The sequence below is a fragment of the Actinomadura madurae genome, from assembly GCF_900115095.1.
GTDB lineage: Bacteria > Actinomycetota > Actinomycetes > Streptosporangiales > Streptosporangiaceae > Spirillospora > Spirillospora madurae.
In genome coordinates this window covers 618834-674893 of the sequence record NZ_FOVH01000004.1, presented here as the reverse complement: position 1 = coordinate 674893, position 56060 = coordinate 618834, and the positions used below count along the sequence as shown (strand labels likewise).

The 56060-nt window shown below is 73.2% G+C and carries 52 protein-coding genes and 1 pseudogene (2 of these 53 cut by a window edge); 24 read left to right on the top strand and 29 right to left on the bottom strand.

Annotated features, from left to right (window positions below):
• From BM339_RS15915 to BM339_RS48675, 3 genes are all read right to left on the bottom strand, one after another.
• Nucleotides 1–1635, bottom strand: the 5' portion of a protein-coding gene (locus tag BM339_RS15915) for an MMPL family transporter (RefSeq protein WP_075021296.1). 1050 nt of this gene lie to the left of the window's left edge; only the first 1635 of its 2685 coding nucleotides appear in the window; the start codon lies at nucleotides 1633–1635; the stop codon falls past the left edge of the window.
• 64 nt (nucleotides 1636–1699) lie between these two features.
• A complete protein-coding gene (locus BM339_RS15910) occupies nucleotides 1700–3499 on the bottom strand; it encodes a fatty acyl-AMP ligase (protein WP_075021295.1) in 1800 nt (599 codons plus the stop codon).
• A gap of 225 nt (nucleotides 3500–3724) precedes the next feature.
• Nucleotides 3725–5224, bottom strand: a complete 1500-nt coding sequence (locus tag BM339_RS48675) for a hypothetical protein (protein WP_143118434.1) — start codon at nucleotides 5222–5224, stop codon at nucleotides 3725–3727.
• A 179-nt stretch (nucleotides 5225–5403) separates the two neighbouring features.
• Here BM339_RS48675 and BM339_RS15895 point away from each other — a divergent pair, with 179 nt between their 5' ends.
• A complete protein-coding gene (locus tag BM339_RS15895) occupies nucleotides 5404–6150 on the top strand; it encodes an IclR family transcriptional regulator (RefSeq protein ID WP_021596846.1) in 747 nt (248 codons plus the stop codon).
• 9 nt (nucleotides 6151–6159) lie between these two features.
• Here the strand turns inward: BM339_RS15895 and BM339_RS15890 are convergent, their stop codons facing one another.
• Entirely contained in the window at nucleotides 6160–6522 is a 363-nt protein-coding gene (locus BM339_RS15890; protein ID WP_024936723.1) for a YkvA family protein, read from the bottom strand.
• A 343-nt stretch (nucleotides 6523–6865) separates the two neighbouring features.
• Here BM339_RS15890 and BM339_RS15885 point away from each other — a divergent pair, with 343 nt between their 5' ends.
• Nucleotides 6866–7879 carry an alpha/beta fold hydrolase gene (locus BM339_RS15885; RefSeq protein ID WP_177287700.1) on the top strand — a complete coding sequence of 338 codons (1014 nt, stop codon included), beginning with the start codon at nucleotides 6866–6868 and terminating at the stop codon, nucleotides 7877–7879.
• Between the two features lie 54 nt (nucleotides 7880–7933).
• On the opposite strand, the gene BM339_RS15880 is transcribed toward BM339_RS15885, so the two are convergent.
• The 5 genes from BM339_RS15880 to BM339_RS15860 all read right to left on the bottom strand — a co-directional run bounded on the left by BM339_RS15880 (nucleotide 7934) and on the right by BM339_RS15860 (nucleotide 12594).
• Nucleotides 7934–8563, bottom strand: coding sequence for a septal ring lytic transglycosylase RlpA family protein (locus BM339_RS15880; protein WP_083597648.1), 630 nt, complete (start codon nucleotides 8561–8563; stop codon nucleotides 7934–7936).
• Between the two features lie 513 nt (nucleotides 8564–9076).
• Nucleotides 9077–9676 (bottom strand): hypothetical protein, encoded by a 600-nt coding sequence (locus BM339_RS48670; RefSeq protein WP_075021293.1) that lies wholly within the window; start codon nucleotides 9674–9676, stop codon nucleotides 9077–9079.
• Nucleotides 9677–9956: 280 nt separating this feature from the next.
• Complete coding sequence (locus tag BM339_RS15870) at nucleotides 9957–11063, bottom strand: ferritin-like domain-containing protein (protein ID WP_075021292.1); 1107 nt, start codon at nucleotides 11061–11063, stop codon at nucleotides 9957–9959.
• Nucleotides 11064–11241: 178 nt separating this feature from the next.
• The gene (locus BM339_RS15865; RefSeq protein WP_021598905.1) at nucleotides 11242–11850 is read right to left on the bottom strand and encodes an LURP-one-related family protein; all 609 of its coding nucleotides are present in this window, start codon (nucleotides 11848–11850) and stop codon (nucleotides 11242–11244) included.
• 120 nt (nucleotides 11851–11970) lie between these two features.
• Nucleotides 11971–12594 (bottom strand): TetR/AcrR family transcriptional regulator, encoded by a 624-nt coding sequence (locus BM339_RS15860; protein WP_021598906.1) that lies wholly within the window; start codon nucleotides 12592–12594, stop codon nucleotides 11971–11973.
• 153 nt (nucleotides 12595–12747) lie between these two features.
• Between BM339_RS15860 and BM339_RS15855 the strand changes: the two genes are divergently transcribed.
• The 3 genes from BM339_RS15855 (at nucleotide 12748) to BM339_RS15845 (ending at nucleotide 16546) form a co-directional block, all read left to right on the top strand.
• Nucleotides 12748–14055 carry a GH1 family beta-glucosidase gene (locus tag BM339_RS15855; RefSeq protein WP_075021291.1) on the top strand — a complete coding sequence of 436 codons (1308 nt, stop codon included), beginning with the start codon at nucleotides 12748–12750 and terminating at the stop codon, nucleotides 14053–14055.
• Between the two features lie 68 nt (nucleotides 14056–14123).
• The gene (locus BM339_RS49865; protein ID WP_075021290.1) at nucleotides 14124–15863 is read left to right on the top strand and encodes a protein kinase domain-containing protein; all 1740 of its coding nucleotides are present in this window, start codon (nucleotides 14124–14126) and stop codon (nucleotides 15861–15863) included.
• Nucleotides 15864–15880: 17 nt separating this feature from the next.
• Complete coding sequence (locus tag BM339_RS15845) at nucleotides 15881–16546, top strand: GNAT family N-acetyltransferase (protein ID WP_075021289.1); 666 nt, start codon at nucleotides 15881–15883, stop codon at nucleotides 16544–16546.
• On the opposite strand, the gene BM339_RS15840 is transcribed toward BM339_RS15845, so the two are convergent.
• Nucleotides 16526–17749, bottom strand: coding sequence for an ROK family transcriptional regulator (locus BM339_RS15840; protein ID WP_075021288.1), 1224 nt, complete (start codon nucleotides 17747–17749; stop codon nucleotides 16526–16528). The genes BM339_RS15845 and BM339_RS15840 overlap by 21 nt on opposite strands.
• A 52-nt stretch (nucleotides 17750–17801) precedes the next feature.
• Nucleotides 17802–18752, bottom strand: coding sequence for a helix-turn-helix transcriptional regulator (locus BM339_RS15835; protein WP_075021368.1), 951 nt, complete (start codon nucleotides 18750–18752; stop codon nucleotides 17802–17804).
• A gap of 83 nt (nucleotides 18753–18835) precedes the next feature.
• On the opposite strand from BM339_RS15835, the gene BM339_RS15830 reads away from it, so the two are divergent.
• Nucleotides 18836–19387 (top strand): YdeI/OmpD-associated family protein, encoded by a 552-nt coding sequence (locus tag BM339_RS15830; RefSeq protein WP_075021287.1) that lies wholly within the window; start codon nucleotides 18836–18838, stop codon nucleotides 19385–19387.
• Here BM339_RS15830 and BM339_RS15825 read toward each other — a convergent pair.
• On the bottom strand, nucleotides 19372–19896 hold the full coding sequence (locus BM339_RS15825) for a DUF488 domain-containing protein (protein WP_021598646.1): 525 nt from the start codon (nucleotides 19894–19896) through the stop codon (nucleotides 19372–19374). The genes BM339_RS15830 and BM339_RS15825 overlap by 16 nt on opposite strands.
• 29 nt (nucleotides 19897–19925) lie before the next feature.
• Nucleotides 19926–20981, bottom strand: coding sequence for an MBL fold metallo-hydrolase (locus tag BM339_RS15820; RefSeq protein ID WP_075021286.1), 1056 nt, complete (start codon nucleotides 20979–20981; stop codon nucleotides 19926–19928).
• 172 nt (nucleotides 20982–21153) lie between these two features.
• On the opposite strand from BM339_RS15820, the pseudogene BM339_RS51390 reads away from it, so the two are divergent.
• Both BM339_RS51390 and BM339_RS50665 read left to right on the top strand, forming a co-directional pair.
• Nucleotides 21154–21465, top strand: a pseudogene (locus BM339_RS51390) (hypothetical protein); the annotation flags it as partial.
• Nucleotides 21360–21743, top strand: coding sequence for an anti-sigma factor family protein (locus BM339_RS50665; RefSeq protein WP_256255361.1), 384 nt, complete (start codon nucleotides 21360–21362; stop codon nucleotides 21741–21743). The pseudogene BM339_RS51390 and the gene BM339_RS50665, both read left to right, overlap by 106 nt.
• Here the strand turns inward: BM339_RS50665 and qcrB are convergent.
• Nucleotides 21664–23286: a cytochrome bc1 complex cytochrome b subunit gene (qcrB, locus tag BM339_RS15805; protein WP_021598643.1), complete on the bottom strand. Its 1623-nt coding sequence runs from the start codon at nucleotides 23284–23286 to the stop codon at nucleotides 21664–21666. The two genes, BM339_RS50665 and qcrB, sit on opposite strands and share 80 nt — an antisense overlap.
• Nucleotides 23287–23485: 199 nt before the next feature.
• On the opposite strand from qcrB, the gene BM339_RS15800 reads away from it, so the two are divergent.
• Nucleotides 23486–24805, top strand: coding sequence for a PucR-like N-terminal domain-containing protein (locus BM339_RS15800; RefSeq protein ID WP_476920300.1), 1320 nt, complete (start codon nucleotides 23486–23488; stop codon nucleotides 24803–24805).
• On the opposite strand, the gene BM339_RS15795 is transcribed toward BM339_RS15800, so the two are convergent.
• The gene (locus BM339_RS15795) at nucleotides 24786–25046 is read right to left on the bottom strand and encodes a hypothetical protein (RefSeq protein WP_033332659.1); all 261 of its coding nucleotides are present in this window, start codon (nucleotides 25044–25046) and stop codon (nucleotides 24786–24788) included. The two genes, BM339_RS15800 and BM339_RS15795, sit on opposite strands and share 20 nt — an antisense overlap.
• 154 nt (nucleotides 25047–25200) lie before the next feature.
• Between BM339_RS15795 and BM339_RS15790 the strand changes: the two genes are divergently transcribed.
• Both BM339_RS15790 and BM339_RS15785 read left to right on the top strand, forming a co-directional pair.
• Complete coding sequence (locus tag BM339_RS15790) at nucleotides 25201–25950, top strand: GntR family transcriptional regulator (protein ID WP_075021284.1); 750 nt, start codon at nucleotides 25201–25203, stop codon at nucleotides 25948–25950.
• A 7-nt stretch (nucleotides 25951–25957) separates the two neighbouring features.
• Nucleotides 25958–26512 carry an NUDIX domain-containing protein gene (locus tag BM339_RS15785; RefSeq protein WP_021598639.1) on the top strand — a complete coding sequence of 185 codons (555 nt, stop codon included), beginning with the start codon at nucleotides 25958–25960 and terminating at the stop codon, nucleotides 26510–26512.
• Here BM339_RS15785 and BM339_RS15780 read toward each other — a convergent pair.
• The 4 genes from BM339_RS15780 to BM339_RS15765 all read right to left on the bottom strand — a co-directional run bounded on the left by BM339_RS15780 (nucleotide 26490) and on the right by BM339_RS15765 (nucleotide 31602).
• Nucleotides 26490–28325, bottom strand: coding sequence for a DUF4153 domain-containing protein (locus BM339_RS15780; protein WP_075021283.1), 1836 nt, complete (start codon nucleotides 28323–28325; stop codon nucleotides 26490–26492). The genes BM339_RS15785 and BM339_RS15780 overlap by 23 nt on opposite strands.
• Entirely contained in the window at nucleotides 28322–29371 is a 1050-nt protein-coding gene (locus BM339_RS15775; RefSeq protein ID WP_021597390.1) for a HAMP domain-containing sensor histidine kinase, read from the bottom strand. Before BM339_RS15775 ends, BM339_RS15780 begins: the two co-directional genes overlap by 4 nt.
• Nucleotides 29368–30054, bottom strand: a complete 687-nt coding sequence (locus BM339_RS15770) for a response regulator transcription factor (protein WP_021597389.1) — start codon at nucleotides 30052–30054, stop codon at nucleotides 29368–29370. Before BM339_RS15770 ends, BM339_RS15775 begins: the two co-directional genes overlap by 4 nt.
• Nucleotides 30055–30126: 72 nt before the next feature.
• A complete protein-coding gene (locus BM339_RS15765) occupies nucleotides 30127–31602 on the bottom strand; it encodes a glutamate-cysteine ligase family protein (protein ID WP_021597388.1) in 1476 nt (491 codons plus the stop codon).
• 158 nt (nucleotides 31603–31760) lie between these two features.
• Here BM339_RS15765 and BM339_RS15760 point away from each other — a divergent pair, with 158 nt between their 5' ends.
• The gene (locus BM339_RS15760) at nucleotides 31761–33104 is read left to right on the top strand and encodes a sensor histidine kinase (protein ID WP_075021282.1); all 1344 of its coding nucleotides are present in this window, start codon (nucleotides 31761–31763) and stop codon (nucleotides 33102–33104) included.
• A 46-nt stretch (nucleotides 33105–33150) separates the two neighbouring features.
• Here the strand turns inward: BM339_RS15760 and BM339_RS15755 are convergent, their stop codons facing one another.
• Nucleotides 33151–33699, bottom strand: a complete 549-nt coding sequence (locus BM339_RS15755; RefSeq protein WP_021597386.1) for a YceI family protein — start codon at nucleotides 33697–33699, stop codon at nucleotides 33151–33153.
• A gap of 225 nt (nucleotides 33700–33924) precedes the next feature.
• On the opposite strand from BM339_RS15755, the gene BM339_RS15750 reads away from it, so the two are divergent.
• The 5 genes from BM339_RS15750 (at nucleotide 33925) to BM339_RS15730 (ending at nucleotide 37569) form a co-directional block, all read left to right on the top strand.
• Nucleotides 33925–34710 (top strand): L,D-transpeptidase, encoded by a 786-nt coding sequence (locus BM339_RS15750; protein ID WP_021597385.1) that lies wholly within the window; start codon nucleotides 33925–33927, stop codon nucleotides 34708–34710.
• A 65-nt stretch (nucleotides 34711–34775) separates the two neighbouring features.
• Nucleotides 34776–35486, top strand: a complete 711-nt coding sequence (locus BM339_RS49860) for a choice-of-anchor P family protein (RefSeq protein WP_152564048.1) — start codon at nucleotides 34776–34778, stop codon at nucleotides 35484–35486.
• A gap of 133 nt (nucleotides 35487–35619) precedes the next feature.
• Nucleotides 35620–36012, top strand: coding sequence for a hypothetical protein (locus BM339_RS15740; protein WP_075021281.1), 393 nt, complete (start codon nucleotides 35620–35622; stop codon nucleotides 36010–36012).
• A complete protein-coding gene (locus BM339_RS49855) occupies nucleotides 36009–36539 on the top strand; it encodes a DUF6036 family nucleotidyltransferase (RefSeq protein WP_075021280.1) in 531 nt (176 codons plus the stop codon). The genes BM339_RS15740 and BM339_RS49855 overlap by 4 nt, the downstream gene beginning before the upstream one ends.
• Nucleotides 36540–36762: 223 nt before the next feature.
• The gene (locus BM339_RS15730; protein WP_024935826.1) at nucleotides 36763–37569 is read left to right on the top strand and encodes a dienelactone hydrolase family protein; all 807 of its coding nucleotides are present in this window, start codon (nucleotides 36763–36765) and stop codon (nucleotides 37567–37569) included.
• Here the strand turns inward: BM339_RS15730 and BM339_RS15725 are convergent.
• Both BM339_RS15725 and sigE read right to left on the bottom strand, forming a co-directional pair.
• Nucleotides 37566–38381 (bottom strand): alpha/beta fold hydrolase, encoded by an 816-nt coding sequence (locus BM339_RS15725; protein WP_021597381.1) that lies wholly within the window; start codon nucleotides 38379–38381, stop codon nucleotides 37566–37568. The genes BM339_RS15730 and BM339_RS15725 overlap by 4 nt on opposite strands.
• 48 nt (nucleotides 38382–38429) lie before the next feature.
• Nucleotides 38430–38957, bottom strand: coding sequence for an RNA polymerase sigma factor SigE (gene sigE / locus BM339_RS15720; RefSeq protein WP_021597380.1), 528 nt, complete (start codon nucleotides 38955–38957; stop codon nucleotides 38430–38432).
• A gap of 220 nt (nucleotides 38958–39177) precedes the next feature.
• Here sigE and BM339_RS15715 point away from each other — a divergent pair, with 220 nt between their 5' ends.
• Nucleotides 39178–40752 (top strand): acyl-CoA synthetase, encoded by a 1575-nt coding sequence (locus BM339_RS15715; RefSeq protein WP_075021279.1) that lies wholly within the window; start codon nucleotides 39178–39180, stop codon nucleotides 40750–40752.
• Nucleotides 40753–40869: 117 nt separating this feature from the next.
• The gene (locus tag BM339_RS15710) at nucleotides 40870–42474 is read left to right on the top strand and encodes a serine/threonine-protein kinase (RefSeq protein WP_081842742.1); all 1605 of its coding nucleotides are present in this window, start codon (nucleotides 40870–40872) and stop codon (nucleotides 42472–42474) included.
• A gap of 34 nt (nucleotides 42475–42508) precedes the next feature.
• Here the strand turns inward: BM339_RS15710 and rho are convergent, their stop codons facing one another.
• Complete coding sequence (gene rho, locus BM339_RS15705) at nucleotides 42509–43747, bottom strand: transcription termination factor Rho (protein WP_083597645.1); 1239 nt, start codon at nucleotides 43745–43747, stop codon at nucleotides 42509–42511.
• A gap of 364 nt (nucleotides 43748–44111) precedes the next feature.
• Here rho and BM339_RS15700 point away from each other — a divergent pair, with 364 nt between their 5' ends.
• The gene (locus tag BM339_RS15700; RefSeq protein ID WP_021595334.1) at nucleotides 44112–44885 is read left to right on the top strand and encodes an enoyl-CoA hydratase/isomerase family protein; all 774 of its coding nucleotides are present in this window, start codon (nucleotides 44112–44114) and stop codon (nucleotides 44883–44885) included.
• On the opposite strand, the gene BM339_RS15695 is transcribed toward BM339_RS15700, so the two are convergent.
• The 3 genes from BM339_RS15695 to BM339_RS15685 all read right to left on the bottom strand — a co-directional run bounded on the left by BM339_RS15695 (nucleotide 44882) and on the right by BM339_RS15685 (nucleotide 47737).
• Nucleotides 44882–45748, bottom strand: coding sequence for a hypothetical protein (locus BM339_RS15695; protein WP_075021277.1), 867 nt, complete (start codon nucleotides 45746–45748; stop codon nucleotides 44882–44884). The genes BM339_RS15700 and BM339_RS15695 overlap by 4 nt on opposite strands.
• 82 nt (nucleotides 45749–45830) lie before the next feature.
• The gene (locus tag BM339_RS15690; RefSeq protein WP_021595336.1) at nucleotides 45831–46475 is read right to left on the bottom strand and encodes a response regulator; all 645 of its coding nucleotides are present in this window, start codon (nucleotides 46473–46475) and stop codon (nucleotides 45831–45833) included.
• On the bottom strand, nucleotides 46439–47737 hold the full coding sequence (locus BM339_RS15685; protein ID WP_235206473.1) for a sensor histidine kinase: 1299 nt from the start codon (nucleotides 47735–47737) through the stop codon (nucleotides 46439–46441). The genes BM339_RS15690 and BM339_RS15685 overlap by 37 nt, the downstream gene beginning before the upstream one ends.
• A gap of 209 nt (nucleotides 47738–47946) precedes the next feature.
• Here BM339_RS15685 and BM339_RS15680 point away from each other — a divergent pair, with 209 nt between their 5' ends.
• Nucleotides 47947–50106: an MMPL family transporter gene (locus BM339_RS15680; RefSeq protein ID WP_075021276.1), complete on the top strand. Its 2160-nt coding sequence runs from the start codon at nucleotides 47947–47949 to the stop codon at nucleotides 50104–50106.
• 16 nt (nucleotides 50107–50122) lie between these two features.
• Here the strand turns inward: BM339_RS15680 and BM339_RS15675 are convergent, their stop codons facing one another.
• Nucleotides 50123–50959 (bottom strand): polysaccharide deacetylase family protein, encoded by an 837-nt coding sequence (locus BM339_RS15675; protein ID WP_244938795.1) that lies wholly within the window; start codon nucleotides 50957–50959, stop codon nucleotides 50123–50125.
• Between the two features lie 83 nt (nucleotides 50960–51042).
• Between BM339_RS15675 and BM339_RS15670 the strand changes: the two genes are divergently transcribed.
• From BM339_RS15670 to BM339_RS15660, 3 genes are all read left to right on the top strand, one after another.
• Nucleotides 51043–51807: an ABC transporter permease gene (locus BM339_RS15670; protein ID WP_021595340.1), complete on the top strand. Its 765-nt coding sequence runs from the start codon at nucleotides 51043–51045 to the stop codon at nucleotides 51805–51807.
• Nucleotides 51808–53043, top strand: coding sequence for an alanine racemase (locus BM339_RS15665; protein ID WP_075021274.1), 1236 nt, complete (start codon nucleotides 51808–51810; stop codon nucleotides 53041–53043).
• Nucleotides 53044–53356: 313 nt separating this feature from the next.
• Nucleotides 53357–54778, top strand: coding sequence for an MFS transporter (locus BM339_RS15660; protein ID WP_075021273.1), 1422 nt, complete (start codon nucleotides 53357–53359; stop codon nucleotides 54776–54778).
• Here the strand turns inward: BM339_RS15660 and BM339_RS15655 are convergent.
• Both BM339_RS15655 and BM339_RS15650 read right to left on the bottom strand, forming a co-directional pair.
• Nucleotides 54724–55545 carry a helix-turn-helix transcriptional regulator gene (locus BM339_RS15655; protein ID WP_075021366.1) on the bottom strand — a complete coding sequence of 274 codons (822 nt, stop codon included), beginning with the start codon at nucleotides 55543–55545 and terminating at the stop codon, nucleotides 54724–54726. The genes BM339_RS15660 and BM339_RS15655 overlap by 55 nt on opposite strands.
• A 56-nt stretch (nucleotides 55546–55601) precedes the next feature.
• Nucleotides 55602–56060, bottom strand: the 3' end of a protein-coding gene (locus BM339_RS15650; RefSeq protein WP_075021272.1) for an AMP-binding protein. Its footprint extends 1185 nt past the window's final position; the window shows 459 of its 1644 coding nt (coding positions 1186–1644); its start codon lies off the right edge, out of view — the gene reads right to left on this strand; it ends in the stop codon at nucleotides 55602–55604.

Genomic DNA, 56060 nt, shown 5'->3' with positions numbered 1-56060 from the left:
GCCGTCCTTGGACAGGCTCATCCCGCGGATCCGGGTGACGAGGTCCTGGGCGTGCCGGTCCATCGGCTCGTACTTGTGCGTCACGGAGATGCGCACGCCCCCGTAGGTGCCCGAGTAGCCCGTGTACTGCGCGTCGGAGACGCCGGGGAGGGCGGCGAGGCGCTTCCTGAACTCCTCCAGGTAGGGCGGGATCGGGTCGCCCTTGCCGGTCGGCGTCCAGTCGCGCGGGATGAGGTCTCCGGACACGACGACGTCGATGGGCTCGGCGGACCCGTTGGGGAAGTTCTTCTTGACCGTCTCGACCACGGCTCGGGTGGGGCTGTCCGGGGGCAGGACGCGGGCGTCCACGCTGCCGAACTGGACGTTCAGGAACGGCCCGAACATCACGCCGAGGATCACGAGCACGACCGCGAAGTACGGCAGCGGGTGCTTCATCACGCTGGTGCCGAGCCGGTACCAGAAGCCGCTGTGCGGGTCCCGCCGGGCGCGCTTGGACGTGGGGCGCCGCCACGGCATCCGCCCGATCTCGACGCGCGGCCCGAGGAGCGCCAGGAGCGTCGGCAGCAGGACCGTCGCTCCGAACACGGCGACCATGACCGTGGCGATGCCGGCGAGCCCGATCGTCCGGAGGAACATCTGCGGGAACAGCAGGAGCCCCGCGAGAGCGGCGGAGACGGTGATGCCGCTGACCATGATGGTGCGCCCCGCGGTCGCCATGGTGGCGGCGAGGGCGGTCTCCCGGACGGGCTTGAGCGACTCCTTGTACGCCGCCTTCGCCGCCTTGCGCGCGGCCTTGTCGCGTTCCCGTTTCCAGGGTTTGCCCTGTGGCAGCCCTTGCGCGGCCATCCCGCGCTGCAGTTCCTCCCGGAAACGGCTGATGATGAACAGGGAGTAGTCGATGGCCAGGCCGACGCCCATCATCGTGACGACTTCCAGAGCGAACGACGTCACGTCGGCGGCGTACGTCACCAGGTGCAGGACGGCCAGCCCGCCGATCATCGAGAACACGGCCACGGCCATCGGCAGGAACGACGCGACCAGGGCGCCGAACAGGATGACCAGCAGGATCAGCAGCGGCAGCGCGGTGATCATCTCGGCGCGGATGATGTCGTTCACGACCTGCGCGCCGAACTCCTCGCCGAGGGGGACGGCGCCGCCGTACTGGACGCGGAGCCCCGGCGCGACCAGCCGCTCCTTGACGGCGTGGTAGTTCTCGATCTGGGTCGCGCCGTCCTCGCCCTTCAGCTTGACGGCGACGAACGTCGAGCGCCGGTCGTGGGACGCGAACGAGGCCGCGGCCTTACCGTCGAACGACCAGTAGGAGATGATCTCCTCGACCTGGGCCTTGGGCAGCCGCGCGATGGTGGTGACGACGGCCGCCTGGTAGCGCGGGTCGTCCACCGTCATGGTGTCGCTCGTGTAGAGGACGAGCATGTCGGGGTTGGTGCTGCCGAAGTAGGTCGCGCCGAGCTTGGCGACGAGCGTCGAGGACGCGTCCGGGTCCTCGAAGCCGCCCTCCTTGAACTTGGCGAACACGCCGAGGCCCCAGGCCCCGGCGATCACGGTGGTGACCAGGATCAGGACAAGGCTGGGCCAGCGCCGCCGGTGGATGAGACGCCCCAGCCCCGAAAGCATGATCCTCCTGTTCCGCCACGGCCGCCGCGGAGCGCCCTTGCTCCCGGCGGCCGGTCACGAGTGGTCACCTGCGCGCAGCGAGGCGGGCCGCCGTCGTCGGCAGCGCGCCGTCCAGGTAGCGCCGCCGCGTCGCCGCGCGTGCGATCTTTCCGCTGGACGTACGCGACACGCCACCCGGTTCTATCAACACGAAGTCGTGGACGCTCATCTCGTGCTCGATGTTGACGGCGCTGCGCACCGCGGACTCCACCTCGTCCACGTCCAGGCGACCGAGAGGGACGCGGCGGTTGCGCTCGGCGACGACGACGAGCCGCTCCGTCTCCTCCCCGGTGAGCGCGAAGGCGGCGACGTGGTCGGGACGGACCGCCGGGTGGGCCTCCTGCGCGGTGACCTCGATGTCCTGCGGATAGTGGTTGCGGCCGTCGACGATGATGAGGTCCTTGATGCGGCCCGTGACGTACAGCTCGCCTTCGTGGACGACGCCGTAGTCGCCGGTCCTCATCCACGGCCCGGACGGCAGCCCGCCGGGCTCGGCCAGCTCGCCGCCGAACGTGTCCTGGCTCCGCTCGGAGTTGCGCCAGTAGCCGGGCGCGGTGTTGGGGCCGTGCACCCAGATCTCGCCGACCCTGCCGTCCGGCTGCTCGGCGCGCGTCTCGGGGTCGACGATCGCGACGATCTGGCCGGACGGGCGCCCGCACGACACCAGCGCGCTCGTCCCCTCGTCCTCCTCGCCGGCGCGGAGCCGCAGCTCGCCGTGGGTGAGCGCGTCCCGGTCCACGGAGATCACCTTCGGCGGGACGTCCTCGGCCGCCGCGGTGACGAACACGGTCGCCTCGGCCAGCCCGTAGCCGGGCGCCTGCGCGCCCGGACGCAGGCCGGCCGGCGCGAGCGCCTCGGCGAACGTCGCCAGCGTCGACGTGCGGATCGGCTCCGCGCCGTTCAGGCACGTCGTCAGCCCGGACAGGTCCAGGCCGGCGATCTTCTCCGGCGAGGCCATCGACGCGACGTACTCGTAGGCGAAATTGGGCCCGGCGGTGTAGACGTTCCTGCCGGGACGCGACGCGATCAGCTGCAGCCACCGCATCGGGTTCATGATGAACGACACGGGGTCGGTGTAGATGGCGTGGTCGCCGCGCACCAGCGGCAGCGCCATCGTGGCGATCAGCCCCATGTCGTGGAACAGCGGCAGCCAGCTCACCAGCTCCGGGTTCGGCTTGTCGGGCGCCCAGCCGGCCCAGAGCTGCGCGGCGTTCGCCGTCACGTTCCCGTGGGTGATCTCCACGCCGGCGGGGCGGCGCGTGGACCCCGACGTGTATTGGAGGTAGGCGAGGTCGTCGAACGCGACGGGCTCGTCCTCCCACTGCCCGGCCAGGGCGAGGTCGATCTCCTCGGCGAACACGATCTCCTTGGGCCGCGGGACGTCGTGGTCGGCGAGGAACTTCTCCACGTGCGGCAGCGCGTTCCGCGTCGTGACGATCACCGCGGGCTCGGCGTCGGTGTAGGCGCCGAGCAGCCGGTCGGCGTGCCCCGGCAGGTCGGGGGAGAACAGCGGCACCGCGATGACGTGCGCGTACATGGCGCCGAGCATGGTCATCATGTAGTCGAGCGTCTGCGGGAGCAGCAGCGCGGCGCGCTCGCCGGGCCCGGTGACCCGGCGCAGCGTCACCGCCGTGGCGCGCGCGTGCCGGTCGGTCTCGGCCCAGCTCAGCGTGGTGTGCGCGCCGGACGGGTCCGCCGAGTAGTCGACGAAGGTGTAGGCCGGGGCGTCCGGCTTCTCCTTCGCCCACCGCGTGATCCGCTCGATCAGCGGGGTGCGGCCGGAGCCGCCGGGCAGAAGGTCGGGAAGCAGCGAGCCCAGTGCCATTGATCATCTCCCGAGGAGGGGGCCGGGGGGCCGTGTGCGGTGCCGTGCGGGGTCGGGCGCCGCAGGCGGGCGTGCGCCGCGCCTGCCGGACGCCCCTCCTTGGACGCCCCTGGCGACCGGCGATGATCGTCAAGCTACCGGATGGTAGCCAGTGCGCGATATTAGCTCGCGGTCACATTCGCCGAACCGCGGTTTGTCACCGCCGTGACAAGAGGAAATTCCCCGTCACATCGGCCCGTCGTCCGCGGACCCGGACGTCGCGCGGCTCAGCCTGATCCTCCGCCGCCAGAGGGCGATGCACGCGGCGCCCCACAGTAACCCGATCTCGGCCACGAGCGCAGCGCCGACCACCACGGCCCAGTCCGTGTCGTCGCCCTCCTCCGCCCCGACGGGCGCCATCAGCGTCATCCGGGTCCTGCCCGCGGCCACGTTCGGGTCCGCGGGCGGGGTCATCTGCGGGAGGACGTTCGCGTCCGGCCGCGGCACCGGCGGCACCGCCGACCCGGGTGCCGGCGGCGCCGCGACGCCCGCCTCCGGCTCCGGTGGTTCCGCGGCCTCCGGATCCGGCACGTCGGGAACGCCGGCCTCGACGTCCACCGGGCCCTCGTCCGGGCAGTCCGCGCCGCGGCAGACGGGCACCGAGACAGACGGCCCGGGCGCCTCCGGCATGGCAGGCGGATCGCCCGCATTCGTCTGGCCGCCCGCGGGCCGGGACGGGTGCTCCCCGTCACCCGCGCCCGACTGCACTCTCGGTGTCTCGTGCGGTGTCTTGCGCGGGGTCGCGTTGCCGCCGGGTGGCCGAGTGCTCTCAGGCGCCCTGGGGCCGGACACGCGCGGTCGGCTCGTGGTGGCTTTGCCGCCCCCATGGGGCAGTGCGCCCGCTTTCGGTGTCTTGTGCGGCCGGGGGCTGGTCGCGGTCGGCCTGCCGGTGGACGGCCGGCCCGTGGCTTTGCCGCCTGCCTTGGGGTGCGCCTTCGGTGTCTTGTGCGGTGTCTTGTGCGGGGTCGGCTTGACGCCGGACGGTCGAATGCTCTTGTGCGGCCTGGGACTGGACGCGCTCGATTTGCCGGCGGGCGGCTTGGTCTTCGTGCAGGGCTTCGCGCCTGTCTTCGCCTTGCCGGTCGCGCAGTGCCGGGGCTTGCCGCGCGGGCTCGGCTTGCCGCCGGACGTGGGGCACGGCTTCTTGCCCGCGCAGGGCTCGGGCTTCGGCGAGGCCTTGGTGGACGGGCTCGGAGCGGCGCCGGAGAAGTCGAACATCGCGAGCGCGGATCGGCGGGTGGCGTTGGAGGCGTCCGCCAGCGCGAGGATGCTCAGCGGTTTCGCGGCGGGCCCCGAGACCTTGGCCGCCGGAATCCGGACGGTGCCCTTGCGTTCCTGCGGCTTCGCCCCCACGTCGCCCAGCTCGCAGCGCAGCTCGCGCCCGGAATCGGCCTTCGAGCAGGTCCGCGAGTGGCTCGTCCAGACGAGGGGGCGCTCGGCCACGAGGCGGACGGCGGCGTGGCGCGCGACGCCGCCGCGAGCGCGGACCCGGACCGTGTAGGTGAGCGTGTAGCCCGGACCGCGCGCCGCGTCGCCGGTGGCCGTGATGTCCATGAGCAGCCGGACGCCCGATGGGCGCCCGCCCGGCACGGCCTCGGCGGCCGGGCTCATCAGCATCAGCGGAACGGCCAGCGCCCCGCTCGCCGCGACGGCGCCATAGCGTGGTCTCCCGCGCCCCTCTCGCACTCGATCCCCCAAACGGTCTCTACGGCTGCCGGGGGGCGGCGACGTGGCGCCGGGCACAGACAGTTATTGCCAGATCATCCACGGGAGTAACGTGCATCACTCTGGCGACCCACCTGCTTTCGCACAGCGGAATCGGTTCTCCGTAGAATCGGGGGGTCGCGACGGGGAGGAGACACGGGGTGGCGGAGGCCGTTCGGTCGCTGGAGCGCGCGTTCGACCTGCTGGAGCATCTGGCGGACGCCGGGGGCGAGATGGCGCTGTCGGAGCTGACGGAGGTCTCCGGCCTGCCGATGCCGACGATCTACCGGCTGATGCGGACGCTGGTGAACCAGGGCTACGTGCGCCAGGAGCCGTCCAAGCGCTACGCCCTGGGGCCGCGGCTCATCCGGCTCGGCGAGGGCGCGAGCCGCCTGCTGGGGACGTGGGCGCGCCCGGTTCTGGCCGGGCTGGTGGACGCGGTCGGGGAGACCGCCAACATGGCCGTCCTGGAGGGCGACGAGGCCGTGTACGTCGCGCAGGTGCCGTCCAAGCACTCGATGCGGATGTTCACCGAGGTGGGACGGCGCGTCCAGCCGCACTGCACGGGCGTGGGGAAGGCGCTCCTGTCGCAGCTGCCCGACCAGCGGGTGAGGGAGATCCTCGCCCGGACGGGCATGGCCGAGCACACCCCCAACACCTTCACCGACCCGGACGCGCTCCTGGCGGAGCTGGAGCGGATCCGCCGGCAGGGCTACGCCCTGGACGACGAAGAGCAGGAGATCGGCGTGCGCTGTGTCGCGGTGCCGCTGCGCGGGGCGCCGACGCTGACGGCCATCTCGGTCTCGGGGCCGTCCGGGCGCATGACGCGGGAGACCGTCCCGGACGTCGTCCCCATCATGCGCGACGCCGCCGACCGGTTCGCGAAGGAACTCGGGCCGACGGCGTAGGAGGCGCGGTCAGTCGACGGGTTCGCCGACGATCACCGTGGGGCGCCCGCCGCGCTCCCACTTGACGAAGTCGCCGGCGGAGCGGACGAGCACGGTGGCCAGCCACAGGGCCAGTCCGGTGTCGTCCACGATGCCCGCGACGGGGATCACGTCGGGAACGGCGTCGATCGGGGAGATGATGTAGACGAGGCCCAGGGCGAGCAGCCCGACCGTCCCGAAGGACATGCCCCTGTACTTCCCGCTCAGCACGGACTTCAGCATCCTCGGGACGGCGCGGACGCGCTCCCAGAACCCTGGGGCGTCGGGCTCCAGCGTCTCGCGGTAGATCTGCCAGGCCTGCCCGGCGGCGGCCGCACTGCGCTTCCTGTCCACCAGCACTCCTCGTTCAGATGTTCGTGAGGGCGCGCCCCCGCGGCGCCCACGTATGACTAGGACGCGAGGGGTGCCGTATTTGTTCCCCTGAAACGATCGTGAGGCGCGTGTCACAGCCGGACCACTCCGGGCGGCGCCGGAATGATCGCCGGTGACGCCTCCCGGATGCGCCCCGGGAGGCGTCACCGGAAGTGAGTTCTTCGTCACTCCGATGGGCGACGTGCGGCGATTCACGGTGTGTTGCCCGGCGTCTACTGGAAGCATGGGGCGACGCTGGGAGGGGCGCCGCCTCCCGCCGGCACGATCGGCATGGCCGTCGAGCATGGGGAGCTGACGTAGCGAGATGAGCGGCGAGGATACGAACCGTCCTGTCCATGGCACCGCGTCGGGGGACGCCTACGTCGCGCTGCCGCCGACGGCGGTCGACGCGGTCATGTCCGGCCCGACCCGGATGGTCGTGGCGTGGCCCGGGTTCGACCCGCCCCGCACGGCGGCGGCGCTGGCGGCGGCGATCCCGATGACGGGCGTGCCGGTGTGGCGCGTCTACCTCGACCTGCCGGGACGCTCGCCCGGCGGGCTCGGGTCGGGCGCGATCCTGGAGAGCGAGAACATCGAGGCCTACTGCGCGGCCGTGCGGACCGCCGCCGAGCGGCTGCCGGCCGCGCTCGCCGCGATCCGCGGCGACCTCGGCCTCCCGGACGGACCGGTCGCGCTCGCGGGCTTCAGCGCGGGCGCCGCCGCGGCGCTGCTGGCCGTGGCGAGCGGCGGCGTCGCGGTCAGCGCCGCCGCGCTCGTGGCGCCCGTCGTCGCGCCGTCGCGGGCCGCGCGGGCGGTGGAGAAGCGGTCCGGGCGCGACCGCGCCTGGTCCGACCACGCCGCCGCGCTCGCCGATGAGCTCGACCTCGGCTCGCTCGCCCCCGCCATCGCCGGCCGGGACGTTCCGACACTGCTCATCAGCGGGGCGAAGGACCGCGTCGTCCCCCCGCGCGAGGTCACCGCGCTCCGCGACGAGCTGCGCCGGCACGGCGCCGCGGCGGTGGAGTCCGCCACGTTCCGGATGGGGCACGCGCTGGCCGCGGAGCCCGGCACCGAGCCCCGCCCGCCGATCACCGAGGCCGTCCGGGTGGACGGCGTCCTCACCGACTGGTTCCGCGACCACCTCGCCCGCGGTCCGGCCTCGCCGTCCGAGACCCTGGAGGACGTCCCGCAGGCGGACGTGCCGCAGGCGGAGGCACCGCAGGCGAACGCCGCGCTGGGCGACACGCAGCCCGTCGACCCGCGGCACGGGTCCTGGGCGCCCGGCGGGCAGGACGCCGCCGGTGCGCGGACCGGCGCCGGTGTGGGGCACGGGTCCTGACCGCCCGGCGGGCGCCGTGAGGCGCCCGCCGGGCGGGTGCGGGGTGTGCGGTGGTCAGCCGCGGGAGAGGACCTCGTACCGGACGGGGATGACACCCGCGCCCGTGCCGCCGACCTTCTTCATGGCGGCCCTGGACAGGTCCAGGCAGCGCCCGCCCGCGTACGGGCCGCGGTCGTTGATGCGGACGATGACGGACCGGCCGTTGTTCTTGTTCGTCACGCGGACCTTCGAGCCCATCGGCAGCGTCTTGTGCGCGGCCGTCAGATCGCTCGGGTCGAAGCGCTCGCCGCTCGCGGTCATCTGCCCCTCCCAGTAGTAGGAGGCTTCGCAGGACCCCGAGTCCACGACCTTGTACTTCTTCTTTTTCTTCTTCTTCTTGGGCTTGGCCGCCTGAGCGGCCTGGCTGTCGGTCGTCGGCGACTCCTTCTCGGGAGTCGCCGACGGGGACGGCTCCGGCGACCGGGTCCCGCCCCGGCTCGCCCGGGTCGGCTCTTCGTGCGGCCGGCCGGCCAGCGGATCGTCGGTGGCCCGCGGCGCGGACCGCGCCGCACTGGCGGAACCCGCCGCGCCGCCGGTGTCCGCCAGGGCGAACGCCCCCACGGCCAGGACGGCGACGGCGGCGCCGGAGACGATCAGGATGGTGCGTAGGCGTGCTCGAAGAAGACGCCTGACAGGGCTACCCACAGAGGAGTCCTTTGGTTGGGGACAGGACCCCGGACGCCCGGCGTTCGTGCCGCCGTTCTCGCGGCGTGGTCAGGCGACCTCGATCGTCCCCGAATCCCCCGCCGCCCCGCGGGCTTCATGGCCCGCCGCGCCGATCTCTCTCAGGCGCGTCCGCTCCGTCGCGGTCAAGCGTCCGGTGAGTGCGGCCGGAAAGGCATCTTCATTTTTGATCTCTCAAGTGCCGCACAAGTTCTTGACCGTACGGTGTGTCCCGCGTGAATCAAGCCGTAGGGCCCTGCTTTGTGGGCTTTGTCACCTCAGTCTTGACCAGGTGAAGCTGATCAACTTCGCACGGTGACCGCCTTTGAAGATCGACTTTACTCGCCATAGACCACGAGATCTCGGGCATATAACAATCGCTTGCATGCTAACGAAACGGGGCGTTCCGGTGGAATGTCGCTTCCGCCGGAACGCCCCGTGAGGAGGTCCGTGATGCCGTGTTGTCGTGGTGTCCCGGTGCCGTGGTACGGCGGGTCAGCCGAGGCCTACCGGGTCCGCCAGGTCGAGGACGGAGGCGCCGGGCATGGACAGTGGGCCGTCCGCCACCCGGGAGACCGAGCGCTCCTTCGCCGTCAGCACGTCGACCACCTTGCCGGCGCCGCCCTTGGACCCGACGAGCCCGCCGGCCTTGCCCACGGCCTTGCCCGCCTTGTTCACGGCGGAGCCCGACGGGTGCCCGGCGTGCCGTCCGGTCTCGCGGAGGAGCTTGGACCCGGCCGGCAGCCCGCCGAGGCCGAGCATGGACGGGACGTCCGGCAGCCCGGACGTCAGCCCCGGAACGGGCATGCTCAGCGGCGTCTCGGCGCTGCGCCCGTGCGGGAGGGGGGCGGCGACCGGCGCCGCGCGGAGGATGCCGTCGACCGCGCCGGTGCCCGTCTCGGCGGCCCGGCCCGCGCGGTTGACGACGGGGGCGGGGAGCGTCCCGGTGACGGGGGCGGCTCCGGTCGCGGTGTCGTAGAGGAGCGTCGTGGCCGGGCCCTTGGCGGCGTTCGCCGGGGCGGCCGCCACGGCGAACGCGGCGACGACGGGAGCGAGGGCGCAGGCGCTCAGCAGTTTGATGGTGGACCGGTTCATTTCTTCCCCCCGAGGGATGTGGGATTGACCCTGCACGTGTAGTGCGCGCCCGCGCGATATGCGAATCCGGCGCGCCGTCGAGCGGGGACGCTAGTACACGCCGATGTCCCACGCGGCGATTTCGGAGGTGAATTGACCGGCCGGAACAAAGATCTACGCGAAGGGGAAGGAAAGTCCGGAGCCGCCGAATGGCATTAAGCTACGAAAAGGCATAAACCGGGGGCGCCCCGTGGGACGCCCCCGCCGAAGGCCCGGTTCCCGGGCCGCCCGATGCTCCCGGCTACTCGGCGGAGCCGAGGCTGATGGCCTGGTCGACCTCGTCCTTGCGGGCCGCGACCTCGGCCGCGTAGCGCTCCTCGTCGACCTTCTCCGCGATCTCCTCGTCCTGCCTCATCAGCACCTCGAGGTCCGCCTTGGCGTTGTCGAGGACGCCCATGTCCTGGTACGCGGCCTGCACCTTGTCGCCCCACAGGCCGACGTCCCGGACGCAGGGCACGATCCGGCTGAACAGCAGCGACTGGTAGAGGGTGTACATGTCGGAGTTGTCGACATATTCCATGCACCGGTCCACCGGCATGTCGAGCTGCTCGAAGATCTCGCGGCCCTTGAAACGGTCGCGCATCAGATAGCAGCCCTCGACGACGAACTCCTCGCGCTCGGCCCGCTCCTTGTCGGTCAGCTCGGCGTAGTAGTCCTTGAGCGCGAGCCGCCCGAACGCCACGTGCCGCGCCTCGTCCTGCATGACATAGGCGAGCAGCTGCTTCACCAGCGGGTTCGTCGACATGTCGCGGTAGAGCCCGAACGCGGCGAGCGCGAGGCCCTCGATGAGCACCTGCATGCCGAGGTAGGGCAGGTCCCAGCGGCTGTCCTCCAGCGACTCGGCGAGCAGCTTCGCCAGGTCCTGGTTGATCGGGTAGTACATGCCGATCTTCTCGTGCACGAACCTCGTGTACAGCTCGACGTGCCGCGCCTCGTCCATGGTCTGCGTGGCGGCGTAGAACTTCGAGTCCAGGTCGGGGACGGACTGCACGATGCGGGCCGACACGTTCAGCGCGCCCTGCTCGCCGTGCAGGAACTGGCTGAACAGCCATGAACCCTGGTGCCGGCCGAACTCGTCCCGCTCCTTCTGCGACATCTTCTCCCAGATGTCGGAGCCGAACAGCGGGTTGAAGTTCTCCGGCAGCCCGGCGACGTTCACCGGATCGACCTCAAGGTCCCAGTCGATGCGCTTCTGCGCGTCCCACTGCTTGTCCTTGCCCTTCTGGTACAGGTTCAGCAGCCGGTCGCGCCCCTCGTCGTACTCCCAGGTGAAGCGGGTGTCGCCCGCCATCGGTACGTTCCACGTCTCGGTCGGCACCGGCGTGGTGTAGAGGTCGTAGGAACTCACGGGGGATCCTCCTCCGGGCAGGACGCCGCGCGATCGCGACGCGGGTGTGCTCCGCCCACGGCTTTACATACCTTCGTAACATGTAAAGCGCGCGGAGGCCAGGGCGTCGCGGGAACGCGCATCGCCCGGAGGCGGGCGCCGGCGCGACCGGGAGGGCGTCAGGGCGACCGGGAGGGCGTCAGCGCGACTGGAGGGCGTCCAGGCCGACCGCCTGCGCGATGACCAGGCGGCGGTCGAGCCGCGGGTCGTTGATCTCGACGACGTAGCGGTCGCGGAACCCGAACTTCTTGTCGACGGAGAAGACCACCTGGTCACCGGCGTAGAAGTCGAAGTGGTACGGCCAGGCGAACGGAAGGCTCTCCACGTACGGGATGATCTGCCAGACGCGCCGCAGCACCGCGACGACCTTGTTGCGCTCGCTGCCGGTCGTCACGCCGAGGCCCGGCTGCTCCAGGTGCCAGGTCGAGGCGAGCAGCGACTTCTTGAAGTCCTTGCGGAAGACGCCGATCGCCTGCCCGTGCGCGTCGGTGACGTCGTACGCCGACGCGAGGTCGATGCGCTTGCGCGCCTTGAACCCGAGGATCGGGCGCGTCTTGGTGTCGTCGGAGTACAGGGTGACCTGTTCCTTGAACGCCAGCCGCTTCTGCTGCGCGAAGGCGAGCAGCTCGCCCTCCTGGCCGCCGCTGCCCTCGGCGTGCACCTCGTACTGGTTCACCATCAGGCGCACCCGCTGCCGGATCAGCAGCTTGCGCTGCGCCTGCAGTCTCTCTTCGTCCAGCGAACTCACCCGTTCTATTGCGTTTTGCCGAGGGAGTCTGCCACAGCGACCCAGCTTCATGCGGCGTTTGCGCGGGCGCGCCGGGCCGGGCCGCGGCGCCCGGGGCACGCCCGCCGCCGCGGGGGTCGCTCAGGACTCCTGGATGTGCGCGGCCAGGTACCCGTGGATCAGCCGTTCCGCCTCGGCGACGATCTCGGGATCGCCGTCCGGGCTGCGGCGGAACGCCATCTTCAGCACGGCGTCGCCGGCCTCGACCGCGATGGCGAGCGCGGTGGCGAGACCGGGGGTGTCCTGGACGCCGAAGGTGTCCACCACCAGCCTGCGGAGCCGGTCGGCGACCACCGCGTTGTTGTCGGCCTCGGAGTCGAGCAGGTTGACGTCCGCGACGTCGCCGAAGCGCAGCACCCGGAAGCCGGGCACGGTCCGGTGCATCTCCACGAAGATCTCGATGATCGCGCCGACCGTGTCGGACCAGTCGCCGAACTCGCCGGCGGCCAGCCGCGCGGCGACCCGGTCGCCGAACTCCTCCAGGTTGCGCAGGGCGAGCGCCTGCGCGACGGCGCGCTTGTCGGGGAAGAACTGGTAGACCGACCCGATCGCCACCTCGGCCCGCTGCGCGATGCGCGTCGTGGTGAGGCCGTCGTAGCCGTCCTCGTCCAGGATGGCCGCGCAGGCGTCGAGCATCCGCTGGACGCGTTCGGCGCTGCGGCGCTGGGCGGGACGGCGGCGGAGCGGGGTGCGGATCTCGGTCACGTTGCCATTGTCCCCCGAACGCACCGGTGCCCGGCATGCTCGGCCCGCCCTTCACCACCCGCGGGTCACGGGAGTCTTCCGCGCGCACCACCCCCGCACTAATATCCGAAGGCTATTCGCATTTCGCCGAGGCATGCAGGGGAGGGAAACGCGATGGGGCTTCCGGAACGCTTCCGCTGGGGCGTCGCCACCGCCGCCTACCAGATCGAGGGCGCGGCCGGCGAGGACGGGCGGGGACCGTCCACCTGGGACGTCTTCTCCCACACCCCCGGACGCGTCAGGGACGGCCACACCGGCGACGTCGCCTGCGACCACTACCACCGCTGGCCCGAGGACATCGCGCTGATGGCGGGGCTCGGCGTCGACGCGTACCGGTTCTCGATCGCGTGGCCCCGCGTGCAGCCCGCCGGGAGGGGACCGGTCAACCCGAAGGGCCTCGACTTCTACGACCGCCTGGTGGACGGGCTGCTCGCCGCGGGCATCTCCCCCGTCGCCACCCTCTACCACTGGGACCTCCCGCAGCCGCTCGAAGACGCCGGCGGCTGGATGGAACGCGACACCGCCTACCGGTTCGCCGAATTCTCCTACCTGGCGGCGACGCGGCTCGCGGACCGCGTGGACATGTGGATAACCCTGAACGAGCCCGTGGTCGTCACGGCCTACGGGTACGCGTTCGGCGTCTACGCTCCGGGCCGGACGCTCATGCTGGACGCGCTCCCCACCGCGCACCACCAGCTCCTCGGCCACGGCCTCGCCATCCAGACCCTGCGCAGCCGCGGCGCACGCAAGATCGGGCTGACGAACCACTACTCCCCGGCCTGGGCGGCGACCCCCGAAGACCGGCCCGCCGCGGACGCCTTCGACGGGTTCATGAACCGGCTGTTCACCGACCCCGTCCTGCTGGGCCGCTACCCGGACCCGATGGCGGACGCGCCGTTCGTCCGTCCCGAGGACATGGCGCTCATCTCCGCGCCCATCGACTTCCTGGGCGTGAACTACTACCACCCGACACGGGTGAGGACGCCCGCGGAGGGGCCGCTGCCCTTCGACCTGGCCGACATCACCGAGTACCCGGTGACCGGGATGGGCTGGCCGATCGTCCCGGACGCGTTCCTGGAACTGCTCCGCACGCTCGACTCGCGCTACGACCTGCCGCCGCTCTACATCACCGAGAACGGCTGCTCGTTCCCCGACGAGCCCGGCCCGGACGGCGCCGTGGACGACACGTCCCGCATCGAGTTCCTGGATGCCCACATCACCGCCATGCGCACCGCCATCGATGAGGGCGTCGACATCCGCGGCTACTTCGCCTGGTCGCTCCTGGACAACTTCGAATGGGCGGAGGGCTACCACCCGCGCTTCGGGCTCGTCCACGTCGACTACGAGACGCAGAAGCGCACGCCGAAGAAGTCCTACGGCTGGTACCGCGACCTCATCGCCTCGTCCCGGAACCCGGGGTGACCACCGCGCGACCGTCCGGGACGCGGCGTGGATAGTCTGCCCTTTCCGGATCGTCGTGGAGGTGGTGAATGCCGGAGACCCGTCCGCTGCGCGCGACCGATCCCCGCGAACTCGGCGGATACCGGCTGACGGCCCGGATCGGGGAGGGCGCGCAGGGGGTCGTCTTCCTCGGTGAGTCGGACGCGGGGGAGCGGGTCGCGGTGAAGATCCTGCACGCCGACGTCGGACGGGACGAGCGGGCCCGCACCCTCTTCGAGCGCGAGCTGGCCGCCGCCCGGCGCGTCGCCCCGTTCTGCACGGCCCGCGTCCTCGCGGCCGAGGCGGACGGCGACATCCCCTACATCGTCAGCGAGTACATCGACGGGCCGTCGCTGCGCGACCGGATCGCGGCCGGCGGCCCGGCGCCCCCGGACGAACTGGTGCGGCTCGCCGTCGGCACCGCCACCGCGCTGGCCGCGATCCACGAGGCGGGCGTCGTGCACCGCGACCTCAAGCCCGCCAACGTGCTGCTCGGGCCGGACGGCCCGAAGGTCATCGACTTCGGCATCGCCCGGCCGCTGGAGGCCACGTCCGCCACCCTGACCGGCGCCGTCGGCACGCCCGCCTACATGGCGCCGGAGCAGGTGGCGGGGTCCACCGGCGGGGCGCCCCTGGACATGTTCGCCTGGGGCTGCACGATGGCGTTCGCCGCCAACGGCGTCCCGCCCTTCGGCGGCGCCTCGGTGCCGGTCATCATGCAGCAGGTCCTGTACGGGGAACCGGACCTCGGCGCGCTGACCGGGGACCTGCGCGCGCTCGTCGCGGCCTGCCTGGCCAAGGACCCGGCGGGACGCCCGACCGCGGTCCAGGTGCTGCAGCGGCTGCTCGGCCTCGGCGCGGACGCGAACCTGCTCGCGGAGGGCACGTCGGCCGCCGCGCGCCCGGCACCGGACGCCACGGTGCCCGGCGCGCCCTCGGCCACGGCGCCCGGCGCGCCGTCCGCCGCCGCGCCGTCCGCACCCTCGCCGCCGGTCCCCGCGCCGGGGTTCCCGCCCGGACCGCCCCCGCCGCCACCGGGCTTCCCGCAGCCGGGCGGCCCGCCGCCGGGCCGGGGCGGCGCCGCCCGCCCGCTGCTGATCGCCGGGGCGGCCGCCGCCACCGTCGTGGTCCTGGCCGGCGCGCTCGTCACCGCCGTCCTGCTCTCGGACGGCGACGAGGAGAGGGCGGAGGGCGGGACCGGCACCCGGACGCCGGTGGCGGGATCGGGGTCGTCCGGCCCGTGCCGGTACCTCCCGGCGACCACCGAGAAGATCAAGCAGTCCGGGACCCCGCCCGCCACCCCGCCCGCGCAGAGCCCGTCCCGCGCCGACATCCGCACCGACCTCGGCACGATCGCGGTGGAGCTGGACCCCGGGAAGGCGCCGTGCACGGTCAACTCCCTCGCCTACCTCGCGGGCCGGAAGTTCTTCGACGGCTCCCGATGCCACCGGCTCACGACGGACTCGTCCCTCAAGATCCTCCAGTGCGGCGATCCGAGCGGGTCGGGAACGGGCGGCCCGTCCTACCGGTTCGGCGACGAGAGCCTGTCCTCCGCGAGGTACACGCGGGGGACCGTGGCCATGGCCAACGCGGGGCCGGGCACCAACGGCAGCCAGTTCTTCATCCTCTACGCGGACGCCGAGAGGCTGCCGGCCAGCTACACGGTCTTCGGGCGGGTCACCTCCGGCATGGACGTCATCGACAAGGTGGCCAAGGAGGGCGTGGAGAACGGCACCACGGACGGCGAACCGAAGCAGCGGCTCACCATCACCGAACTCCGCACGACCTAGCCCGGCCGGGAGAAGGAATGCTGGTCGATCACTTCCCGCTCGTCGGACTACGGCTGAGGACGCCCCGGCTGGAGCTGCGGCTCCCGTCTCCTGAAGAACTCGGGGCCCTGGCCGGCGTCGCGGCCGAGGGGGTCCATCCGCCCGAGACGATGCCGTTCGCGGTGCCGTGGACGGATCGCCCGCCCGCCGAGGTGGCGCGCGGCGTCGTCCAGCACCACTGGCAGATGCTCGCGGAGTGGACGCCGGAGTCGTGGGAGCTCGACCTCACCGTCTTCCACGCGGGCGAGGTCGCCGGGCAGCAGACGCTCCGGGGACGTGACCTGGCCGTCCTCCGCCAGGTCGAGACGGGTTCGTGGCTCGGTCGCCGCCACCAGGGGCAGGGGATCGGCACGGAGATGAGGGCCGCCGTCCTGCACCTGGCGTTCTCCGGGCTGGGCGCCGACGAGGCGCTGTCGTCCGCGTTCGACACCAGCCACGCGTCGCAGGCCGTGTCGCGCAAGCTCGGTTACCAGGCCAACGGGATCGACCGCCGCGTCGTCCGCGGCGAACCGAGGATCGATCACCGGATGCGGCTCACCCGGGAGGACTGGGAACGACACCGCACCGTCCCCGTCACCGTGGAGGGGCTCGCCCCGTGCCTCCCGATGTTCGGGCTCCCGGAATCAGGCGCCGAGGACGCCTAGAGGGTCGGCCAGCAGCGCGGCGAAGCCCAGCTCGGCGGCGCCGACCAGGGTGGACTCGTAGCCGAGCGCGGCGGTGCGGAGCTCGACGTGCTCCCGGGAGACGGGCAGGCCGCTCGCCGCCACGCGGGCGCGGACCTGGGACGCCGCGCCCCGGTAGATCTCCTGCAGCATGCCGCCGAAGACGACGACGCCCGGGTTGAACAGGTTGATCAGGTTGGTGACGCCGATGCCGAGCCAGTCGCCGACCCGCTCCAGGGCCCGCCGGGCGGCCTCGTCCCCGGCCTCCGCCGCGTCCACCACGGCCCGCACCCCCTCCCGGCCGACCGGGCCGCCGGCGCGCCCGGCCGCCTCCAGCAGCGCCGCCTCGCCCACCTCCGCCTCCAGGCAGCCGCGCGAGCCGCAGTTGCAGGGGCGCCCGCCGTACGGATTGACGATCATGTGGCCGAGCTCGGCGGCGTAGCCGTCGTCGCCGTGCAGCGGCTTGCCGCCGACGATGATGCCGCCGCCGACGCCGATGTCCCCATGCAGGTAGACGAGGTTCCTGCCGCCCGCGCCCGCGCCGCGTTCGAGCTCGGCGAAGGCGCCCAGATGCGCCTCGTTGCCGACCTTCACGGGCAGGTCCAGGCCCAGCCGCTCGCCGAGGGCCGGGCCGAAGTCGAGATCCGTCCACCCCCGGGTGGGCACCAGCCGGACCTTCCCGTCGGCCGCCCTGATCAGGCCGCAGAACGACGCGCCGACCCCCGCGCACGCCGCGTCCGGCGGGGCGGCGGCCACGAGCGCGCGCCCGAACCCGGCGAGGACGGCGACCACGTCCTCCAGGTCGTCCCGACCGCGGCGCCGGAACGCCTCCCTGCGCTCCAGGACCGTCCCGCCGAGCCCGACCCTGGCGGCGACCAGCCGGTCCATCGCGACGTCGAAGGCGAGGACGTACGCCCGGCCGGGCTCGGGGCGGACGACGAGCGACGGCCGCCCGGACCGCCCCGTCGCCGCGGACGGCTCCTCCCGCACCAGGCCCGCGTCCGCGAGCTTCGCGATCAGCGTCAGGATCGTGCTCCGGTTCACGCCCATCCGGGCGGCGAGCTCGGTGCGCGACACCGCCCCGTCCCGATGCACCTCGCGCAGGAGGATGCCCATGGTGCGCCGCCGCGTCGCGGGGGAGACCCGCCCGGTGCCGCCGGTGCCCGGCAGGAGCGAGGACGACATGGCTCCTCCTCACGATGCGCTGCCACCAAATTACCGAAGCCCTCGTGGTGCGTCAGTCCTCCCCGGCGTAGCGGGCGGCCAGTTCCGTGCCGATGCGCGCCAGCTCGTCGCGGACGGAGGGCGGTTCCAGGACGTCGATGCGCCCGCCCCAGCCCGCGAGGTCGCGGGCGATGTCCAGCGGGGTCGGCGCGCCCACCCGGACCCGCACGCGTCCCTGCCCGGCGGTGCCCTCGGTGCGGCAGTGCCGTCCGAACCGCTCGCGCAGCACGAACACGAACCGCTCCTCGATGAGCACGGTCGCCCAGGTGCGGGAGCGGCGCCGTTCGATCTCCTCGACGGTCTCCTCCCAGGCGGCGGCGAGCGTGAAGCCGTCCGGGCGTGCGGCGCGCGCGTCCGTCGGCTCGGCCCGCTCGATGCGGTCGACGCGGAAGGTGCGGCGCCCGTGCGCGGTCCCGGCGAGGAGGTACCAGACGTCGTCCTTGTCGATCAGGCCCCACGGGTCGACCAGCCGCTCCGTCCGCTCGCGGGTGCGGCCGGCGTAGGTCAGGCGGACCTTGCGGCGGCGGACCACGGCGTCCTGGAGCACGCCGACCAGGGCGGGGCGGGGCCGGTCGTGCCCGCCCCACCGGGTGGGGTCGACCATCGTCGCGGCGGTCGCGGCCTCGGCGTCCGCCCGGAACGTGCTGGGCAGGGCCCGGACGAGCTTGCGCAGCGCCGCCTTCGCCTCGGCCGACACGCCCGCCGCGGGACCGGCGAGCAGGTACAGCGCCTGCGCCTCCACCGCCGTGAGCCCGCTGAGATCGGTGCGGGCGCCGCCGACGAGCGACCAGCCCCCGCCGCGTCCGGGCCGCGGGTAGACGGGGACGCCCGCGGCCGACAACGCCTCCAGATCGCGGCGGGCGGTGGCGACGGACACCTCCAGCTCGGCGGCCAGCTCGGCCGCCGTCACCCGGCCCCGGCTCTGCATCAGCAGCAGGGCGGCCACGAGGCGGTCGGCGCGCATGGTCCACATTCTCCCTCAAAGTGCTCAGAAGGCGAGCACTTTGAGGGAGAGCATGGAGGTATCGACACCGAGGGGGACCAGCGATGATGCACTTCCAGGACGCGGGGGCATGGGAGGCGTGGCTCGCCGCGCACCACGCGTCGGCGGACGGCGTCTGGCTCAAGATCGCGAAGAAGGGCGCGCCCGTCACGTCCCTGAGAATCGGTGAGGCGCTGGAGGTCGCGCTGTGCCACGGGTGGATCGACAGCCACCGCAGGGCCCTCGACGAGCACTTCTACCTCCAGCGGTACTCGCGCCGCCGCGCCGGCAGCCCGTGGTCGCGGATCAACGTGGAGCGGGCGGAGGCGCTGGTCGCCGCCGGGCGGATGCGCCCGGCCGGCATGGCGGAGATCGAGGCCGCCCGCGCCGACGGCCGCTGGGACGCCGCCTACGCCGCGCAGCGCGACGTCACCGTGCCGCCCGACCTGGCCGCCGCGCTCGACGCCGACCCCCGGGCCGCGGCCGGCTTCGCGGCGCTCGGCAAGACCGGCCGCTACCTGGCGATCCTCCCGCTGCTCAAGGCCCGGACCCCGGCCGGACGCACGGCGAGGCTGGCCAGGACGCTCGCCCGCCTGGCCGCTCACTCCCCGTCGTAGACGAGCAGGCCGTCCTCCCGCAGCCGCGCCCCCGGCGTGGGCGGATGCTCGGTGAGGCGGCCGTCGTGGGCGAGATGCAGCACCGCCCGGCCGCGGGCCAGCACCGCGAAGTCGGCGATGAGGCGGCGGTGGCAGCGCCACCACACCGACTCGCTGCACATCACCGCCGTGCGGCGGCCTTCGGCTTCCTGGAGGAGGTCGTCCATGGCGGCCAGGAACTCGCGGCTGCGGGTGTGCCCGGCGTAGCCGCGGAAGGAGTCGTTGCGCCAGAAGGTGTCGGGCGCGTCCGGCTCAGGCCGCCGGAAGCCGCCGAGCCGCCTCTCCCACCGGTAGCCGACTCCTTCGGCGGGCAGCCACGCCCGAAGGGCGTCGCGGTGGACGTCCGGGTTGCGCCGGCTGCCGGGCGCGGTGCGCACGTCCACCACCGACCGGACCTCCGCGTCGCGCAGGAGCCGGGCGAGGTCCTCGCGCCCGGCCCTGCCGTGGCCGAACGTCAGCAGCGCCTCCACCCGGCCACGCTTCCCGCTCGGCGCCGGGGTTATGCGGCGGCGAGGCGGTAGGTGGTGCCGCTGCTGCCCTGCACCCAGGCGTCCGGGAGCGCGGCGGCCAGGGCGTGCTGGGCCCGCCAGCCGGTGCAGTGGCCCGGGACGACGAGGCCCGGCGCCAGCTCGGTCAGCGCGGCGACCGTGGGCGGGATGACCGGCTCGAAGGCCGGACCGCCCAGGTGGAGCCCGCCGACGAGCGCGTGCAGCCGGTCGACGCCCGTCAGCCGCCGCGCGTGCCGGACGATGTTGACCGCTCCCGCGTGCCCGCACCCCGTCAGCACGACGAGTCCCCGGCCGCGGACGTGCACGACGAGGGCCTGGTCGTCGATCACCAGCGGGTCGTGCTCCCAGCCGGAGCCGGTCCAGGCCTGGTGCGGGGGCGGCATGCCGTGCTCGAACTCGGTCGTGCGGTCCACCTCGCCGGTGATCAGGACGCCGCCGTCCAGGAGGAGGGACGGCTCGCGGCGCTCGATGACCTCGAAGCCCTCGCCGTCCAAGGCCTTCCTGCTGAGCGTCGGCAGCTCCTCCACGGGCTCGCCGGGGACGGCGAGCCGGCGCTTCGTCCACACCCGCGGGTGCAGCACCATCGGCAGCGACCGGACGCCGCGCCGTCCCGCCAGGCCGGCCAGCCCCCCGGCGTGGTCGAAGTGGCCGTGGCTGAGCACGACGGCCTGGACGTCGCCGAGGTCGACGCCGAGCCGGGCGGCGTTGGTGACCATCGCGTCCGGCGACAGGCCGGTGTCGAACAGCAGCCTGGTGGAGCGGCCGGCCCGGCGCACCGTGACCAGCGCGGAGAACCCGTGCTCGGCGATCATCCCGGTGGGGGTGCGGCCCTCCTCGAACTGCGGCGCCGTCACCATCCCGGCGCCGAACCCGGCCCGGCGGGTCCGCTCGTCGCTGCCGAGCAGCGCGTCGTAGACGTTGTCCACCAGGGTGAGGATCTCGACCTCGTCCACCGGCTCCAGCGCGACGGGATCGACCGCCGCCCCGCGCACCGGACGCGGCATCGACGCCCGCGCCTCCCCCGCTCCACCCGTTGTCTCGCACATGGTGGCAGCCTAACCCGGCCGCCGTAGACTGGATGATCATGATTTGCGCCGGTGAGGAGACCGGCCGTGGGTGACGCGATGACGGGTCCGCGGGACGCCGAGCCGGTTCCCGGCGTGGACACCGGCACGCCGAGCGCGGCCCGGACGGTTCGCCCGGCATGACGGCCACTTCGACCCGGGTCAGCGAATCGCCAACGTCCTCCTCGTGGCCGGCCTGCTCGTCCTGATCGGGACCGGTGCGGGGATGGCGACGCTGCACGGCGGTCCCGTGTTCGCCGTGCTGGTCCGCGTCCACAAATGGGCGACGTACGCCTGCACGGTGCTCATCGCGGGCCACGTCCTCGTCGCCTCCGGCGTCCTCCCCGGGTACCGCGGCGTGTGGCGGTCGATGCACCTCGGGGGCCGGCTGGACGCGCGGGTGGCCGGGCGGCTCTGGCCGGGCTGGCTCGAACGCACGCGGGGCGGCCGGCGGGACCGGCCGTGAGCTGCCCGTCGCGGACGGACGCCGGGGCCTACGTCCTCGGCGTCCTGCCGCCCGGCGACCGGTCGCGCATGCGCGCCCACCTGGAGGGCTGCGCGCCGTGCCGGGCCGAGATCGCGGATCTCGCCCCGGTCGCCGGCCTCCTCCGGAGCCTGGTCCTCCAGGGGAGCCGGCCGGCCGGACGCGCCGCCGGCGGGGCGGTCAGGGGCGGAGGGCCTTGTGCTCGTCGTCCTCGGCCCGGGCCGGCGGGGAGGCCAGGTCGCGGCGGAAGCGGGTGTTGAGGGCGATGCGCACGCGGCCGAGGCGGGTGCGGGCCTCCGGCGGGCTCACGCCCTCCGTCTCGGGACGGCCGAGGGCCACCGCGGCGGGCGGGCGGGGGTCGGTCACGGGGGCCAGGCCCTCCTCGCTCGCGGGCCGCTCGACCTCGATGTACTCGCCGCTCGGGAGACGCCGGATGATGCCGGTCTCCAGGCCGTGGTGGGCGAGCGCGGCGTCGCGGTGCTGGAGGCCGAGGCAGATCCGGTACGCGACGATGTAGGCGAGCACGGGGCCGAGGATGATGGCGCAGCGGAAGAACCAGGTCGTCCAGAACAGCGGGATGTCGAAGCGGTCGGCGATCACGTCGTTGCCGCCGGCCGCCCAGAGGACCCCGTAGAAGACGACGCCGGCGCTGCCGATGCCCGTCCGGGCGGGGACGTCGCGGGGACGGTCGAGCAGGTGGTGGACGCGGTGGTCGCCCGTGACCCACCGCTCGGCGAACGGGTACACGGCGAGGCCGGTGAACAGCACGCCCGGCACGACGAGCGCGGGGACGAGGACGCTCAGCGGCAGCGTGTGGCCCCAGGCGCTGATCTCCCAGGCGGGCATCATCCGCAGCGCGCCCTCCAGCCAGCCCATGTACCAGTCGGGCTGCGAGCCGGAGCTGATCGCGCCCGGGTCGTACGGGCCGAACAGCCAGATCGGGTTGATCTGGAAGAACGTCGCCAGCAGCGCGGTCGCCGCGAACACCCACAGGAAGAACGCGGTCGTCTTGGCGATGAAGACGGGGAAGAACGGGTAGCCGCGGACGGTCGTGTTCGAGCTGCCCTTCCCCGGGAACTGGGTGTGCGTCTGCCGCCACGTGAGGACGATCGCGTGCAGCGGGATCAGCGCCGCGAGGATGCCCGGGATCAGCAGGATGTGGATGACGTAGAGCCGCGGGATGATCTCCGTCCCCGGGAACTCGCCGCCGAACAGGAACATCACCGCGTACGAGCCGACGAGCGGGATCGAGGCGATGACGCCTTCGAGGATGCGGATGCCGGTGCCCGACAGCAGGTCGTCCGGCAGCGAGTAGCCGAACAGGCCGTTCACCATGACGAGCATGAACAGCACGATCCCGATGAGCCAGTTCAGCTCGCGGGGCTTGCGGAACGCGCCGGTGAAGAAGTTGCGCAGCAGGTGGATGGCGATCGCGGCCATGAACACGTTCGTCGCCCAGTGGTGGATCTGCCGCATGAGCAGCCCGCCGCGGACGTCGAAGCTGATGTGCAGCGTCGACGCGTACGCCTCGCTCATCCGGACGCCCTTGAGCGGCCCGTACGAGCCGTTGTAGACGACCTCGTTCTGGCTCGGGACGAAGAACAGCGTCAGGTAGACGCCCGTCAGCAGGACGATGACGAACGCGTACATGGCGATCTCGCCGAGCAGGAAGCTCCAGTGGTCGGGGAACGCCTTGCGCAGCGACTTGCGCGCGAACGCGGCGGCGCCGAACCGCTCGTCGACGGCCCGGCCCGCGGCGGCCAGGGATTCGGGAGGTACGCGGTCGGCGGGGTTGGCAGGCACGTGACCACCTCACGGAGTACTCGTCCGTCCCTTCACTGTCGCACCGGACGGGCGGTCAGGCCAGTGCGTCCGGGGAATGTGGAGGACCGTTCAACCACCCGGCCGGAGCCGGTCGTATATCGACCTAGACTTTGCGCCCGAGCACGCAACGGGTCATGATTTGCCCCACATAGGTCGCATAAGTAAGTAATTACCCCGTGTGTCCGGCGCGCAACGCAGGGGGACTGAGCTGGGAGGTTCTGTGGCGGACGACGGTTCGACCACCAGCGGGCGCCCGTGGGCGGATCTGCCGAGAGAACTGGCGGATCACATGCGACCCCACCTCGACGAGGTGGCGGACGACATGATCCAGGAAATCCAGACGCGCGTCAGGGAGTACGACCGGCCGGGCGACGGCTCCTACTCGGGGACCCTCCGCCTGGCCGTCGAGCGCGTGCTCCACTACTTCGTCGACCGGGTGGCCGATCCCGGCCATGATCCGGCCCCGGTGACCGACTTCTTCCGCGCCATCGGCCGCGGCGAGGCGGGCGAGGGGCGCAGCCTCGACGCCATGCAGACCGCGATGCGGGTCGGCGGCGTGGTGGCCTGGCGCCGGATGACCGAGGGCGCCGAGGCCCTGAAGGTCTCGCCGCGCACGCTCGGCGCCGTCGGCGAGGTCCTCATGCAGTTCCAGGACGAGCTGGCGCACGCCGCCGCCGAGGGCTTCTCCCAGGCCAAGGCGGCCGTCGCGGGCGAGATGCAGCGCCGCCGCAAGCGCCTGCTCGACCTGCTGTTCGCCGACCCGCCCGCCGCCCAGGAGGCCATCGCCGACCTCGCCGCCGCCGCGCACTGGCCCGTCCCGCGGACGATCGCCGCGGTCGCGCTCGGCCGGCACCACCAGGACACCCGGCAGCCCGCGTTCCCGCCCGACGTGCTCGCCGACCTGACCCGCCGCACGCCCAGCCTGATCATTCCCGACCCGGACGGCCCCGGCCGCGCCAAGCTCGTCGACCGGGCCCTGGCCGGGACGCTCGCGGTCGTCGGCCCGACCGTCCCGCTGATGGAGGCGGCGCGCTCGATCCAGTGGGCGCGCAAGACGCTGTGCCTCGTCCAGCGCGGCGTGATCGAGGCGGAGAGCGGCGTGATCCGGAGCGTGGAGCACATGTCCACGCTGATCCTGTTCCAGGACGAGGGGCTCATCACCTCGCTCGCCGACCTGCGGCTCGCGCCGCTCGCGCACCTGCGGGCCAGCCAGCAGGACCGGCTCGCCGAGACGCTGCTGGCCTGGCTCCAGTCGGGCCGCAACGCCAACGAGGTCGCGATGCGGCTGCACGTCCACCCGCAGACCGTCCGGTACCGGCTGCGCCAGCTGGAGGAGCTGTTCGGCGACCAGTTGCTCGACCCGGACCTGCGCTTCGACCTGGAGATCGTGTTGCGCGCCCGCGCGCTGCTGGCCGACAACGCGGGCGAGCGGATCATCCCGCCCGCCCGGGAGGCCGTCGGCGACTCCGGCGAGGTGGTCAGCCTCCGGCGGAGCTGACCGGCCCCCGCCCGGACCGGGTCCGCCGGGACGACCGCAGCCGCTCGGCGGTGGCGACGCGTTCGGCCAGCCGGGTCTGCGCGTCGCACAGCAGCCACAGCTCGCCCTCGTCCGCGGCGACGATCTCCTCAAGGCAGCCGTTGAGCAGCTGGTAGTCCGACAGCGGCGTGACGCGGGTGGCCCGCAGGCCCCTGCTCGAGCGTTCGCTGTGCCAGCCGGGCATGCACATGGACACCGACATCACGCGGGACTCCCTCGGTCGGCCTATGGTAGGTCTACCATAGGACGACCAACCACCGCCCACAACGCGTTCGGCAGAACCCCAAGAGGGCCCCGGCGCGGCGGGGATCTGTACGGTGTGAGGTCAACGCAGTGACCCCGGAGCAGGATCTGATATGCCGCGACCCCCCACGAAGGCACAGGCGATCGGCAACGCGCTCGCCGCCCGCATCGTCGAGGGCGAGCTGGACCCGGGGGCCTGGCTGCCGTCCGAGCGGGAGCTGGCGCGCGCCTACGGGGCCGACCGCTCGACCGTCCGGCGGGCGCTGCGGATGCTGGCCGACCAGGGCCTGGTCGAGCTGCGGCACGGCGCGGGCGCGCAGGTGCGGACGGCGCCGAAGGTGCGGCGCTCGGCGGCCGACATCACCCGGCAGGTCGGCGAGTGGCGCGGGTTCCACGTGTCGGCGCGGAAGGGCGGGCACCGGCCGTTCACCCGCACGACCGTCCGGGAGGTCGAGGCCGGCGAGCGGCTCGCGCCCCGGCTGGACGTCCCGCCCGGCACCCGCGTGCTGGAACGCGACCGCCTCCAGGGCGTCGAGGGCGGGCCGCCCGTCCAGACGGCGACGACCTGGGTGATCCTGGACGTCGTCGAGCGGATCCCGGTGCTACGGGAGGTCAACACCGGGCCGGGCGGCATCTACTCCCGACTTGAGGAGGCGGGGCACCGCATCAACTTCGAGGAGTCGGTGACGTGCCGGCTCCCCCGCGCGGACGAGCAGGAGCGGCTGGAGATCGGTCCCGACCAGCCCGTCCTGACGCTGTGGCGCCGCGCCTACGACCAGGATGGCCGTGTCGTCGAGGTCACCCACCGGGTGGTGGTCGGCGACCGGCACGAACTCGTGTACCGCTACGGGTCGGGAGCGTGAGCACCAGATGAGCGAAGGGAACGGGCCCGCGGTCCGCCAGGTCGGCACGCGGGTGGTGTACGAGAACCCGTGGATGGTCGTCCGGGAGGACGAGGTCGAGCGGCTGGACGGCTCGCGCGGCATCTACGGCGTCATCGACAAGCCCGACTTCGTGCTGGTCATCCCGATCGAGGGCGACGGGTTCCACCTCGTCGAGGAGTACCGGTACCCGATCGGCAAGCGGACGTGGAGCTTCCCGCAGGGCTCGCTCCCCGGCCGGCGGGACGCCGATCCGGAGGAGCTCGCCCGGCTGGAGCTGGCGCAGGAGACCGGCCTGCGCGCCGGGACGCTGACGCATCTCGGCTACCTGAACTGCTCGCACGGGACGAGCGGGCAGGGCTTCAACATCTTCGTCGCGTCCGACCTGGAGGCGGGGGAGACCGACCGCGAGCCCGAGGAGCAGGACATGCGGCAGAAGTGGGTGTCCCGGGAGGAGTTCAAGGCGCTGATCCGGGACGGCCGCATCACCGACGACTCGACGGTCGCCGCGTACGCCCTCCTCACGATCGAGTCGACAGGCTAGAGTCGGCGCAGTTCGTCGCGGTGCCGGCAGGACGCTCCTTCAGGATCTCGCGGGCCCGCTCCCGGGCGAGGTTCGTGCTCATCGCCGCGTCGCCCTCCCGCAGATCGAAGGCGACCCCGCGCAGCGTGCACGACCGCAGAGGCTCGGGCAGCCGGTCCAGGGCGGGAACGGCGTCGGCGGACAGGTTCCGCAGGTACACGATGTCGATCTTCCCGGTGTCGGAGTACCGGGCGACGTTGTGCTCGGCGATGAACCCGTCCGGGTTGATCCCCGCCAGCGCGATCATCGCGACGGCGCCGCTCGCGGCGACCGCGCGCGGCAGCCAGGCGACGCGGCCCTTCACGATCCCGGCGACGGCCACCAGCACCACGACGAAGCCGAGCCAGAACTCGAAGGCGTGCACCCACAGGCGCAGCCTCGTCCAGCCGTAGGTCTCCTCGTACAGGTACAGGCGGCGCAGGGCGACGGCGACGACGACCAGCGTCAGCGCGCAGAGCAGCCCCAGCAGGGCCTGGACGGTGACGCGGTCGGCGCGGCTCGCGGCCGGCGCGTACCGCTTCGCCACGGCGACGACCACGAGGACGAGCACGGTGACGACGACGAGCTGGAAGAACCCCTGCCGCGCGTACTCGGCGTAGGTGAGGCCGGTGGAGCGGAGCAGCTCGTCCTTGTCGTCGGCCAGGAAGACGCCCGCCTGGATCGCGCAGAACACCAGGAACAGCAGGTCGAGCGCGGCGATCGGCACGGCCCAGGACCAGCGGCCCGCCGGCTTGGCCCGCTCGGGGATCAGCATGTGCAGCGGCGGCGGCGCCTGCCCGAGGAACGCGCCGGCGCACGCGAGCACCAGCGTGATGCCGCCCGCGAACCCGTGGACGAAGACGGTGCCCGGCGAGACCTCCGGGACGAGCCCCTCGGCGAGGCTCCCGAACGCCGCGTCCGCGCCGACGAACAGCGCGCCGAAGACCGCGATCAGCCCGGCCGCGATCAGCCCGGTCCGGATGACCGGCCAGGTGTTGCGCCGCCCGGACGTCGCCGCCCCGTAGGCGCCGCGCGCCGTCCACGGCATCATCAGGGCGCCCGCCGGCAGGACGGCGAGCCCGCCGCACAGCACCTCCGCCCAGGACCGCCCGCCGGCCGTCCCGTACGAGCCGACGGCGATCGCGAGCAGGAGCGCCGGGGCGACGACCCACGGCGCGTCCCGGACGGCGGCGGTCGCGGACAGCGCGACCGCCAGCAGCACGAACGCGATGCCGGTCCGGTTCAGCCGCGCGAGCCGCCCGTACTTCGCGGAGGCCGGGCGCGCGATCCGTCCCGCCGACCACATCGACGCGCCCGCCAGGTAGGCGACGGCGGCCGCGGCGATGAGGACGCCGACGCCGAGGCCGTTCATCAGGGCCGGGCCGAGCGTGGCCGCCCCGATGACCGCGGTGACGACGGCGCCCGCGACGAGCGCCGGCGACATCGCCCGCGAGGGCTGCTTCCACGAGGTGAGCGCCTTCTCCAGCTTGGTCGGCGTGTAGACGAACGGCTGCGGCGGCGGATACCCGGGCCGCTGCGCGAACGGATTCACGCCGTGCGGCGCCGCCACCGGGGGACCGCCCGCCGCCTGCTGAGGCGCGGCCCACCCCGCCTGCCTGGTACCCGGCGGCGCCGCGGCCGCGCCGGACGCCTTCGCGGCGGTGCCGGCCTCCCCCGCGGAGGCGCCCGCCACGACCTTGCCGGGGCTGCCGGCGGGGGCGTTCGCCGGGGGTTCGCCGGGGTCGGGCGACTTCTCGGGCGACTTCTCGGGCGGGTCCTGCGGTGGGTTCGTCATGCGGGTTCTCCAAAGATCGGGGGGATCACGACGCGGATGCGGCAGCCGGTCGGGGTGTCGAGGACGGTGATGTCGCCGCCGTGCAGGTCGGTGGCCCAGCTCGCGATGGTGAGGCCGAGGCCCGTGCCGCCGCCGGGCGTGCCCGTGCCGGACGCCGCGCCGCGGGAGAAGCGCTCGAAGACGCGGTCGCGCTCTTCGGGCGGGATGCCAGGGCCCTCATCGGTGACTTCGATGACGAGACCGCCCTGCCCGTTCCCGGGTGGCCGGGCCGTGACGGTGACGGGCTTGCCCGCGCCGTGCCGGGCGGCGTTGTCGAGCAGGTTCGCGACGACCTGGTGGAGGCGGTCGCGGTCGGCGGCGGCGCGCAGGCCCGGCGTGACGTCGGGTTCGAAGACCGCGTCCGGGTGGCCCGCGCCCGCCTCCGCGACGACGTCGGCGACGAACGCGGCGATGTCGATGTCGGTGACGTCCAGGACCGCCGCCCCGGCCTCGACCCGCGACAGGTCGAGGAGCTGCGTGACGAGGCGGCCGAGCCGCTCGGTCTGGTCGAGGGCGGTCTGCAGGACGTCCGGCGTCGCGGGCGTGACGCCGTCCGCGACGTTCTCCAGGACGGCCCGCAGCGCGCTGATCGGGGTGCGCAGCTCGTGCGAGACGTTCGCGACGAACTCGCGGCGCTGCCGGTCGACCTCGGCGAGGTCGGCGGCCATCCGGTTGAACGCCTGCGCCAGCTCGCCGACCTCGTCCCGGGACGTGGCCCGCACCCGCCGGCTGTAGTCGCCGCGCGCCATGGCCCGCGCCGCCGCCGTCATCTCGCGCAGCGGCGCGGTCATGCCGTGCGCGAGCAGCTGGATGACGACCAGGGAGATGAGGACGCCGACCGGCAGCGTCTGCCGGGCCCGGAACCCCAGCGGGTAGCCCCACAGCACGATCAGCACGGCGACGCAGGCGGTGACGACCACCACGACGCCGAACTTCACCTTGATCGAGCGGAGCGGGTCCAGCGGGCGGGGCAGCCTCGCCCACAGCCTGTGGATGGCGGCGTTCACGGGGCCGCCTCCATGCTGTAGCCGACGCCGTGCACGGTCCGGATCAGCCCCTGGCCGAGCTTGCGGCGCAGCGCCTTGACGTGGCTGTCCACGACGCGGGTGCCGGACGCGTCCGCCCAGTCCCAGACCTGTTCGAGCAGGACGGCGCGGGTCAGCACCGTCCCGCGGTTGCGCAGCAGGCAGGCGAGCAGGTCGAACTCGGTGGGCGTGAGGTGCACCTCGCGGCCGTCCCGGCGGACGCGCCGCGCCCGCTGGTCGACCTCCAGGTCGCCGAGCCGCACCGGCTCGTCCGCGGCGTCGATCGCGGGCCGCTCGACGCGCCGCAGCACGGCGCGGATGCGGGCGACCAGCTCCCGCATGCTGAACGGCTTGGTCACGTAGTCGTCCGCGCCGACGCCGAGGCCGACGAGCAGGTCCGTCTCGTCGTCGCGGGCCGTCAGCATCAGCACCGGCACGGGACGTTCCGCCTGGACGCGACGGCAGACCTCCAGCCCGTCGAACCCGGGCAGCATGACGTCCAGGACGATCAGGTGCGGCCGGTACCCGCGGGCGCGCTCGACCGCCGAGGGCCCGTCACCGGCCACCTCGACGGCGAAGCCCTCGGCCGTGAGCCGGTCGGCCACCGCGCGCGCGATGGTCGGCTCGTCCTCCACGACGAGGACGCGCGTCTCGTTCTCGGTCACGGAACCCGACTCTAGAAGCCCGGTATGCACGCGCCGGGTGCGATGTGTGCAGGACTTGTGAAGATCTCCGGGTCAGATCTCCCACGTGTGGACGGGGTCGTTGCCGCGCAGATGCTCGGCGTAGGAGCGGGTCATCATGCGCAGCGCGTCGTGGCGGGACAGGCCGTGCTGCTCTTCGAGGAGGCCGACGGTGCCGATCTGCCAGGCGGCGCCGGTCCGCCCGGTGACGCAGCGCCGCTCGATGATGCCGAGCAGGTGGTCGCGGCGGACGGGGTCGACGCCCCAGCGGTCGAGGCCCTCGTGGGCGAGGGGGAGCAGCTTGCGCAGGATGAGCTCGGGTGCGGGCACCTCGCCCATGCCGGGCCAGTAGAGCGTCGATTCGAGGCCGTCGCGGGCGGCGCGGTGCAGGTTCTCCTCGGCGGTGGCGAACGACATGCGCGTCCAGACGGGACGGTCCGCCTCGGCGAGCATCCGGACGAGGCCGTAGTAGAAGGCGCCGTTGGCGACGACGTCGGCGACGGACGGCCCGGCCGGGAGGACGCGGTTCTCCACGCGCAGGTGCGGCCGGCCCTCCACGACGGCGTAGATGGGACGGTTCCAGCGGTAGATCGTCCCGTTGTGGAGGGTCAGCTCGCCGAGCTCGGGGATCCGGCCCTCGTCCAGGACCTCGCGCGGCTCCTCCTCGTCGCACAGGGGCAGCAGGGACGGGAAGTAACGGGTGTTCTCCTCGAACAGGTCGAAGACGGAGGTGATCCAGCGTTCGCCGAACCACACGCGCGGCCGGACGCCCTGGGTCTTCAGCTCGTCCGGGCGGGTGTCGGTGGCCTGCTCGAACAGGGTGATGCGGGTCTCGTGCCAGAGCCGGTGCCCGAACAGGAAGGGGGAGTTGGCGCCGACGGCGACCTGGGCGCCCGCGATGGCCTGGGCGGCGTTCCAGTAGGCGCCGAACTGGTCGGGGCTGACCTGGAGGTGGAACTGGACGCTGGTGCACGCGGCCTCGGGGATGATCGTGTCGGCGTGCATGCGCAGCGGCTCGGGTCCGTCGATCGCGATCCGCATCTCCTCGCCGCGCGCCGCGAAGATCTGGTCGTTGAGCATCTTGTAGCGGGCGTTGGCCGACAGCGACTCCTCGCCGATGTCGGTCTTGCGCAGCGTCGGCAGGATCCCGATCATGACGAGCCGGCCGCCCACCTCGCGGGCGCGGCCGTCGGCGTGCACGAGCTGCTCGCGGACCTCGCTCTCCAGCTCGCCGGTGCCCTCGCCGCCGAGGATCCGGGGCGGAATGTTGATCTCCAAGTTGAACTGGCCCAGCTCCGTCGCCCAGGCGGGGTCGGCGATGGCCTTCAGAACGTCCGCGTTGCGCATCAGCGGGTCGCCCAGCGAGTCGATCAGGTTGAGCTCGATCTCCAGGCCTATGTGGGGCCGCTCGAAGTCGAACTGGGATTCGCCCAGCATGCGGGCCAGCACGTCCAGGCACCTTCGTACCTTGTCGCGATACCGCCGCCGGTCCTCGCCGCTGATGGTGACCGAGGCCACGTCCCTGCCCATGTGTCCGTCCCTGGTGCTCCGGAGGAACCGTCATAAAACGGGATGTCCCGGTGAGCGAGGGTGAAAACCCGGCGCGGAATTTCGGGCTCCCCGTTTCGTGACCGCCCGGTAGCGTGTGTCCTTGTGCCGGGAGACCGGGACGTCGGCCAGGAGGGTCCATGCGCGTGCGCCCCCGTTCCATCCGGGCCAGGGACACGCTCGTCGCCGCCGTCATCGCCGCCCTCGTCCTCGGCGTCACCGCGATCGGCGCCGACTACGCCGTGCGCAGCGCGGTCGAGGCCGATCTTCTCCGCGAGACCCAGGTCGACGCCCGGCGGGTGAGCGGCGCCGTCCGCGACGGGACGCTGGAGGGCACGATCCGCGACGACAGCCGGGGGCGCGTCCTCGTCCAGGTCGTCGAGCCCGGCGGGCGGGTGACCAACGCCACCCCCGCCGCAACGGACAGGCCGCCGGTGAGCAGACTCTGGCCGTCGAGCAACCTGCGGGTCTGGGACTTCACCGCGTGCCACGGCTCCTGGCCGGGCCGCGAGTGCTTCGTCGTCGAGGCCATCCGGGTCAGCACCGCGGCCGACTCCGTCGTGGTGTACGCGGCGAACCGGCAGCCGTCCTACCTGGTCAACGGCCTGCTGGAGGCGGTCCTGGCGCTCGCCGTGCTGCTGCTCGCCGGGTTCGCCGCGTGGGTCACCTGGCGGGTCGTCGGCCGCACCCTCGGCCCGGTCGAGGCGATCCGCGCGCAGCTCGCCGAGATCAGCGCCACCGACCTCAGCCGCCGGGTGCCCGAGCCGGCCGGGGAGGACGAGATCGCCCAGCTCGCCCGGACCGCGAACGAGACGCTCGACCGGCTGGAGCGCGCCGTCGGGCGGCAGCGGCAGTTCGCGTCCGACGCCTCGCACGAGCTGCGCACCCCGATCGCCGGGCTCCGGGCCAACCTGGAGGACGCGTCCATGCACCCGGAGGACAACGACCTGCGGGCAGTCGTCAGCTCGGCGCTGCGCGACACCGACCGGCTGGAGTCGATCGTCACCGACCTGCTGCTGCTCGCCCGCATCGGCACCGGCGGGACGGCGGTGCAGCGCCCGGTCGACCTGTCCGAGCTGGCGGAGGCCGAGATCGGCCGCCGCGCCTTCACGCTGAAGATCGTCACGGAGATCGCCGGCGGCGTCACGGTCCGCGGCGTGCGCATGCAGCTCGTCCGCCTGCTCGGGAACCTGCTGGACAACGCCGAGCGCTACGCCGACACGCGGATCACGGTGGAGCTGTCCGCGGCGGACGGCCTGGCGCTGCTGACCGTCACCGACGACGGCGCGGGCATCGCGCCCGCCGACCGGGAGCGCGTCTTCGAGCGCTTCACCCGGCTGGACACCGCGCGCAGCCGCGACGCCGGCGGCACCGGCCTCGGCCTCGCGATCGCCCGCGAGATCGCGCAGGCGCACGGCGGGACGCTGCGGGTCGAGGACCACCCGTCCGGGGCCCGCTTCGCCCTCCGGCTGCCCCTCGAATAGCGCGAGGGGCCGCCCGTGAACGGACGGCCCCTCGCGGCGCGGAGGCTCAGGCGCGGACGGCCTGGACCTCCAGCTGGATGTCGACCTTGTCGCTGAGCAGCGCCTTCTCGCCCTTCAGCGGCACGTTGAACTCGATGCCCCAGTCCTTGCGGCTGATCGAGACCGCGGCGGAGAACCCGGCGCGCGTCCCGCCCCAGGGGTCCTCGGCGACGCCGTTGAACTCGACGGACAGGGCGACCGGGCGGGTCACGTCCTTGATCGTCAGCTCGCCGTCCAGGAAGTACTCGCCGCCCTCGGCCCGGACGCCCTTGGTCGCGAACGTCATGACGGGGTACTTCTCCGCGTCCAGGACCTCGGCCGTCCGCATGTGCGCGTCCCGGTCGGGGTTGCGGGTGTCGATCGAGGCGACCTTGATCTCCGCCGTGGCGGTGGACTCGGAGAGCTCCTCCGCGATCTGCACGGTTCCGGTGAAGTCGGTGAACACGCCCCGCACCTTGGTCATCAGGTGCCGGATCACGAAGGTGACCTCGGAGTGGACGGGGTCGATGTTCCAGGTACCGGCGGTCAGCTCGGGGGCGACGGCGGCGATGCTCATGCTGGCTCCTCAGGGAAGGTGCTTGAAACTTCAACGACTGTCGAAGGTTAGTTGAGGGTTCAAACACATGTCAATCCCGGATTGTTCCGGGTGGTCCACCGAAACCGGCGAATCACACCCTGCAACTTGGTCCGCACACCGTGCAACCCCGCCGGGGCCTCGTGCGTAGACAGCGGGCACAGAGGCGAGCCGGAGCCCCCCTCCGGCGGATCACTTGGAGTCTTCGTGAGCGACGAACCACCGCGCGCCGCCCGGACGGCGGCCCCGGCACTGCTGGTGACGGCCCTGCTCGTGACCGGATGCGGAGGAGGTGACCACCCCGGGCCGGGCGGCGGCGCGTCGCCCGCGGGCGCCTCGGACAAGCTGCCGCAGGCGACCACCTACACGACGCTGAACGACCTGCCGCGCGACTCGGCGCCGTCCGGCACGACGGACGGCACGGTGGTGCACCCGGACGCGACCGTCCCGGTGTCCGCCAAGCCCGGCGCCCCCGCCGTGGCGGAACTGCCCAGCACCCAGCTGAAGGGTCCCACCTGGGTGCCCGTCCTCGAGTCGCGGCCCGGCTGGCGGCGGGTCCTGCTCCCGAGCCGCCCGAACGGCGTGACGGGCTGGATCCCCGACTCCGGGCTCAAGGCCGCGCGCAGCTCCGGCGCCATCAAGGTCGACCTGAGCGACCGGCGGCTGACCCTGTCCCGCGGCGGCCGCAAGGCCGGTGCCTGGTCCGTGGCCGTCGGCGCGCCGAAGACCCCCACCCCCACCGGGCGGACGTTCCTGCTCGCCTCCCTGGCTCCCGAGAAGCCGACCTACAGCCCGCTGATCCTGCCGGTCGGCGCCCACTCCGCCACCCTCGACACCTTCGGCGGCGGCCCCGGGACGGTCGCGTTCCACGGCTGGCCATCGAAATCCGTCTTCGGCAAGGCCGTCACGCACGGCTGCGTGCGCGTGCCCGCGGACGCGCTGAAGCAGCTCGCGAAGGTGCCGCTCGGCACGCCCGTCCACATCACGGAATAGACGTCCGGCCGCCCGGCCGGTCCCGCTCGACCCCTCGAAACACGGAACCCCGAAGGAGAAATATCGTGCGTTTGCAGTCATTCGCCAAGTGCGCGGCCGTCGCCGGCGCGCTGGCCCTGCCGTTCACGCTGGGCGCCCCCGCCGCGTCCGCCACCAGCGGCGGCGCCGGCTCGGCCTTCGCGATCTCCGCCACCGGCGCGGTCGCCATCCCGGCGACCCCGTCGGTGACGTCCACCGCCCAGCAGCCGGAGCGCAAGAGCGTCGCCGAGCTGCCCGCCAACCCGCTGGTCGAGGCCCGGCTGCTGAACGCCGCCGCCTGGTCCGGGCACGCGCGGGCGTCCGTCGCCGACGTGAAGGTCGCGCGGCTCGGCCTCTCCGCGAGCGCCGTCACCGCCAAGTGCGAGAACGGCAACGGCATCTCCCACCTGGTCAAGGCGAAGCTGAACGGCCGGACGCTGAAGGCCGCCGCGACGCCCAACACGACCGTCAACGTCACCGTGCCCCAGCTCGGCAACGCCACGGTCACGCTGAACAGGCACGTCCGCGACAAGGACGGCACCCTCACGGTCACGGCCATCGAGGTGAGCGCGACCATCGCCGGCAAGACCCAGACGATCAGCATCGCGTCCGCCACCTGCGGCAAGGCCGGACAGCCGGGCCAGCCCGGACAGCCGGGCCAGCCGTCCGACCCGGGCACCCCGTCCTCCCCGGCCACCCCGCCGGGCGAGGCCCCGACCCCGACCCCGATCCCCGGCGACCTCCCCGTCACCGGCTGACCGTCCGCAAGGGCCCGCGCACCCGCCGGCGCGGGCCCTTGCCCCCGCCCCCCGGCGCCGGTCCGTGACCTCGAACCGTGTCGTACGGCCGACGGCCCGGCCCGGCCGTACACTCGAGAGGGAGGTACAGATCATGCGCACCGAGCGGGGCTACGAGCCGATGACCATCGCCGGTCTGGCTCGTCACCTGGGCGGCGGCCGAGACGACGAAACCCGATGGCGGCTGGTCGCGGAGTTCCTCGAAGAGTTCAGGCATGAGCCTCCGGCCGAACGCCTGGCGCTTCTCGCGGAGGAGCCTGCGAGCACCGGAGATCAACGCTGGGACGTGTTCCTGGCGGCGCTGGCCGAACATCTCGCGGCCCGGGACGGGCGGGGCGCTCCCTTGTGGGCCGAGGCCCGGCGTCTGGGCCGGTTCTGGTTCCCGTTCAACACCCCCGCCGCGAGGGTCGATGCCATCGTGCACGCTCCGGCCGCGTTCCGCCGGCGCGGAGTGTTCGTCGCCCCACAGGAACTGGAGGTCGCGTGAGCGACCCCGAACCGCTCCTCGACCGCGCCGCCCTCGATGACGTTTTCCGCAAGCTCGGTGATCGGCTGGTCCGTCGCGGCGTCGTCGCCGACATCTATGTCGTCGGCGGCGCGGCCATGGCGCTGGCCTACGACGCCCGGCGCTCCACCCGAGACATCGACGCGGTCTTCGAGCCGCATGGCATCGTGCTGGACGAAGCCCGCGCGCTCGCCCGGGAACTCGGGCTGCCTCCGTGGTGGCTGAACGAACAGGCAAGCGTCTACGTCGCTCCAGGCGGAGACCCCTCTGCCACGCGCGTATTCGACCACCCGGGTCTGCGGGTCTCGGCCGCCTCGCCTGAGCACCTCCTCGCGATGAAGGTGCTCGCCGCCCGCCGTCGCGACGCCGAAGACATCCGCTTCCTCGTCCGCCATCTCGAGCTCGGCTCCGCCGAGGAGGTTCTGGACCTCTGCGCCGACGTCTTTCCGGAAGAGCCCGTACCCGAGCGGGCACAGATGATCTTGGAAGACCTCTTCGAACCCGGCTGAGATCGTGTCCCGGCGCGGCCCCTGCGGGCCATGCGCGGTGCCACGACGAGGAGGTCGGGTACGCCGAACACCTCGGACGCGAAGCAGCCCGGATAGGCCAGCACACCGACGCGAAGCGCACTCACACGTCCTCCCTGTCATGGTCGCAGGTGGCGAGATTACCCCTGTAAATGGCGATCTGGCCCATCACCGGTGTGCGCTGCGTAGGACCACGCTTGTCGCCATGAGTGAGAAGAGCGATGTGATCGGGGACTTCGGCCGCCGGGGCGTGGACGTCGACGGGGTGGTGAAGACGGTCTACAGCGCGGGGGCGGGGCCTGCCGTGGTGGTGATGCCGGAGATGCCGGGGATCAGCCCGGACGTCCTCCGGCTGGCGCGGTGGGTGCGGGACGCGGGGTTCACCGTCCATGTGCCCTCGCTGTTCGGCGTCGACGGTGCCTATCCGACGGCCGAGAGCGGCGAGAAGATCGTGCGGCGGGCGTGTGTCAGCGCCGAGTTCCGGGCGTTCGCGGGGGGTGGCACCAGTCCGGTCACGGCGTGGTTGCGGGGGCTCGCGCGGCGGGCGCACGCCGAGTGCGGCGGGCCGGGGGTCGGCGCGATCGGGCTGTGTTTCACGGGGAACTTCGCCCTCACCATGGCGCTCGAACCGGCCGTCATCGCGCCGGTCGTGAACCATCCGTCGCTGCCGCTGGACGATCCCGCCGGGCTGGAGCTCAGTGACGAGGACGCCCGCGCGGTCAGGGACCGGGTCGCACGCGACGGGGTGAAGGTGCTCGCCTACCGCTTCGACAACGACCGCTGGTGCACAGGGCAGCGGTTCGCCGCCTACCAGGCGCTGCTCGGTGATGCCTTCGACGGGCGGGTCCTGCCGGGCGGCGCCGCCAACACCGATCCGCCGCCGTTCTTCCGCGACGTGGTCGGGACGCCGCACAGCGTCGTCACCGCCCATCTCGTCGACGAGGACGGGCATCCCACGGTGCGGGCCAGGGACGAGATCCTCGCCTTCCTGACCGAACGCCTGAAGCCCTAGGACGCGGCGGCCTCGGGGCGGGCGGTGAGCAGGGGGTGGGCGCTGCCTTCGAGGAGGACCTTCGCCACAAGCTGCGGGTCGTCGGCCATGGGGACGTGGCCGCAGCCCTCCAGCCAGACGAAGCGGGCGTGGGGCAGGCGGCGCTGGGCGCGGATGGCCTGGCTGCGCAGGAGCAGGCGGTCCTTGGTGCCCCAGGCGATCGTGACCGGGACGTCCGCGCAGGAGCCGAGGAACCGGGTGGTGCGGCCGGCGCGGAGGGTGGGCTCGAAGCCGGGGGCGTTCCGCAGGGCGCGGGCGTCGCCGGTGAGGGCCTCGACGTCCATCAGGTCCGGACGGCCGTAGATCATGCCGAACATCAGGGCGCGGCGGCGCGGCGAGCGGGCCAGCCGGGTGAGGAACGTCTCCGGGACGCGGGCGCCGAGGCGCGAGGCGCGCAGCACCGACATGCCGTAGCGGAGTTCGAGGGCGTTGAAGAAGCCCGCCGGGGACAGGGTGGTCGCGGAGCTGGCGAGGCCCCGGTCGGCGGCTTCGAGGGCGAACAGGCCGCCCAGGGAGTTGCCCGCGATGTGCGGCCGGTCCAGGCCGAGGCCGGCGAAGGACTCCGCGAGGGCGGAGACGGCGGCGTCCAGCGTGTAGGGGGTGCCCGGCGGGAGGGGCGGGGAGTCGCCGAAACCGGGCAGGTCGACGGCGATGACCTCGCGTTCGGCGGCGAGCAGGTCCATGACGGGCGCCCAGCCCTGGCGGCGGTGGCCGATGCCGTGCAGCAGGACGAGGGGCGGCCCCTCGCCGCGGCGCTCGAAGACGATGTCCACGGCCGCAGGGTAGGCCGGAAGTTACTCAGCGGTCACTAGTGATGCTCGTCACTGCGTGCATTCGGCGGGCCTGCGGTGCTCCAGAGCGGTCCGGAGCTGGGCGCGGCCGCGGTGGATCCGGGAGCGGACGGTGCCGAGCTTGACGTTCAGGGACGCGGCGATCTCCTCGTACGAGAGGCCCTCGATGTCGCACAGCACGACCGCGGCGCGGTACTCGGGGGCGAGCCCGTCCAGCGCCTTCTGGATGTCGTGGTCGAGGTGCCGGTCGTCGTAGGCCTGCGCCGGGGACGGCTCGCGGCCCTGGAGGCGCTCGGCGGCGTCGTCGCCGAGGGCGTCGAACCGGATCCGCTGCTTGCGGCGGGCTCGGTCGAGGAAGAGGTTGGTCGTGATGCGGTGCAGCCAGCCTTCGAACGTGCCGGGGCTGTAGGAGGACAGCGAACGGAAGACCCGGATGAAGACGTCCTGCGTCAGGTCCTCGGCGTCGTGCCGGTTGCCGGTCAGCCGGTACGCCAGCCGGAACACCCGGGTCGAGTGCTCGCTGACGATCTCCTCCCACGTCGGCGGGGTCCACGCCATCGCGCCTGCGCTCACCACTACCCCCGTCTGATACTGAATCGTTACGGCCAAGCATGCCGGTACCCGGATAAGAGCCGTGTAAGGACCGCCGGGGTGGCCGGATGAGGGCATCCGGTGTGTGATTCATCTCATTGGACGGAATGCCAACAAGGATTGAGTTCGCCGGCCGTCCGCGGAGAGGATCGGGACGGTCCCCACCCCGACACCGCGAGGACGTGGCATGGCGCGAAGCTACAACCTGGCCGACCTGCTCGAAATCCTCGCCGAGGCGGGGCCGGACCGCCCCGCCCTGGTGGCCGGGGACGAGCGGCGGACGTACCGGCGGCTGGACGAGCGGGCGAGCCGGGTCGGGCACCATCTCGCGGCGGCCGGCGTCCGGCCGGGCGAGCACGTCGCGATCCTCGCCCACAACCGGGCCGAGTGGATCGAGGCGATGTTCGGCGCGTTCAAGATCCGCGCCGTGCCGGTTCCGGTGAACTTCCGGTACGTCGCCGCCGAGCTGCGGCACGTCCTCGCCGACTCCGACGCGGTCGCGCTGATCGGGGAGCGGTCCCTGCTGGTGACGGTGGAGGAGATCCGCGCCGAACTGCCGAAGCTGCGGCACGTCGTCGTCCTGGAGGACGGGTGCGCGGACGACATCCCCGACGCGGTCGAGTACGAGAAGGCGCTCGCCGCGGCCGACCCGGGCGCCGACTTCCCGGAGCGGTCCAGCGACGACCGCTACATCATGTACACGGGCGGCACGACGGGCTACCCGAAGGGCGTCGAGTGGCGCTGCGAGGACATCTTCTTCGGCGCGCTCGGCGGCGGGAACGTCCTCGGAGACCCGATCGGCGCCCCGGAGGAGATCGCCGCCAACGCCGACCAGCCCGCGATGGCCGTCCTGGACTGCGCGCCGGTGATGCACGGCGCCGGGCAGTGGGTCGCGTGCATGGGGTTGTTCAGCGGCGCGAAGGTCGTCCTTTACACCGACCGCGCGTTCGACGCGGACCGGACGCTGCGGCTGCTCGCCGAGGAGCGGGCGAACGTGCTGATGCTGGTCGGGGACGTCATGGCGCGGCCGGTCGCGAAGGCCCTGGCCGGCGGCGGCCACGACACGTCGTCGCTGATGGCGATCGCGTCCGGCGGCGCGCCGCTGACGGAGGGCGCCAAGGCGGCGCTCCAGGAGCACCTGCCGGACATCATGTTCCTCGACAACTACGGGGCCTCGGAGACCGGCGCGTGCGGGCCGTCCGTCGGCGGCAACGAGGGGACGGCCCGGTTCATGATGAAGCCGGGGATCACCGTCCTGGACGACGACCTGAACCCGGTGAAGCCCGGCGGGACCGGCCGGCTCGCGCGCAGCGGCCGCATCCCGCTCGGCTACTACAACGACCCCGGGAAGACGGCGTCGACGTTCTTCACCGCCGCCGACGGCACCCGCTGGTCGATCCCCGGCGACTACGCGAGCCTGGAGGAGGACGGCACGATCACCCTCCTCGGCCGCGGCTCCCTGGTGATCAACACCGGCGGGGAGAAGGTCTACCCGGAGGAGGTCGAGGTCGCGCTGAAGGACCACCCCGCCGTGTACGACGCGGTCGTCGTCGGCCTGCCGGACGAGCGTTTCGGGCAGCGCGTCGCCGCCGTCGTCGCGCCGCGTCCCGGCAGCACGATCACGCTTGAGGAACTGACCGAATACTGCCGCGGCCGCCTCGCCGGCTACAAGCTGCCGCGGCAGATCACGGTGGTGGACGAGGTGCAGCGCACGGCCGTCGGCAAGTCCGACTACAAGTGGGCGAAGAGCGTCCTCGCGTGAATTGCGCGGGCGTGGCTTATACCACGCCCCCGCCCCTTTTCCCGGGCAGGCACCGGTCAAAAATCAATTGATGCCGAGGGAGCGTGCCTTGGGTGCGTTCCGGCGATTACCTCCGGCATGAGTGGGGATCGGCTGATTCCGCTCGCGCGACGGTATCGCCTGCTCTCCGTGGTCGGCAGGGGCGGCATGGGCACCGTTTGGCGGGCCTACGACGAGATGCTGGACCGGAACGTCGCCGTCAAGGAGGTGCAGCTCCCTCCGCGCATCACCGAAGGCGAGCGCAGGGTGATGTGCCGGCGCCTGCTCTGCGAGGCGCGCGCCACCGCCGCGCTCCGCCATCCGGGCGTCGTCGCCGTCCACGACCTCATCGTCGAGGGCGGTCGCCCGTGGATCGTCATGGAGTTCCTGGAGGCGTGCTCGCTGAACCGGCTGGTCACGGAGGGCGGCCCGGTCGGCGTCCGGCGGACCGCGGAGATCGGCGCCGCGGTGCTGTCGGTGCTCCGCGCGTCGCACGCGGTGGGCATCCTGCATCGCGACGTCAAGCCCAGCAACGTCCTGATCTGCGACGACGGGCGGGTCCTGCTCAGCGACTTCGGCCTGGCCGTCCACAACGGCAAGGGCCCCGAACCGGCCGACACGCTGCTCGCGGGCATCGAGGGCTCCCCCGCGTACCTCCCGCCGGAACGGGTGAACGGCCAGCCGAGCGTGGAGGCGTCCGACCTGTGGGCACTCGGAGCGACGCTTTACATGGCGGTCGAGGGTTTCTCGCCGTTCTTGCGTTGCCATGCTCTCGCGTCCATGGTGGCCGTCCTATTGGGCGACTATGCCCGCCCGGTGAGGGCCGGGCCGCTCACTCCCGTCATCGAAGGGCTGCTGCGGCAGAATCCGGATGACAGATTGACGGCCGAAGCGACCGCGGAAATGTTGCGGAACGTCATCGGAACCGTCCCGGAATCGGGCCTCACCCGGGCCGTGGTCCCCCGCCCGCGCCGTTTCTCCGCGCCCCGGATCCCTTTCCGGGGCAGGGCGTCCCGGCCGGCGGCGGCGCGGGCGCGCACGTTCCGGGGCCCGCGCGTCCCGTGGACGCTGCGTGACGGGAGGCGGCCCGGCGGCGCTCCGCCGTGCGGGTCGCGCTGGACGGCCCCGGTCCTGCCCCGGGGGCGGCGCCTGCGTCCGGGGGCGGTCGCCAGCGTGGCGGTCCTCGCGGCGCTCGCGGCCGGGGCGGGCACCTGGACGGCCCGGTGGACGTCGATCGGCAAGGGCGACGCGGTCGCGCTGCGCCCGGCGGCGGGCGTGACGGCGAAGACGGCGCGCTACCACGAGGCGGGGGCCTACTCGGTGCGCGTGCCGGCGGGGTGGCAGGCCGAGCGGCGCGGCAAGGTCATGACCTGGAGGGACATCGGCTCGAAACGGGGGCTGCGCATCTCCCCGGCCCCCGGCGACCCGCTGGCGGGGCTGCGCGCGGAGGAGGGCGGCGCGCTGGCGGAGCACCGCTACCCCGGCTACCGGCGGCTGCGGCTGGAACCGGTGCCCGAGGTCGTCGCGGGCGCCGCCGAATGGGAGTTCACCTGGCGCGAGGGCGCCCGGGAGGTCCGGCACGTGCTGTGCGGGCGCGCGGCCGGCTACCAGTTCTGCTTCTCGGCGCCCGATCCGGACTGGACGCCGGGCCAGCGCCTCTACGACCGGATCCTCAGATCGTTCAAGCCCGAGAAGGGCGAGTGACGCCAAGGACGGGTGACTGGGCCCTGCGGCCCGGTCAGGTCGTCTGCTGGAGGCGGAGCAGGAACTCGGCGTTGGACGAGGTCCCCTTCATCTTCTCCAGGAGCTGCTCGACGGCCTGCTGCCTCTCCAGCCCCTGGAGGGCGCGGCGCAGGCGCCACGAGAGGGCGAGCTCCTCGGGCGACATGAGCAGCTCGTCGCGGCGGGTGCCGGACGCCTCGATGTCGACGGCGGGGAAGACGCGGCGGTCGGCGAGGCCCCGGTCGAGCTTCAGCTCCATGTTGCCGGTGCCCTTGTACTCCTCGAAGAAGACGTCGTCCATGCGGGACCCGGTCTCCACCAGGGCGGTGGCGAGGATGGTGAGCGAGCCGCCGTTCTCGATGTTGCGGGCGGCGCCGAAGAACTTCTTCGGCGGGTAGATGGCGGTGGTCGCGACACCGCCGGCGAGGATGCGGCTGCTGGAGGGCGCCGCGAGGTTGTACGCCCGGCCGAGCCGGGTGATCGAGTCGAGCAGCATGACGACGTCGTGGCCCTGCTCGACGAGGCGCTTGGCCCGCTCGATCGCGAGCTCGGCGAGCGCCGTGTGGTCCTGCGCGGGCCGGTCGAACGTCGAGTGGATCACCTCGCCGCGGACCGACCGCTGCAGATCGGTGACCTCCTCGGGCCGCTCGTCGATGAGCACGACCATGAGGTGCACCTCGGGGTTGTTCTGCGCGATCGCGTTCGCGACGGCCTGCAGCACCATCGTCTTGCCGACCTTCGGCGGCGACACGATCAGCCCGCGCTGGCCCTTGCCGATCGGCGCGACCAGGTCGATGACGCGGGTCGCGAGCGGCCCGGTGTCGAGGCGCAGCCGCTCGTCCGGGTACAGCGGGGTCAGCTTGCCGAACTCGGGCCGGTGCGCCGCCTCCGCCGCCGGGAGGCCGTTCACGGTCTCCACGCGGGCGAGGGAGGAGTGCTTCTCCCGGCTGGACTTCGGCGGCCGGGCGGTGCCGGCGACGGCGTCGCCCGGCCGCAGGTGGTGCGCCTTGACCTGGGCGAGGGAGACGTGCACGTCGTCCTGCCCGGCGAGGTAGCCGGACGTGCGGACGAACGCGTGCTTGTCCTGGACGACGAGGAGGCCGTGGAACGGGACGGCCGGCGCATCGTCGGCGGCGCGCCGTCCCTGCTGCCCGCCCTTCCGGGCGCTCTGCGCGGGCACGCCGTGCGACGGGGACCGCGTCGGCGCCTTGCGGCCGGTGGCGGGGGGTTCGGAGGTGAGTGTGGAAGTGGACATGCGGGTCCCTTCTCAGGCCGGCGCGGAACGCTCCGCGCCGCCCGGGGTCGAATCCCGCGTACGGCGGCGGAACCCGCGGCGCGTACGCGAGGGGAATGCGAGGAATGCAGCTCGGTTCACCGGGCTGACGTGGCTCCCTTGGTGCGGCGATCCCGCACGCCTTGCAGCGTGCGGAACGGAGAATCACCGGGCTCTCAGATGGCCCGGGCGGGGAAGAAGCACTCCCGATGCAAGTCGCGGACATCCGGAGGTGCTGCCTTGACAGTACAGCACCGGAAGACCCTTCCGCATTCCCCCAAGGTCAGTGACGGCGGTGCCGGACCCGGTCGCTAGCATCGCGGTCGCGGCAGAGCGAGGGAGGACGATGGGCGAGGGGCTGGTCTACGAGGTCGCCGGAGGCGTCGGGACGGTCACGATCGACCGTCCGGCCAAGCGGAACGCCATGTCGGCGGACATGTGGCGGGCGCTCCCCGGCATCCTGGACGGTCTCGCCGCGGACCCGGACGTCCGGGTCGTGGTGCTGACGGGTGCCGGCGGGAACTTCTGCGCGGGCGCCGACATCTCCGAGCTGGCCGACATCCACCGCTCCGACGACTCGCACCTGGCGACGGTCGCGGAGCGGGCGCTCGCCGCGTTCCCGAAGCCGGCCCTCGCCGCGATCGAGGGGTACTGCGTGGGCGGCGGCTGCCAGCTCGCGGCGGCCTGCGACCTGCGGTTCGCGGCGGAGGGCGCGCGGTTCGGCGTCACGCCGGCCAGGCTCGGCATCGTCTACCCGGCCGCCGCGACGGCCCGGCTGGTCGGGCTGGTCGGGCCGGCCGCCGCGAAGTACCTGCTGTACTCGGCGGACCTGATCGACACCGCGCACGCGCTGCGCGTCGGGCTGCTGGACGAGGTCGTCCCGGCGGGCGGGCTGGCGGCACGCGTGGCCGCGTTCGCCGCGACGCTCGCGTCCCGGTCCCTGCTGACCCAGCAGGCGACCAAGGACATCGTGGACGCCATCGTCGCCGCCGGCCCCGTCGAGGAGAGGGCGCGGCGGTGGCACGCGGAGGTCGCCGCGAGCGGGGAGGTCGACGAGGGCGTCGCCGCGTTCCTCGAACGCCGCGCGCCCGCGTTCACCTGGACGTCCCCGGCGCGTTAGGGCGCCTCGCAGAACCGGCCCCGCGGGAGGCGCCGCAGGCGCGTGGCCGTGCCGGCCGGGTCGTCCAGCAGCCGGGCCGCCTCGGGGCGGAGCAGCTCGGCGAGCGGCAGCACCCCGCACACGAGCGACTCCGGCGTCCGGACGATGACGAGCGGCCCGACCTGCGCGCCGCCCCGCCCGGTGTCGCGCAGCGCGCCCAGCAGGGTCAGCGCCTTCCCGGTGGTCTCCGTGCAGTTCTCCCGGATCGCGGCCACGAGGTCGAGGAAGTCGCTCTCCAGGCCGCGCGGGCTGCGTCCGGACAGGTAGTAGCGGTCGCGGTCGGTCAGCTCGACGCGGAGCCCGTGATGCTCGGCGAACCGCTCGTAGGGGCCGGTCAGCGCGGGCCGCGCCCCGGCCGGGACGACCGTGAGGGCCCCGGCGACCAGGTCGGCCGGGTCGGCGCCGAGGGACGCGGCCACGGCACCGTCGAGCCGTCCGACGAGGTGCGCGCGGAGCCCGGTGATCTCGGTGGACAGCCGGTCCACGGCCTCCCGCTGCTCGTCGGCGGCCTCCCGCTGCCGCTTGAGCCGGTCGCTGACGTCCGGCACCAGCCGGTCGTTGATCTGCGTGATCAGCGACCTGATCCGGGCGTCGGTCTCGGCGAGCGCCTCCCGGTCGCGGTCCTGCTCGGCCGTGAGCCGGTCGAGGCGGTCCCGCTGGGACGCGCGGAACGACTCCAGCTCGTCGCGGGTGCCCTTGAGCGCGCGGAGCTGCGTGCGGATGTCGGCGATCTCGGGCGCGCCCGGCGTGCGCCTGCGCTCGAACGCCAGGTAGAGCTCCCGCCCGGCGATGGCCAGGCACAGCAGAACCAGAATCACCGTCATCGCGCCCTCCCCGGGCCTGCTCGCCGGGCAGACTATGCCAATCGGCGTGGCCCCGGGTACCCGCGGTACGTGCGGGGCGCCGTCAGCGGTTGAGGTACGCGAGGACGGCGAGGACGCGGCGGTTGTCGTCGCCGGTGACGGGCAGGTCGAGCTTGGCGAAGATGTTCGCGGTGTGCTTGGTGACGGCGCGCTCGGTGACCACGAGCTTCTCCGCGATCGCGGCGTTGGAGCGGCCCTGCGCCATCAGCTCCAGGACCTCGGTCTCGCGCGGGGTGAGGCGGGCCAGCGGGGTGTCGCGGGTGTTGCTGGCGACGAGCCGGGAGATGACCTCCGGGTCCATCGCGGTGCCGCCCGCGGCGACCCGGCGGACCGCGTCCACGAACTGGGCCGCGTCGAACACCCGGTCCTTCAGCAGGTAGCCGACGGCGCCGGTGCCGTCGGCGAGCAGCTCCCGGGCGTACAGCTGCTCGACGTACTGCGACAGCACCAGGACGGGCAGGCCCGGGACCTGCCGCCGCGCCTCCAGCGCCGCCTGCAGTCCCTCGTCGGTGAAGGACGGCGGCAGGCGCACGTCGACCACCGCCACGTCCGGGCGGTGGTCGAGCAGTGCCTTCAGCAGGGAGGGGCCGTTGTCGACGGCGGCCGCGATCTCGAAGTCGTGCGACTCCAGGAGACTGACGAGGCCCGCTCTCAGGAGGGCGAGGTCTTCGGCGAGGACAACGCGCACGGCAGCTCCATGGTCACGATCGTCGGGCCGCCCACGGGGGAGTTGAGGGCGAGGACGCCGTCGAATGTACCGATCCGCCGTTCGATCCCGCGCAGCCCGCCGCCGCCGTCGAGGGACGCGCCGCCGCGGCCGTCGTCGGTCACGCTGATCCGCAGCATGCCCCGCTCGTACCGCATGTCGACCCAGACGCGGGACGCGCCGGAGTGCTTGGCCGCGTTGGTGAGGATCTCCGACACCGCGAAGTAGGCGGCGGACTCGACCGGCGGCTCGGGCCGGGCCGGCAGGTCCGCCGACACCTCGACCCGCATCGGGTGGTCGAGCGCGAGGGCCTTGACCGCGTCGCCGATGCCGCGGTCGGCGAGCACCGGCGGGTGGATGCCGCGGACGAGGTCGCGCAGCTCGTGCAGCGCCTTCGCCGACGACGCGCGCGTCTCGGCGAGCAGGGTGCGGGCCTTCTCCGGGTCCTTGTCGAGCAGGTGCTCGATCGCGCCGAGGCTCATCCCCATCGCGACGAGCCGGGCCTGCGCGCCGTCGTGCAGGTCGCGCTCGATGCGGCGCAGCTCGGCGGCGGACGCGTCCACCGCGTCGGACCGGGTCTCGGTGAGGTGCTGGACGCGCAGCGCCAGCTCCGACTTGCGCGTCGGGCCGAGGACGGCGCGGCCCCAGTGCCCGTAGGCGTTCATCATCTTCGGGCCCATGAAGTACCCGGCGGCGATGCAGGCGGTGGCGACGGCCACCGTGGACAGGACCCGCCCGGTGTCCTGGTCATAGCCCTCGGTGATGTGGATGTAGGTGTACCACTCGCTCCCGCCGTAGTGGCCGATCATCCCGCCGGCGAACGCGGCGAGGGCGTACCCCCAGATCCCGTACAGGATCAGCAGGCCGGGCAGCGCCGCGGTGAACATCGCGACGAACGGGTCGGCGACGACCCAGAGGTAGTCGCGCCAGGTGGCCGGGTCGGAGATCAGCGCGACGAACCGCTTGAACATGCCGTTCAGGCCGGGTTCCTGCTCGGGTTCCGGCAGGTACGGGCGCTCGATCCGGACCTCGGTCCACCGGTTGATGCGCTCCCGGTAGGCGTCGAGCTGCGTGCGCAGCAGCATCGCCGCGGACGGGAACAGCAGCACCCCGACGAAGCTCGTGATCATCGAGATGACCGTGATGAACCACAGGCCGACGAGCGTCGCCGGGACGCTCAGCAGCCACAGGGCCAGGCCTCGCCAGGGTGCCCGGACGTGCTGCTGCAACCGAGTCTCTTTCACCAGTCCACCGTCCACCGGGTCCTCCGCGGGTCGCTTGCCGTCTTGCGTCCAGTCTTCCGGCGGGCGTCCCTGTGCACAGTGTGCCCGCAACCCGGCCCGGCGGTGTAGTTGAGTACACCCCCTGACGCCGTCCAGCCCCATGTCGCGGCGGGTGCGGGCTTCCTAGCTTCATAGGTGCCACCCCGCATTCGACCACTCAGGGGACCCCCATGGAACGGAATCTCGCCGCGGCGCTCGGAGGCTGGAGCGCGCGGCACCGCATGACCGCCATCCTCGGCTGGCTGCTGTTCGTCGTCCTCGCCTCGGTGCTCGGCGGGGCGGCCGGCCAGGTGACGATGGAGGACCACGAGCAGGGCACCGGGCAGTCCGCGCGGGCGGTGCAGATCCTCACGGACGCCGGGGTCGAGGACCCCGACCACGAGACCGTGCTGCTCTCGGGCGTCGCGGCGGACTCGCCCGAGATGCGGCGGGCGGTCGCGGCGGTGCGGGCGAACGTCTCGGCCACCGGGGTCATCACCGAGCTGCGTCCGGACGTGACGTCCAAGGACCGCCGCCACGTGATCGTGCAGTTCACGGTCAAGGAGACGCCGGACGATCCGCTGCCCGCCATCCGGGGCGCGGTGGAGAAGGCGCAGCGCGACAACCCGTCCGTCCGGATCGGGGAGTTCGGCGGCGCCACGGCCGACGCCTGGTTCGACAAGGCGCTCGGCGACGACTTCCACCGGGCCGAGATGACGGCCGTGCCCCTCGCGCTCGGCATCCTGCTGGTCGCGTTCGGGGCGCTGCTCGCGGCGGTGCTGCCGGTCGTGCTGGCTTTCACCGCGTTCCTCGCCGCCGGCGGGCTGCTCGCGTTCACCAGCCACGCGCTGCACGTCGACCAGACGACGAACTCGGTGATGCTGCTGATGGGCCTCGCGGTCGGCGTCGACTACTGCCTGTTCTACCTGCAGCGGGAGCGGGAGGAGCGGCGCCGGGGCAGCGACCGGGAGGCGGCGCTGGCGATCGCCGCCGCCACCTCGGGACGCTCGGTGCTGGTCTCCGGCCTCGCGGTGATGGTCGCGATGTCCGGGATGTTCCTGTCCGGCCTGCTGCTGTTCAAGGCGATGGCGATCGCGACGATCCTCGTGGTGTTCATCGCGATGCTCGGCTCGGTGACCGTCCTGCCGGCGCTGCTGTCGCTGCTCGGGGACAAGGTCGACTTCGGCCGGATCCGCCTTCCCGGGCGCCGCGAGGGGCGTGCCGGGCTGGTCGGGACGATGCTGAGGCCCGTCCTCGCGCGTCCCGGGATCGCGGCCGTGCTGTCCGCCGGGCTGCTGCTCGCCCTGGCGGCGCCCGCGCTCGGCATGAAGACCGAGCGGCTCCGCGTCGACCAGCAGATCCCGCCCGGCGAGGAGATCGCGCAGACCTACACGCGGCTCAACCAGGCGTTCCCCGGGAACCCGGAGCCCGCGGTCGTCGTGGTGAAGGCCCGCGACATCGACGCGCCGCGCGTCCAGGCCGCGATCGCCGACCTGAAGCGGCGGGCGGTCGCGTCGGGCGAGATGAACGAGCCGATCGACGTCACCGTGCACGGGCGGGAGAACATCGCGGAGATCGAGGTGCCGCTAGCGGGGACGGGCTCGGACGCGGCGTCCAAGCACGCGCTGGGGACGCTGCGGGAGCGGATCGTCCCGCAGACCGTCGGGAAGGTCGGCGAGGCGCCGGTCACCGGCCAGCTCGCCTGGTCGGTCGACTACAACGACCGGCTGAAGTCGAGCATCGTCCCGGTGTTCCTGTTCGTCATGGGCATCACCTTCCTGCTGATGCTGGTCTTCTTCCGGTCGCTGCCGATCGCGCTGTGCTCGATCGTCCTCAACCTGCTGTCGGTGGTCGCCGCCTACGGGGTGATGGTCGCGGTCTTCCAGCACGGCTGGGGCGACGGGCTGGTCGGGACGAAGGGCGCCGGCGCGCTGGAGTCCTGGATCCCGCTGTTCGTCTTCGTGGTCCTGTTCGGGCTGTCGATGGACTACCACGTGTTCGTGGTCTCCCGGATCCGCGAGGCCTACGACCGGGGCCTGGACACCACGCGCGCCGTCCGGGAGGGCATCGGCGCCACGGCCGGCGTCGTGACCGGCGCCGCCGTCATCATGATCGCCACGTTCGGGATCTTCGGGACGCTGTCGATGCAGGACTTCAAGCAGCTCGGCGTCGGCCTCGCCGTGGCGGTGCTGATCGACGCGACGGTCGTCCGGGTGGTCCTGCTGCCCGCCGTCATGTCCCTGCTCGGGCGGGCGAACTGGTACCTTCCGCGCTGGCTGGGGTGGCTGCCCGGCGTCACGCACGGCGAGGACCCCGCCCCGGCGCCCGAGCCGCTCGTCCCGCAAACCTAGTGCGCCGCCGGGCTCGTCAGAGGGCGACGAAGGTCAGGCCGCGCTTCTTCATCTTCGGGATGACGGTCTTCAGGGCCTTGAGGGTCTGGGACCGGTCGCCGCCGCCGTCGTGGACCAGCATGATGTTGCCCGCCTTGCCCTTGAGGAGCGAGCGGCGGATGCGGCCGACGCCGGGCTGGGCCCAGTCGCGCGGGTCGACGGCCCAGTCGACCGGCAGCATGTCGTGCTCGGCGACGAGCTCCAGGACCGTCTTGGACCAGGCGCCGCCGGGCGACCGGAAGAACTGCGGGACGACGCCGGTGACGTCGGCGATCCGGTCGTGCGCCTCGACGATCTCCTTGCGGACCCGCTTGCGCGACATGCCGCCGATGGAGATCGGATGCGTCTCGGTGTGGTTGCAGATCTGGTGGCCCGCGTCGGCGATCCGGCGGGTGAGCTTCGGGAACTCCTTCACCTGCTCGCCGATGATGAAGAACGTCGCGCGGACCTCGTGCTCGGCGAGCAGGTCCAGCATCCGCGGCGTCCACATCGGGCTCGGGCCGTCGTCGATGGTGAGCGCGATCGACGTCGGGGGCGGCGGCGGGGACAGCTCCGTCAGCTCGCGGATCGGCTTCTCCGTCGCGGTGAGCTTCGCCGGCGTCCACGCCGCGGGCCGCGGCGTCGGGGTCGGAGTGGGGGTCGGCGTCGGATGGATGACCGGCCGCGCGCGGGGCGTCGCCGTCGCCCAGCCGGGGCCCCGGGTGGGGTCGGACGTGCGCGCGGAGTCCGCGCCGAGTGCGGCGAGTCCGGCGGCCGCGCCCATCAACCAGAGAGCTTTGCGGCGGGACGCCCCACCTGAGTCCTCAACCTCCACAAGTCCAACGCTATCGGGGTTTTGCGGGGGTAGGAGAGGCCTATGGGATCACAATCGGCTCACCTGCGGGGAAGGGCGCGAGCGTGAACGCCGCGCCGCAGGTCGGGCCTCTGCTGGCGTTCGTCCTGGCCTCCCTCGCGGCCGTCGCCGCGCTGCTGGTCAGGGCCGGCGGGCTCGGTCCCGGCAGGGAGGTCCTCGTCGTCGCGGCGCGGGCCGCCGCGCAGCTCACCGCCGTCTCGCTGCTCATCGCGGCGGTGCTGCGCAGCGCCGGCTGGACCGCCGCGTTCGTCGCGGGCATGGTCGTGGTCGCGACGATGACGGCGGGCCGCCGCGTCACCGGGGCGGCCCGCGGGCCCGGCCGGTGGACGGCGCTGCCGATCGCCGCGGGGGTCGCGCCCGTCCTGGCGCTGCTGCTGGCGACGGGGCTGGTGCCGTCCCGCCCGGTGGCGGTGCTGCCGATCGCGGGGATCTTCATCGGCGGCGCGATGACGGCGACCGGGCTGACCGGGCGGCGCGCCCTGGACGAGCTGGCCGCGCGCCGCGGCGAGTACGAGGGCGGGCTCGCGCTCGGCCTCATGCCGCGCGACGCGGCGCTGGAGGTGTGCCGGTCGTCGGCGGCGCTCGCGCTGTCCCCCGCCCTCGACCAGACGCGGACGGTCGGGCTGGTGACACTGCCGGGCGCGTTCGTCGGGGTGCTGCTCGGCGGCGCCGACCCCGTCGAGGCGGGCGCGATCCAGCTGCTCGTCCTGATCGGGCTGCTGGCCGTGGAGTCGGTCGCCGTCCTCATCACACTGGAGCTGGTGGCCACCGGCCGCCTCGACGATCCCGGGTCGTACAGGAGGGTGTAGATGCATGACAACGCGGTGGGCGCGCTCGGCGAGGAACTGCTCGACTGGCGGTTCAAGGCGATCCCGGCGTCCGCGCAGGGGATGACGGTCGACGCGGCGCGGCGGGCCCGGCTGCCGCTGGACGACTTCGGCACGCCGCTCCTCACCCTCGACGCCGGCGCCCTCGACCACAACATCCGGGCGATGGCGCGGTGGGCGGGCGAGGCCGGCCTCCTGCTCGCCCCGCACGGGAAGACGACGATGGCGCCCGCCCTGTGGCGGCGGCAGCTGAAGGCCGGGGCCTGGGGGATCACCGTCGCCAACCTGCCGCAGCTCAGGGTCGCCCGCGCGTTCGGCGTGCGGCGCGTCATGTACGCGAACGCCCTGCTGGACCCGGCCGGCCTCGCGTGGCTGTCGGCCGAGCTGGACGGCGACCCCGGAGCGGAGTTCACGTCGTGGGCCGACTCGGCCGACACCGTCCGGCTCATGGACGAGGCGCTGCGGGCGGCGCGCGGCCAGCGGCAGGTCGACGTGTGCGTCGAGCTGGGCGGACCGCACGGCCGCACGGGCGTCCGGGACGACGGCGGCGCGCGGGAGGTCGCCGCCGCCGTCCGCGCGGCCCGGACGCTCCGGCTCGCCGGGATCGCCGGCTACGAGGGCGCGCTCGCCCACGACGCGTCCGAGAAGGGCCGTGCCGCCGTGGACGCCTACCTGCGGCGGCTCGCGAACCTGCACCGGAGCCTGGAGTACGAGGTGGACGACCCGATCGTGACCGTCGGCGGCAGCGCGTTCTTCGACCAGGTCGCGGAGGTGCTCGCCGGCGCGGAAGGGCGGGTCGTGCTGCGGTCGGGCGCGTACGTCGTCCACGACGACGGCTTCTACCGCGGCATCTCCCCGTTCGCGCGCGGTGCGGCCGGGGAGCGGCTGCGGTCGGCCATGCACGGGTGGGCGCGGGTGGTGTCCCGTCCGGAGCCCGCGCTCGCGCTGCTGGACGCGGGCAAGCGCGACGTCCCGTTCGACGAGGGGCTCCCGGTGCCGCAGCTCGTCCGCGGGAAGGGGCCGGTCGGCGGGCGGATCACCGCGCTCAACGACCAGCACGCGTTCCTCCGCGACTCCTCCGCCGAGATCGGCGACGTGGTCAGGCTCGGCCTCTCCCACCCCTGCACGGCGCTCGACAAGTGGACGATGATCCCGGTCGTGGACGACGCCGGCGCGGACCGCCCCGTCGTGGTCGACTACCTCCGGACCTACTTCTAGCGGTATCCGATTTACCTGAACATTCGTGTTCGTCTAGGTGTTACGGTTTCCAGTGCATTTCGGGGGCCGGACGTCCAGCCCGGAACGAGGCGGGACGGCCGTGCGATCACGGCCCGGCGCAGCCGGCGAGTGGTGCCCGTTGTCCAGGCAGTGCGCCACGGGGGCCGATCTGTGCTGGACGACGCCCGTACCGCGCGTCGCTGACCCCGTCGCCGGGCCCGATCCACCGGAAGAAACCGCGCGGCCCCGCGGTTCCCTCCGGCCCGCCGGCCTGCCACCGCAACCCGGTGGCGGCGGCCGGTGTTCACCGGCCATGTCCTCGACGACCGGGCCCGCGCGGCCCGCCCTGATGCTCGCGGTGCTGCTGACCGGCCAGTTCATGGTCAACGTCGACATCGCGGTCGTGAACGTCGCCGCGCCCTCCATCCACCACGACCTCCGGCCGTCCGGCGGCGCCCTCGAACTGATCGTTTCCGGCTACACCCTCGCGTACGCCGTCCTGCTCGTCACCGGCGCCCGGCTGGGGGAGGTGCGCGGGCACCGGCGGATGTTCCTGCTCGGGCTCGGCGCGTTCACGCTGGCGTCGCTCGGGTGCGGGCTCTCCCCGTCCACCGGGGCGCTGGTCGCGGCGCGGCTGGCCCAGGGCGCCGCCGGGGCGCTGATGGTGCCGCAGGTGCTGTCGGGCATCCAGATACACCTCACCGGCACGGCGCGTGCGCGGGCGCAGGGGATGCTCGCCGTCGCGCTGTCCGGCGGCGCGGTGGCTGGCCAGGTGCTCGGCGGCGTGCTGGTCACGGCCGACCTGTCCGGCCTCGGCTGGCGTCCGATCTTCCTGGTCAACGTGCCGGTGGGGATCGTGCTGCTGGCGGCCGGGGCGCGGCTGCTGCCCGCGGACACGCCGGGTGCGGGGAGGCGGCTCGACCTCGGCGGGGTCGCGCTGCTGTCGGCGGCGACGCTGCTGGCGATCGTCCCGCTGCTGTTCGGGCGGGAGACGGGCTGGCCCGCCTGGACGTGGGCGTCCCTCGCGGCCTGCCCGCCGGTGCTCGCGCTGTTCGCCCGCCGGCAGCGCCGGGTCGCGTCTCCGCTGCTCAACCTCGGTGTGCTGGCCCGCCCCGTCGTGGCGTGGACGCTGGCGGCGCTCGGCGCGGCCACCGGCACGTTCTACGCGCTGCTGTTCGTCCTCGCGCTCTACCTGCAGCAGGGGCTCGCGCGCAGCGCGCTCTTCTCGGGGATGGTGCTCGTGCCGTGGGTCGCCGCGTTCGGGGTCGCCGGGCCGCTCGTGCCGCGCCTGCCGGCCCGCGCCGCCGAACGCGCGCCCGTCGCCGGCTACCTGCTGCTCGCGGCGGTGTACGCGGCGATCGGGCTGACGCACGCGGACGGGACGGCGCTCGCCATCCTGCTCGGGTTCGGCGGGCACGGCCTCGGCCTCGGGTTCGCGCCGCAGCTCGGGCGGCTGACGGCCGCCGTCCCGGCCCGGCACGCGGCCGACCTCAGCGGCCTCGTCAACATGAACTTCCAGTTGGCCGGCGTCGCGGGCATCGCCGTCTTCGGGACGCTCTACCTCGGCGTCCCCGGCGGCCACGCGCACGCGGTGACCGTCGTCCTGCTCGGGTTCGGCGCGACGGCCCTCGCCGCGGCGGCCGCGTCCTTCGCCGGGCACCGGGCGTCCCGGCGCGACGGTCAGGGCAGCAGGCCTGCGCGGCGGGCGGTGGTGACGGCTTCCAGGCGGGTGTGACTGTCGAGCTTGCGCATCGCCGAGCGCAGGTAGCTCTTCACCGTCTCCGGCAGCAGGCCCAGGCGCTCGGCGGCCTCCGCGTTCGTGCAGCCGAGCGCGACGTAGGACAGGACGTCCAGCTCGCGCGGCGACAGGACGGGGCGGGGGGACCCGTCCGGCTCCTCCAGGCCCGCAGCCGCGAGGCGCAGCGACGCCTCCCGCAGCCGGTCGCGGGTCGGCGCGTCGCCGACCTGCTCGGCCAGCGCCCGGAGCTCGGCGTGCACCGCCCGGACCTCCTCCCAGCGCGCCGCCGACGTGGCGGGACGCGCCCGCGCCAGCGCCTCGTCCGCGCGGTCCTGGACGGCGAGGTCCTGTTCGAGGTCGCGGGCGACCTGGACGGCCGCGCCCACGACCCGGTCGGCGAGCGACAGGGGCTCGCGCAGCGCGCCGTAGATGACGCCGCGGCACCGCCGCCGCACGACGATCGGGACGGCCACGATCGACAGCAGCCCCTCGCGCCCGACGGGCTTGTCGTAGTCGTGGCTGATCGACGCCGCGCACGGGTAGTTGCTCACCCACGCCGGGCGTCCCATGGCCATCGCCTTGCCGCCGAGCCCGTTGCCCTGCCGGACGACGAGCCCGTTCAGCGAGTCGGTCGTGTTGCCGACGAGCTCGGTGATGCGCAGCCGGTCCTGGCCGCTGAGCGCGCCGCCGAACACCATGGGAAGGCCCGTCGTGCGGTGCAGGGTCAGCACCGCCGACCGGACGGCTCCCGCGTCATCGCCCATGCCTCCGAGCATGCCCTGCACGACCCCCGCGACGAAAGGCTCCGGTGCCCGGAAAGTCAGGCGTGCCGGGTCGCGGCGGCGTCCTCCAGCCCGAGGATGTCGACCGCCTCGGCGCGCATCTGCACCTTGCGGATCTTCCCGGTGACCGTCATCGGGAACTCGTCCACGACGTGCACGTAGCGCGGGATCTTGTAGTGCGCCAGCTTCCCCTCGCAGAACGCGCGCAGCTCGCCGGCGGTCAGGCCCGGCACGCCCTCGCGCAGCCGCACCCAGGCCATCAGCTCCTCGCCGTACTTCTCGTCCGGCACGCCGATGACCTGCGCGTCCACGATGTCGGGGTGGGTGTAGAGGAACTCCTCGATCTCGCGCGGGTAGATGTTCTCGCCGCCCCGGATCACCATGTCCTTGATCCGGCCGGTGATGTTGACGTAGCCGTCGCCGTCCATCACGGCGAGGTCGCCGGTGTGCATCCAGCGGGCGGCGTCGATGGCCTCGGCCGTCTTGTCCGGCTGCTC

What these genes read in the sequence shown, in the direction of transcription:
- BM339_RS15710 (WP_081842742.1), top strand. Translation starts at nt 40,870, where the DNA reads ATGAGTGGGGATCGGCTGATTCCGCTCGCGCGACGGTATCGCCTGCTC.
- BM339_RS15845 (WP_075021289.1), top strand. Translation starts at nt 15,881, where the DNA reads ATGCTGGTCGATCACTTCCCGCTCGTCGGACTACGGCTGAGGACGCCC.
- BM339_RS15655 (WP_075021366.1), bottom strand. Translation starts at nt 55,545, where the DNA reads ATGGGCGATGACGCGGGAGCCGTCCGGTCGGCGGTGCTGACCCTGCAC.
- BM339_RS15855 (WP_075021291.1), top strand. Translation starts at nt 12,748, where the DNA reads ATGGGGCTTCCGGAACGCTTCCGCTGGGGCGTCGCCACCGCCGCCTAC.
- BM339_RS15665 (WP_075021274.1), top strand. Translation starts at nt 51,808, where the DNA reads ATGCATGACAACGCGGTGGGCGCGCTCGGCGAGGAACTGCTCGACTGG.
- BM339_RS15830 (WP_075021287.1), top strand. Translation starts at nt 18,836, where the DNA reads ATGATGCACTTCCAGGACGCGGGGGCATGGGAGGCGTGGCTCGCCGCG.
- BM339_RS15790 (WP_075021284.1), top strand. Translation starts at nt 25,201, where the DNA reads ATGCCGCGACCCCCCACGAAGGCACAGGCGATCGGCAACGCGCTCGCC.
- BM339_RS48670 (WP_075021293.1), bottom strand. Translation starts at nt 9,676, where the DNA reads ATGAACCGGTCCACCATCAAACTGCTGAGCGCCTGCGCCCTCGCTCCC.
- BM339_RS15780 (WP_075021283.1), bottom strand. Translation starts at nt 28,325, where the DNA reads ATGACGAACCCACCGCAGGACCCGCCCGAGAAGTCGCCCGAGAAGTCG.
- BM339_RS15660 (WP_075021273.1), top strand. Translation starts at nt 53,357, where the DNA reads ATGTCCTCGACGACCGGGCCCGCGCGGCCCGCCCTGATGCTCGCGGTG.
- rho (WP_083597645.1), bottom strand. Translation starts at nt 43,747, where the DNA reads ATGTCCACTTCCACACTCACCTCCGAACCCCCCGCCACCGGCCGCAAG.
- BM339_RS15840 (WP_075021288.1), bottom strand. Translation starts at nt 17,749, where the DNA reads ATGTCGTCCTCGCTCCTGCCGGGCACCGGCGGCACCGGGCGGGTCTCC.
- BM339_RS15760 (WP_075021282.1), top strand. Translation starts at nt 31,761, where the DNA reads ATGCGCGTGCGCCCCCGTTCCATCCGGGCCAGGGACACGCTCGTCGCC.
- BM339_RS15835 (WP_075021368.1), bottom strand. Translation starts at nt 18,752, where the DNA reads ATGCGCGCCGACCGCCTCGTGGCCGCCCTGCTGCTGATGCAGAGCCGG.
- BM339_RS15910 (WP_075021295.1), bottom strand. Translation starts at nt 3,499, where the DNA reads ATGGCACTGGGCTCGCTGCTTCCCGACCTTCTGCCCGGCGGCTCCGGC.
- BM339_RS15885 (WP_177287700.1), top strand. Translation starts at nt 6,866, where the DNA reads ATGAGCGGCGAGGATACGAACCGTCCTGTCCATGGCACCGCGTCGGGG.
- BM339_RS15680 (WP_075021276.1), top strand. Translation starts at nt 47,947, where the DNA reads ATGGAACGGAATCTCGCCGCGGCGCTCGGAGGCTGGAGCGCGCGGCAC.
- BM339_RS15740 (WP_075021281.1), top strand. Translation starts at nt 35,620, where the DNA reads ATGCGCACCGAGCGGGGCTACGAGCCGATGACCATCGCCGGTCTGGCT.
- BM339_RS15730 (WP_024935826.1), top strand. Translation starts at nt 36,763, where the DNA reads ATGAGTGAGAAGAGCGATGTGATCGGGGACTTCGGCCGCCGGGGCGTG.
- BM339_RS15700 (WP_021595334.1), top strand. Translation starts at nt 44,112, where the DNA reads ATGGGCGAGGGGCTGGTCTACGAGGTCGCCGGAGGCGTCGGGACGGTC.
- BM339_RS15765 (WP_021597388.1), bottom strand. Translation starts at nt 31,602, where the DNA reads ATGGGCAGGGACGTGGCCTCGGTCACCATCAGCGGCGAGGACCGGCGG.
- BM339_RS15695 (WP_075021277.1), bottom strand. Translation starts at nt 45,748, where the DNA reads ATGACGGTGATTCTGGTTCTGCTGTGCCTGGCCATCGCCGGGCGGGAG.
- sigE (WP_021597380.1), bottom strand. Translation starts at nt 38,957, where the DNA reads ATGGCGTGGACCCCGCCGACGTGGGAGGAGATCGTCAGCGAGCACTCG.
- BM339_RS15755 (WP_021597386.1), bottom strand. Translation starts at nt 33,699, where the DNA reads ATGAGCATCGCCGCCGTCGCCCCCGAGCTGACCGCCGGTACCTGGAAC.
- BM339_RS15715 (WP_075021279.1), top strand. Translation starts at nt 39,178, where the DNA reads ATGGCGCGAAGCTACAACCTGGCCGACCTGCTCGAAATCCTCGCCGAG.
- BM339_RS15795 (WP_033332659.1), bottom strand. Translation starts at nt 25,046, where the DNA reads ATGTCGGTGTCCATGTGCATGCCCGGCTGGCACAGCGAACGCTCGAGC.
- BM339_RS49865 (WP_075021290.1), top strand. Translation starts at nt 14,124, where the DNA reads ATGCCGGAGACCCGTCCGCTGCGCGCGACCGATCCCCGCGAACTCGGC.
- BM339_RS15820 (WP_075021286.1), bottom strand. Translation starts at nt 20,981, where the DNA reads ATGTGCGAGACAACGGGTGGAGCGGGGGAGGCGCGGGCGTCGATGCCG.
- BM339_RS15785 (WP_021598639.1), top strand. Translation starts at nt 25,958, where the DNA reads ATGAGCGAAGGGAACGGGCCCGCGGTCCGCCAGGTCGGCACGCGGGTG.